Source organism: Psychrosphaera sp. B3R10, from assembly GCF_018861025.1.
Taxonomy (GTDB): Bacteria; Pseudomonadota; Gammaproteobacteria; order Enterobacterales; family Alteromonadaceae; genus Psychrosphaera; species Psychrosphaera algicola.
The window spans coordinates 173,014-230,684 of the sequence record NZ_JAHKQH010000009.1; the positions used below are offsets into that span (position 1 = coordinate 173,014).

At 40.5% G+C, this 57,671-nt stretch carries 40 protein-coding genes and 1 pseudogene (2 of these 41 only partly in view); 21 read left to right on the plus strand and 20 right to left on the minus strand.

What is annotated here, in order from left to right:
* A protein-coding gene (locus KO525_RS04460) for a FlgO family outer membrane protein (protein WP_215962581.1) crosses the window boundary here: on the plus strand, positions 1 to 1,928 show its 3' portion. The gene continues 208 nt to the left of window position 1, outside the view; the window shows 1,928 of its 2,136 coding nt (coding positions 209–2,136); its start codon lies beyond the left edge, outside the window; it ends in the stop codon at positions 1,926 to 1,928.
* A gap of 233 nt (positions 1,929 to 2,161) precedes the next feature.
* On the opposite strand, the gene gorA is transcribed toward KO525_RS04460, so the two are convergent.
* Positions 2,162 to 3,514 carry a glutathione-disulfide reductase gene (gorA, locus tag KO525_RS04465; protein WP_215962582.1) on the minus strand — a complete coding sequence of 451 codons (1,353 nt, stop codon included), beginning with the start codon at positions 3,512 to 3,514 and terminating at the stop codon, positions 2,162 to 2,164.
* 277 nt (positions 3,515 to 3,791) lie between these two features.
* On the opposite strand from gorA, the gene prlC reads away from it, so the two are divergent.
* From prlC to KO525_RS04485, 4 genes are read left to right on the plus strand one after another with little or no spacing between them, the layout of a single operon-like run.
* Positions 3,792 to 5,843 carry an oligopeptidase A gene (gene prlC, locus KO525_RS04470; protein WP_215962583.1) on the plus strand — a complete coding sequence of 684 codons (2,052 nt, stop codon included), beginning with the start codon at positions 3,792 to 3,794 and terminating at the stop codon, positions 5,841 to 5,843.
* Between the two features lie 30 nt (positions 5,844 to 5,873).
* The gene (locus KO525_RS04475) at positions 5,874 to 6,605 is read left to right on the plus strand and encodes a DNA-3-methyladenine glycosylase I (protein ID WP_215962584.1); all 732 of its coding nucleotides are present in this window, start codon (positions 5,874 to 5,876) and stop codon (positions 6,603 to 6,605) included.
* A gap of 49 nt (positions 6,606 to 6,654) precedes the next feature.
* A complete protein-coding gene (locus KO525_RS04480) occupies positions 6,655 to 7,380 on the plus strand; it encodes a class I SAM-dependent methyltransferase (protein WP_371744373.1) in 726 nt (241 codons plus the stop codon).
* A 14-nt stretch (positions 7,381 to 7,394) separates the two neighbouring features.
* Positions 7,395 to 7,868, plus strand: a complete 474-nt coding sequence (locus KO525_RS04485; protein ID WP_215962585.1) for a peroxiredoxin — start codon at positions 7,395 to 7,397, stop codon at positions 7,866 to 7,868.
* A gap of 173 nt (positions 7,869 to 8,041) precedes the next feature.
* Here KO525_RS04485 and KO525_RS04490 read toward each other — a convergent pair whose 3' ends face one another.
* A complete protein-coding gene (locus tag KO525_RS04490; protein WP_215962586.1) occupies positions 8,042 to 10,015 on the minus strand; it encodes a S9 family peptidase in 1,974 nt (657 codons plus the stop codon).
* Between the two features lie 114 nt (positions 10,016 to 10,129).
* Positions 10,130 to 10,585, minus strand: a complete 456-nt coding sequence (locus KO525_RS04495; protein ID WP_215962587.1) for a thioesterase family protein — start codon at positions 10,583 to 10,585, stop codon at positions 10,130 to 10,132.
* Positions 10,586 to 10,674: 89 nt separating this feature from the next.
* On the opposite strand from KO525_RS04495, the gene recQ reads away from it, so the two are divergent.
* Positions 10,675 to 12,474, plus strand: coding sequence for a DNA helicase RecQ (gene recQ / locus KO525_RS04500; protein ID WP_256448291.1), 1,800 nt, complete (start codon positions 10,675 to 10,677; stop codon positions 12,472 to 12,474).
* A gap of 97 nt (positions 12,475 to 12,571) precedes the next feature.
* Here recQ and KO525_RS04505 read toward each other — a convergent pair whose 3' ends face one another.
* A complete protein-coding gene (locus KO525_RS04505; RefSeq protein ID WP_215962588.1) occupies positions 12,572 to 12,874 on the minus strand; it encodes a cytochrome c in 303 nt (100 codons plus the stop codon).
* An 88-nt stretch (positions 12,875 to 12,962) separates the two neighbouring features.
* Between KO525_RS04505 and KO525_RS04510 the strand changes: the two genes are divergently transcribed.
* Complete coding sequence (locus tag KO525_RS04510; protein WP_252736793.1) at positions 12,963 to 14,507, plus strand: YdiU family protein; 1,545 nt, start codon at positions 12,963 to 12,965, stop codon at positions 14,505 to 14,507.
* Between the two features lie 84 nt (positions 14,508 to 14,591).
* On the opposite strand, the gene KO525_RS04515 is transcribed toward KO525_RS04510, so the two are convergent.
* The gene (locus tag KO525_RS04515; protein WP_215962589.1) at positions 14,592 to 15,068 is read right to left on the minus strand and encodes a DUF523 domain-containing protein; all 477 of its coding nucleotides are present in this window, start codon (positions 15,066 to 15,068) and stop codon (positions 14,592 to 14,594) included.
* 81 nt (positions 15,069 to 15,149) lie between these two features.
* Here KO525_RS04515 and glmU point away from each other — a divergent pair, with 81 nt between their 5' ends.
* A complete protein-coding gene (gene glmU, locus KO525_RS04520; protein WP_215962590.1) occupies positions 15,150 to 16,508 on the plus strand; it encodes a bifunctional UDP-N-acetylglucosamine diphosphorylase/glucosamine-1-phosphate N-acetyltransferase GlmU in 1,359 nt (452 codons plus the stop codon).
* Positions 16,509 to 16,683: 175 nt separating this feature from the next.
* Positions 16,684 to 18,180, plus strand: a complete 1,497-nt coding sequence (locus tag KO525_RS04525; protein WP_215962591.1) for a hypothetical protein — start codon at positions 16,684 to 16,686, stop codon at positions 18,178 to 18,180.
* A 129-nt stretch (positions 18,181 to 18,309) separates the two neighbouring features.
* Here KO525_RS04525 and KO525_RS04530 read toward each other — a convergent pair whose 3' ends face one another.
* On the minus strand, positions 18,310 to 19,944 hold the full coding sequence (locus KO525_RS04530; RefSeq protein WP_215962592.1) for a methyl-accepting chemotaxis protein: 1,635 nt from the start codon (positions 19,942 to 19,944) through the stop codon (positions 18,310 to 18,312).
* A gap of 249 nt (positions 19,945 to 20,193) precedes the next feature.
* Between KO525_RS04530 and KO525_RS04535 the strand changes: the two genes are divergently transcribed.
* Complete coding sequence (locus KO525_RS04535; RefSeq protein ID WP_215962593.1) at positions 20,194 to 20,952, plus strand: DeoR/GlpR family DNA-binding transcription regulator; 759 nt, start codon at positions 20,194 to 20,196, stop codon at positions 20,950 to 20,952.
* Positions 20,953 to 20,965: 13 nt separating this feature from the next.
* Positions 20,966 to 22,798, plus strand: coding sequence for a glutamine--fructose-6-phosphate transaminase (isomerizing) (gene glmS, locus KO525_RS04540; RefSeq protein ID WP_215962594.1), 1,833 nt, complete (start codon positions 20,966 to 20,968; stop codon positions 22,796 to 22,798).
* 377 nt (positions 22,799 to 23,175) lie between these two features.
* Here glmS and KO525_RS04545 read toward each other — a convergent pair whose 3' ends face one another.
* Both KO525_RS04545 and KO525_RS04550 read right to left on the minus strand, forming a co-directional pair.
* On the minus strand, positions 23,176 to 24,366 hold the full coding sequence (locus tag KO525_RS04545) for a HAMP domain-containing sensor histidine kinase (RefSeq protein ID WP_215962595.1): 1,191 nt from the start codon (positions 24,364 to 24,366) through the stop codon (positions 23,176 to 23,178).
* A 95-nt stretch (positions 24,367 to 24,461) separates the two neighbouring features.
* A complete protein-coding gene (locus KO525_RS04550; protein WP_215962596.1) occupies positions 24,462 to 25,157 on the minus strand; it encodes a response regulator transcription factor in 696 nt (231 codons plus the stop codon).
* Between the two features lie 145 nt (positions 25,158 to 25,302).
* Here KO525_RS04550 and KO525_RS04555 point away from each other — a divergent pair, with 145 nt between their 5' ends.
* The 5 genes and pseudogenes from KO525_RS04555 to KO525_RS04575 all read left to right on the plus strand — a co-directional run bounded on the left by KO525_RS04555 (position 25,303) and on the right by KO525_RS04575 (position 29,968).
* Positions 25,303 to 26,007 carry a hypothetical protein gene (locus KO525_RS04555; protein ID WP_215962597.1) on the plus strand — a complete coding sequence of 235 codons (705 nt, stop codon included), beginning with the start codon at positions 25,303 to 25,305 and terminating at the stop codon, positions 26,005 to 26,007.
* A gap of 18 nt (positions 26,008 to 26,025) precedes the next feature.
* The gene (locus tag KO525_RS04560) at positions 26,026 to 26,703 is read left to right on the plus strand and encodes a DUF2306 domain-containing protein (RefSeq protein WP_215962598.1); all 678 of its coding nucleotides are present in this window, start codon (positions 26,026 to 26,028) and stop codon (positions 26,701 to 26,703) included.
* A gap of 153 nt (positions 26,704 to 26,856) precedes the next feature.
* Positions 26,857 to 27,632, plus strand: a pseudogene (locus KO525_RS04565) (class I SAM-dependent methyltransferase).
* 216 nt (positions 27,633 to 27,848) lie between these two features.
* The gene (gene trpS / locus KO525_RS04570; RefSeq protein WP_215962599.1) at positions 27,849 to 28,868 is read left to right on the plus strand and encodes a tryptophan--tRNA ligase; all 1,020 of its coding nucleotides are present in this window, start codon (positions 27,849 to 27,851) and stop codon (positions 28,866 to 28,868) included.
* A gap of 83 nt (positions 28,869 to 28,951) precedes the next feature.
* Positions 28,952 to 29,968 carry a serine hydrolase gene (locus KO525_RS04575; RefSeq protein WP_215962600.1) on the plus strand — a complete coding sequence of 339 codons (1,017 nt, stop codon included), beginning with the start codon at positions 28,952 to 28,954 and terminating at the stop codon, positions 29,966 to 29,968.
* Between the two features lie 739 nt (positions 29,969 to 30,707).
* Here the strand turns inward: KO525_RS04575 and KO525_RS04580 are convergent.
* Positions 30,708 to 33,071: a hypothetical protein gene (locus KO525_RS04580; RefSeq protein WP_215962601.1), complete on the minus strand. Its 2,364-nt coding sequence runs from the start codon at positions 33,069 to 33,071 to the stop codon at positions 30,708 to 30,710.
* 410 nt (positions 33,072 to 33,481) lie between these two features.
* Here KO525_RS04580 and KO525_RS04585 point away from each other — a divergent pair, with 410 nt between their 5' ends.
* Both KO525_RS04585 and KO525_RS04590 read left to right on the plus strand, forming a co-directional pair.
* Complete coding sequence (locus tag KO525_RS04585; protein ID WP_215962602.1) at positions 33,482 to 34,225, plus strand: nuclease-related domain-containing protein; 744 nt, start codon at positions 33,482 to 33,484, stop codon at positions 34,223 to 34,225.
* A 213-nt stretch (positions 34,226 to 34,438) separates the two neighbouring features.
* Positions 34,439 to 37,576 carry an HD domain-containing phosphohydrolase gene (locus tag KO525_RS04590; RefSeq protein ID WP_215962603.1) on the plus strand — a complete coding sequence of 1,046 codons (3,138 nt, stop codon included), beginning with the start codon at positions 34,439 to 34,441 and terminating at the stop codon, positions 37,574 to 37,576.
* Positions 37,577 to 37,667: 91 nt separating this feature from the next.
* On the opposite strand, the gene KO525_RS04595 is transcribed toward KO525_RS04590, so the two are convergent.
* The 8 genes from KO525_RS04595 to KO525_RS04630 are packed head-to-tail and all read right to left on the minus strand — an operon-like array spanning position 37,668 to position 48,137.
* Positions 37,668 to 38,459, minus strand: coding sequence for a sterol desaturase family protein (locus tag KO525_RS04595; RefSeq protein ID WP_215962604.1), 792 nt, complete (start codon positions 38,457 to 38,459; stop codon positions 37,668 to 37,670).
* Positions 38,449 to 39,105 carry a CDP-alcohol phosphatidyltransferase family protein gene (locus tag KO525_RS04600; protein ID WP_215962605.1) on the minus strand — a complete coding sequence of 219 codons (657 nt, stop codon included), beginning with the start codon at positions 39,103 to 39,105 and terminating at the stop codon, positions 38,449 to 38,451. The genes KO525_RS04595 and KO525_RS04600 overlap by 11 nt, the downstream gene beginning before the upstream one ends.
* Positions 39,099 to 39,746, minus strand: coding sequence for an ATP-binding cassette domain-containing protein (locus tag KO525_RS04605; protein ID WP_215962606.1), 648 nt, complete (start codon positions 39,744 to 39,746; stop codon positions 39,099 to 39,101). Before KO525_RS04605 ends, KO525_RS04600 begins: the two co-directional genes overlap by 7 nt.
* 9 nt (positions 39,747 to 39,755) lie before the next feature.
* Positions 39,756 to 41,495 (minus strand): ABC transporter permease, encoded by a 1,740-nt coding sequence (locus KO525_RS04610; protein WP_215962607.1) that lies wholly within the window; start codon positions 41,493 to 41,495, stop codon positions 39,756 to 39,758.
* The gene (locus tag KO525_RS04615; protein WP_215962608.1) at positions 41,492 to 42,763 is read right to left on the minus strand and encodes an ABC transporter substrate-binding protein; all 1,272 of its coding nucleotides are present in this window, start codon (positions 42,761 to 42,763) and stop codon (positions 41,492 to 41,494) included. The genes KO525_RS04610 and KO525_RS04615 overlap by 4 nt, the downstream gene beginning before the upstream one ends.
* Entirely contained in the window at positions 42,750 to 43,595 is an 846-nt protein-coding gene (locus KO525_RS04620) for a DUF547 domain-containing protein (protein ID WP_215962609.1), read from the minus strand. The genes KO525_RS04615 and KO525_RS04620 overlap by 14 nt, the downstream gene beginning before the upstream one ends.
* Position 43,596: 1 nt before the next feature.
* Positions 43,597 to 45,762 (minus strand): FAD-dependent oxidoreductase, encoded by a 2,166-nt coding sequence (locus KO525_RS04625; RefSeq protein WP_215962610.1) that lies wholly within the window; start codon positions 45,760 to 45,762, stop codon positions 43,597 to 43,599.
* A 23-nt stretch (positions 45,763 to 45,785) separates the two neighbouring features.
* Complete coding sequence (locus KO525_RS04630) at positions 45,786 to 48,137, minus strand: TonB-dependent siderophore receptor (RefSeq protein ID WP_215962611.1); 2,352 nt, start codon at positions 48,135 to 48,137, stop codon at positions 45,786 to 45,788.
* 188 nt (positions 48,138 to 48,325) lie between these two features.
* On the opposite strand from KO525_RS04630, the gene KO525_RS04635 reads away from it, so the two are divergent.
* Together KO525_RS04635 and KO525_RS04640 are read left to right on the plus strand one after the other, a co-directional pair.
* Positions 48,326 to 48,739: a hypothetical protein gene (locus KO525_RS04635; protein ID WP_215962612.1), complete on the plus strand. Its 414-nt coding sequence runs from the start codon at positions 48,326 to 48,328 to the stop codon at positions 48,737 to 48,739.
* A 166-nt stretch (positions 48,740 to 48,905) separates the two neighbouring features.
* Positions 48,906 to 49,442, plus strand: coding sequence for a redoxin domain-containing protein (locus KO525_RS04640; RefSeq protein ID WP_215962613.1), 537 nt, complete (start codon positions 48,906 to 48,908; stop codon positions 49,440 to 49,442).
* A gap of 127 nt (positions 49,443 to 49,569) precedes the next feature.
* Here KO525_RS04640 and KO525_RS04645 read toward each other — a convergent pair whose 3' ends face one another.
* From KO525_RS04645 to KO525_RS04655, 3 genes are all read right to left on the minus strand, one after another.
* Positions 49,570 to 50,052 carry a hypothetical protein gene (locus tag KO525_RS04645; protein ID WP_215962614.1) on the minus strand — a complete coding sequence of 161 codons (483 nt, stop codon included), beginning with the start codon at positions 50,050 to 50,052 and terminating at the stop codon, positions 49,570 to 49,572.
* A 252-nt stretch (positions 50,053 to 50,304) separates the two neighbouring features.
* The gene (locus tag KO525_RS04650) at positions 50,305 to 51,714 is read right to left on the minus strand and encodes a sugar porter family MFS transporter (RefSeq protein WP_252736802.1); all 1,410 of its coding nucleotides are present in this window, start codon (positions 51,712 to 51,714) and stop codon (positions 50,305 to 50,307) included.
* Between the two features lie 75 nt (positions 51,715 to 51,789).
* Positions 51,790 to 54,429 (minus strand): glycoside hydrolase family 3 C-terminal domain-containing protein, encoded by a 2,640-nt coding sequence (locus KO525_RS04655; protein ID WP_215962616.1) that lies wholly within the window; start codon positions 54,427 to 54,429, stop codon positions 51,790 to 51,792.
* A gap of 429 nt (positions 54,430 to 54,858) precedes the next feature.
* Between KO525_RS04655 and KO525_RS04660 the strand changes: the two genes are divergently transcribed.
* Positions 54,859 to 57,671, plus strand: partial view of a TonB-dependent receptor gene (locus KO525_RS04660; protein WP_215962617.1) — the 5' portion only. It continues 214 nt past the right edge of the window; only the first 2,813 of its 3,027 coding nucleotides appear in the window; its start codon is at positions 54,859 to 54,861; its stop codon lies off the right edge, out of view.

Here is a 57,671-nt window from a genome sequence, read left to right on the forward strand (position 1 = left end):
AAGGGCTTAAACGCACCAATGAGGTTGATATCGACGAGTCTATTGGTGAGCAAACCGGCAATAAAATCAATTACCTGTTAGCAGGCGCATTGGTGCTGGCCTTAGCATTTATCGCCTATGAAAAACTATTTACCTCCAATGCTGATGTTAGTTTAGAACGTTCTATCGCAGTATTACCATTTGAAGATATGAGCCCGGATAAATCCCAAGGTTATTTTGGTGATGGCATTGCCGAAGAAATTCTTAATTCTTTGGCGCGGTTAAATCAGTTAGTGGTGATTGCCCGTACCTCGTCATTTAATTTTAAAGACAGTAACACCGATATTCGTGAAATAGGCCAAAAACTCAATGTTAACTATGTGCTAGAAGGTAGCGTACGCAAAGATAGAGACAAGGTCCGAATAACTGCTCAGTTGATTGAAGTCACCAGTGGTGCGCATATTTGGTCACAAACCTATGATCGCGAATTAACCAGTATCTTTGCCCTGCAAGATGAACTGACTTTTGCCATTACCCAAGCACTCAAACTAAATCTGTTACCCGAGCAAGTGGAACATGAAGCCGGTATGACCACCAATCCACAGGCCTATGAGTTGTTTATTCAGGGGCGGGAGCTCGCCTATCAGCGCAGTTCGGAATCATTAAAACAAGCTGCTGACATATTACAACAAGCTATAAAACTAGATGAGCAATTTTATTTGGCCAAGGCACAACTCTACATGGTGTATAGCTTTGCTGATAATTATGGTGGCTTTATAGAGTCTTTGCGTCAGGCAGAAAAAGAACGTTTGTTTTGGGAACTAATGATTGCACCTGATTTTCCACTTAAAACGCTGGTAATAGCAACACAGGCTTCGGACAGCGGTAACTTAGCAATAAGTGTCAAGCTTTATAAACAAGCTTATGAAAAAGCCCCTAATGACCCGCTAATTCAAAATGTGAGTACTTTAGCGTTGGATAATATTCTAGATGGCATCAAGCGAAGGGAGAAAATACTAAAAACCAATCCACAAAGTCAGATAAATATCACCAACTTAGTGTTTTTGTATCTTGTAACGGAACAGCCAGATAAAGCTCAAGCAATGTTATCAACAATGGAAAAGCTATTTCCCGAAAACACACAAAACTTCTTACCCAATATTTATTATAGCTACGCCTACCAACAAGATATTGAAGCGACCTTAGCGCTTATTAATGACTACCGTAGCGAACCCAGTGCAGACTATAGAAGGGCAAAATCCGCAATCAACATACTGGCCGGCAATATCGATACTGCGCTGGATTATATTGACGAAGAATTAAGCCAGTCGCCTGAATATGCAGAACAATTTATTAACGCCTTATTATTACTACTGGATTTAGATACGCGCGGAAAACTAAACGAACAACAGCAACAGCGTTATCAACAATTACCGATTAGTGAGTCTACCCAAACTGAATTACTGGTATTTTATAAGCTGCTGTTGGGCGACGAAACTTTGTATGAACAACAACAGCAGTTGACAGGGTTAAGTGCAGAGGAGTTTATCCAACGCGTTGATCTTAATCAGACAGAGCCTTATGACTATGCTGCCATTAAAAAACGTAAAGGCGACGACAGTTATGTTCAAGTACTGAAAACTAGTCTTGCTTATAGCTCTTCTCAATGCCAACAAACACAAAATAAGGTCGGTTGGTTCTGTGCAGGGATTATGGATTTCATTGGCGATATTTCTGAGCAACAAACCCAGAATATGTTTAAGCGCCAACCAATGCTGGATACATACTTGATAGGGATTGAAAAATTTATCTTAACTGCGCCCGTTTATTATGGTTTGAGCCAACACCCTGAGTTTGAGCCGCTTGCTAATGCATTTTTGGATCGTACCTTCAGAAAATGGAACCCGGATTTAGTGGCAGAGAAAGTTACTGCATCACCAACAAAGTAAAGTGAGGGACACATGGCATGTTGCTGAATTAAAACGCTGCAATGTATAAAAGCCTTTCGAGTTAACTTCTATTACTTCACGGCAAAATGGATGGTAATACGCAGATTTAAATTCTGGTGAAAAAACAGAAAAAAACCTGAATAACACAGTGCATTATTCAGGTTTTTCTTTAAGGGTTAGGTCTAACCCAAGTGCAAAGCTTCACCAAATCGATATGAGCAGATTAACGCAAATTAACGCAAAGTAACGTACTCTTCAGCTGAGGTAGGGTGAATTGCAACGCAAGCATCAAAATCGGCCTTTGTCGCGCCCATTTTAATTGCTACAGCAAAGCCCTGTAAAATCTCATCCATACCGAGTCCAATACCGTGTAGACCAACAACTTTTTCGTCGTCACCGGCACAAACAAGTTTCATTTTGGTCATTTGTCTGTGTTCCGTAACCGCGGTATACATAGCGGCAAAACTTGAGTTATATACTTTAACGTTTTCTTCCCCGTATTGAGCAACCGCTTCAGGTTCAGTCAGCCCCATAGTCCCAATTGCAGGGTGACTAAATACCACAGTTGGAACTAAGGAATAATCCATCACGACATCGGTAATGCCGTTAAATAATCGTTCAGCCAATATACGGCCAGATTTAACAGCAATTGGTGTTAACTCAATCTTACCGATAATATCGCCTAGGGCGTAAATACCCGGAACATTAGTTTCATGATGTTCGTTTACTGGAACGTAACCACGTGAATCAACCTCTACACCGGCTTTTTCGATATTAATGCCATCTGTAGAAGGCGTGCGGCCGATTGCCCAAATAACACAATCGGTTTCTACGCTTGTGCCATTTTCAAAATGTAACACCAGTGAGCCGTCAGCGGCTTTTTCAACACGACTTGGTGTACTGTTTGTTAACAGTTTCAAATTGTCCTGTGCCATTATTTCAACTAAGGTCTCTGATAACATCGGGTCAAATGTTCTTAATGGCGCATGTTTTCGAACCGCTAACTGAGTTTCTGTACCTAAACTTTGTAATACACCAGCAAGTTCTACTGCAATGTATCCAGCGCCTACAACGACAGCACGTTTTGGCTGTTCATCTAAAGCAAAAAATCCGTTTGAATCTATACCTAATTCAGCCCCTTCTATTTTAGGCCAAGTTGGTCGTCCGCCTGTGGCAATCGTAATATAGTCAGCGGTATATTGCTTGCCATCTACTTCGACTGTTTTAGCATCTACAAATTTTGCAAAACCATTAATTACCGTAATACCGTTTGAATCTAAAACGCGATCGTATGAACCATGGATACGTTTAATATAAGCTTCACGAGACGCTACTAGTTTGCTCCAATCAAATTTATTAACGGTGACATCAAATCCGTAATCAGGACTATATTTATGGATCGCTTCTGCAACTTGAGCCCCAAACCACATCGCCTTTTTAGGAACACAACCAACGTTGACGCATGTGCCGCCCATTGCTTTTGCTTCGATTAGCGCCACTTTAGCACCGCGCATCGCTGCACGATTTGCCGATGCAATACCACCACTACCGCCGCCAATGGCGATATAGTCAAAATGCGTTGTCATAAATTTATTTCCAATTGAGTCTAATTATCATAAGGATATGGCCTACTCGCCAGAAAACCAAATCGAATTTAACGATTCGGGCAATCGCCTTCGTGTTAGTTATATATTCTCGAAAAAAATACGCTAAAAATTAGCAATATGTGAACAAACAACACTCAGCTAGTACAGAATTTACAAAAACTAGACCTTGTAAAGTTACTTTCAAGGTACTATCTAACTTAATTAATATCACAAGAATAGCCACGCGTTTAATCCGCGACTAATTTAGGTAGCCAATATGTCTGACTCATCAAACCCACTTTTATCCAATTTTGATCTGCCACCGTTTTCTCAAATCCAGCCTCAACATATTAAGCCTGCGGTAGAGTCATTGCTAGATAGCTGCAAAAAGTCCATCGAACAGGTTGTTCAACTTCCGACTCAAACTTGGCAAACACTAGTGGTCGATATTGACAAAGTAAGCGACCAATTTGGTCGCGCTTGGTCACCAATTTCTCATATAAACTCGGTATTAAGCTCGGACGAATGGCGCGAAGCCTATGAATCTTGTTTACCTATTATAAGTGAATACTCAACTTGGGTAGGTCAACACAAGGGGTTGTTTGACGCCTATTACGCCTATTCTCAATCAGACGAATTTGCCACATTAAGTACCCCCCAGAAAAAAGTTATTACCAATGCCCTGCGAGACTTTAAATTATCGGGTATCGACTTGCCGGAAGACAAACAAAAACGCTACGGTGAAATCCAAGCAAAAATGTCAGAGTTGAGCTCAACTTTTAGCAATAATGTATTGGATGCTACTCAAGCATTTCAAAAAGTCATTACCGACGAAGTCGAATTAGCAGGACTACCTGACTCTGCAATTGCCGCGGCAAAACAAATGGCTGAAGTAAAAGAAATAGACGGTTGGCTGTTTACCCTCGACTTCCCAAGTTATCTGCCGGTTATGACCTATTCTGAAAACGCAGAGCTTCGAAAAGAAATGTCTATCGCATTTTCAACTCGAGCTTCTGACCAAGGGCCATATGCAGGACAATACGACAACTCTGAAATTATTGATGAGTTGATGGCACTTCGCCATGAGTTGGCGCAACTACTCGGCTTTGAGTCATTTGCAGAGAGTTCGTTGGCAACAAAAATGGCAGAAAATACGCAACAAGTATTAGGATTTTTAAGCCAACTTGCTGAAAAATCACTGCCGCAAGCACAGCAAGAAGTTGAAGAATTACGCCAATTTGCTCAAAGTGAGTTTGGTGTGAGCGAACTGAATCCTTGGGATTATGCGTTTTATAGTGAAAAATTAAAGCAAGCTAAATACGCAATTTCAGACGAAGCGTTACGCCCGTACTTCCCAGAAAGTAAAGTACTCGATGGGTTGTTTACCGTTGTAAATCGCCTATTTGGGGTTACAGTAACTGAAGTTAAAACCGGCATTGATAAATGGCATAAAGACGTTAAATATTTTGATATCGTTGATAAAAACCAGAAATACCGTGGCAGTTTCTATCTAGATTTATACGCAAGAGAAAAAAAGCGCGGTGGTGCTTGGATGGACGATTGTCGCGGACGAGTATTATGGTCTGAAGATCAGCTCCAAAACCCTGTAGCGTATTTAACTTGTAACTTTAATCAACCTATCGGTGACAACGCCGCGTTGTTTACCCACGATGAAGTCGTTACTTTATTCCACGAATTTGGCCACGGTATTCATCACATGTTAACTCAGGTTGACGAAGCCTCTGTGTCTGGTATTAATGGCGTAGCCTGGGATGCGGTTGAATTACCAAGTCAGTTTTTAGAAAACTGGTGCTGGGAAGAAGACGCACTGGCATTTATTTCAGGCCACTTCGAAACAGGTGAACCATTGCCAAAAGACATGTTAGACAAAATGCTTGCGGCTAAGAACTTTCAATCAGCGATGCAAATGGCGAGACAATTAGAGTTCAGCTTATTCGATTTCCGAATACACGCTGAATACGACCCAGCTAAAGGTTCACAAATTCAGGCTATTTTGGACGATGTCAGACAGCAAGTTGCCGTCGTTCAACCACCTGCTTATAACCGCTTTCAACATGGCTTTGGGCATATATTTGCAGGCGGTTATGCAGCTGGATATTATTCTTACAAGTGGGCAGAAGTTTTATCAGCAGATGCATTTTCTAAATTTGAAGAAGACGGGATCTTTAATTCCGATACCGGCAATAGCTTTTTAACCAATATTCTGGAAAAAGGCGGCAGTGCGGAACCTATGGAATTATTTAAAGCATTTAGAGGTCGCGAACCTGAAATTGATGCATTATTACGACACTGTGGCATTGCCGCATAAGCATGATTTGACTTTATTTGGACGATTTTAATGTCAGAATTTTTAAAAAAACTTGAGCCCTTTGACCGGATATTAGCCCGTGCTATTGAACGAAAAGGCTCTAAAGAGATAGTAATGGATATGGCCGGCGATATATTTGACGCCGACGAAATAGCCAGTCTTTCTGACGACAGATGGTTAGCCGCATTTACTAAACAAGTTTTTCAAAGTGGTTTTGTATGGCGAGTTGTAGAGCAAAAATGGTCCGGCTTTGAAGAAGTCTTTTTTAATTTTGATATTGAAAAAATGCTGATGATGTCCGACGAAATGTGGGAACAAAAATGCAAAGACGAACGCATAATCCGTAATGGTAACAAGGTTATGACCATTAAGGCCAACGCCCAAATGATTTATGAAGTAAGCGCTGAACACGGCTCATTTGGTAAATTTATTGCAAATTGGCCCTGCGACGACATTATTGGTTTGTGGCAATTTTTGAAAAAACACGGCGCTCGACTTGGTGGAAACACAGGCCCTTATGCATTAAGGTTTATGGGCAAAGATGGATTTCTAATTAGTAGAGACAATGAAGCCTATTTTCGAGCTTATAAATTAGTTGATGGCGGGATCTCAAGCAAAAAAAGCCAAACCGTAATTCAACAATGTTTTAACGCCTGGCACGAGTCTACCGGTCTAACGTACAAGCAACTGAGTCGAATATTGTCTTTTTCTGTGGGCGACAATTTTGTTGGCATTGAAGCGGGAACTAACACCATTGACTGAGCAAACTCAACAATCTTCTTTACCATTTTATAATTGGCGCTCAGCGCCACTGCAACTCATCGAACTTGCAGAAACGTTTGGCTGGCAAATGGTTAACAAGGCCCCGCAAAACGGTTCGGTTTATGGCTTGTTTGAAGACAATAAATTTTGTTTAACTAAAGACGGAAAAACCCTAATCAATGTGGACTTTACGGGGGGCGCCACCGCTCATCGTCATAAATTCGGAGGTGGTAAAAACCAAGCTATCGCCAAAGCGGCTGGGCTAAATAAAGGCGCAACGCCTACCGTTTTAGATGCAACGGCTGGAATGGGGAAAGATGCATTTGTGTTGGCCAGTCTTGGCTGCAATGTCACTTTAGTTGAAAGACAGCCGCCTGTTTATATGATGTTAGTGGATGGTTTTCGACGCGCCATCTCAGACGGCTCTATTGATTGGTTCGAACAAAGAATGCAGTTAATCAATAAAACGTCACACGATGCGCTGCAAGACTCAATTTCATCAAACCAACAATACGACGTGGTTTATCTCGACCCAATGTTTCCGCATAGAGAAAAATCTGCCGCCGTTAAAAAAGATATGGCATTGTTCCAATCTTTTGTTGGAGATGATGCCGATGCCGATCAATTATTACCGTTAGCCTATCAATTAGCGCAAAAACGTGTTGTAGTAAAAAGGCCTGACTATGCGCCGTTTTTGAACGAACAGACGCCAAATAGTCAAATAAAAACAAAAAAGAACCGATTCGATTTATATATTAAGGCCGCGATGGTCTAACAATGGAACCTTTTATGATTGAAGTGAATGACAAATTACCAAGTGTACAATTCCAGTTTTTTGACACAAACGAAGTAAAAACCGTTACCACAGAAGATTTGTTTGCTGGCCAAAAAGTCGTTTTGTTTGCAGTTCCTGGTGCATTTACGCCAACCTGCTCTGAAAGTCACTTGCCGGGTTATGTTGTCAATTTTGATAAAATAAAAGCAAAAGGCGTCGACAAAGTTATTTGTTTATCCGTAAACGATGCTTTTGTCATGTCCTCTTGGGGTAAAGCACATAATGCCGAACACTTACTAATGTTAGCGGATGGCGGTGCTGATTTCACAAAAGCAATTGGCTTAGAAGCTGAAACAGGCATTTTTGGTGGTATTCGCTCACGCCGATACGCGATGATCGTTGAAGATGGAATTGTGACTCAGCTCAATGTTGAAGAACCAAAAGAATTTGCAGTGAGTGACGCGGAGTCAATTCTAGCCCTATTATAAATAGGAAAATCAATAACAATTAAAAGCTTAAGTAAGCTGTGGCTTTTGATAAAAATAAAAAACCGATGTTGATATGCAACATCGGTTTTTTTGTTTCTACAACAATGCGTTGTGACGTTCAATAAACTAACCATTTATCGCATTGACCGCCTCATAATAAGCGGTCAACCCAACTAAAAATCGATATGTTTACCTAAGAATTTAAGTACGCGTTTGAAATACTTAAGGCGGTTTTTCTCTAAATAAAATCCATGACCTTCTTTCTCAAACAACAAATACTCATACGGATGATCCTCTTTTTCTAGGGCGGCAATCAAACTTTCAGCCTGTTCAATTGGCGCTCGTTGGTCCATTCCACCATGAGCAATAAGTACGGGTACTTTCAATTTATCGATATTATACGATGGAGACATTGACTCTTGAAGTGCAACATTTTGCCCCAACACCGCTTTTAAATATTTATCACCAGAGCGGCGTTCCTGCACATCACCTTCTTTGAACATCAAAGGTAAGTCGTAAACACCAACTACACCAACAGCACATTTGTACAAATCTGGCTCAATTATCGGACTCATCAATGCCGAATAACCACCAAAGCTTGCGCCCATAATGCAAATGTTGTTTTTGTCGGCGATGCCCTGGTCGATTAAATATTTGGTGCCGTCAATTATGTCATATTGAATTTCCGTGCCCCACTTGCCGTGACCAGATTTTTCAAACGCAGGACCGTAACCACCAGATCCTCTGAAATTCACTTTTAACACCGCTAATCCACGACTCGCTAACATTTGCGCTTCTGGATCAAATCCCCAGTAATCACGCGGTCCATGTGGTCCACCATGAGGCATAACAATCAATGGTAAATTTTTCTCCGCCTTGCCTTTAGGAACCGTTAAATAACCATTAATTTCAATACCATCTCGAGTTGTGTATTTAACTGGACGAGTACTTGCCATAAGATCGGGGTTAATCCAGCTACGTGCTGAAAACAAATATTGAATTTTAGGTTTTCCGGTTTTTTCGTCCGGATGCATTATGTAATAATCACCTGGATTACGGTCGTTATAAGCGATAACAATCTGAAATAGCTCATCCGGGGTAGAACTCACAATTTGAACTTGATGACCAGGTAAGGCTTGTAACAAGCCTTTTAAGCGCTTTGATAAAAGTGCTTTTCCATCGACAAATTCATAAGCCGGGTAACCATTTTCATATTCAACAGCATATATTTTGCCGTCTTTTTCATTGCCATAAACATTTCTAATATTTACAACTGGATCTTTACTCACTAACTCAACTGAATTTTTTTCAAAATCGATTTTGTACAAACCGATTGGCGCACCGTCTTCACTTGCGGTAACAAACATCGCATTGTCTTCGCCATCAACGATAACGCGTGGTGTAATTTTACTAAGGTGTTTAAACGAATTGTTAAACTTAGTCCATTCGCCAGTCTCAACATCCCGCTTATAAACTTCTTGATCAATATAATCATTACTTGAGACCGAGAAGCGAACCTCACCATTACCGTCGGTAATATATTGCGCGTTAAAGGCTGGCGAGCGTGTCACTTTACGTCGTTTACCAGTATAAACATCGACAAGATAGACAGTTGAGTGTCGGTCTGCGCCGCTTTTTCTCAACCAAGGATGAACTTCTGCAAGAAAATAATTGTCATCATGTACTAAAGGGTCTAACACTAAAGATGACGCACGAAGCGCATCAGCTTTGCTTGATGCTCCTAATGACTTGCCTCCAGCTTTGTGTCCCATTAAGTATTGTGATTTTGAGCCATCGGCATTAACACCTAATAATTCGCCATGATAAGACGGTTGCGTATAAGCGCCGCGCATATAAGTTTTTTGTAATACAAGACGGTCTTTACTGACCCAGTTATATCCGCCAACCTGCTCTTTATCACCGTCGAATTGCACGACATTTATTAGTTTCATAGTATCGCGTTGCAATACCACCAAAACTTGTTTACCGTCGCGAACGGTTGTTGCAGCTAAATAATCGCCCTTTGGGGAGATTTTAACAGAACCAAATTCTGAAAATTTAACAAAATTTTCAAGCGGTATTTTTTTCTCCGCAAAACTGCCAAAAGCCGTTATTAGCAAGGCAACTGCTAAAATTTTCTTCCACATAAAATTCCCTTATCCCTTTATTTTTATATTTTAAATATTGTATATCTTTTTTATTTAGTCAGTAATATTAAAGAGTTGGACTAAAAATGTCTAAGGTTCTAGGCATTTATTGTACTAACCAACCAAATAAGTCCCAGTACCAAAGGCAATTTGATCACCTTTTTGATTATGTAATTCCATGCGAGTCACGCAAACCCGGCTGCCGGAACGGATCAGTTGCGCTGTTGCAATAAACTCGTCACCACGACCGGGTCTCAAATAATCCGTTCTTAAATCGATAGTTCCCACTTTTTTAGTAAATTCGATTAATGCGGCTGAATCTTCAAAGTGCATTTTCTCCATCCGGCTAAAAATGGCCAAAATGCCACCCACCGTATCGAGTGCCGATGCGGTTACGCCCCCGTGCAGAATTTTTTGCATTGGATTACCCATTAATTTGTCATCCCACACAAATCTAATTTCAGCTTTGTTTGCCTCACAAACGGTGATCTTTAGCCCTAAATTTTTGTTGAAATTTAAATTGGTGAACACATTTACCAACCAAGATCGAGCGTCGTCATTTGATAACATAAAAATAATTCCAAAATAACTGATCGGATGAGTATAACATTTGATTCCAATGCTACAATGCCCCCAAATATTTAATTTGAACCGCTAAATTGACCGACAACCAGACTACACCACTCGACATTTTGACAAAAATATTTGGTTACGATGCTTTTCGCATGGGCCAAGATAAAGTCATTGAATCCTGCATTAATCAACAAGATACCTTGGTTCTATTGCCTACGGGAGGCGGTAAAAGTTTGTGTTACCAAGTACCCGCATTATTGCTGCCAAATGTAACAATAGTCGTTACCCCCCTTTTGTCGTTAATGAAAGATCAGGTTGATCAACTTAATGAGCTTGGTATCGCAGCGAGTTACATTAATAGTCAGCAAACTCGACAAGAGCAATTTCAAACGTTAAATCAGTTGCAATACGGTGAAATAAAAATTTTGTATGTGTCGCCAGAACGTTTGCTACAGCAGCGATTTTTAGATCACTTACATCAAGCTGGGGTCAGTCTATTTGCAATTGATGAAGCACATTGTTTGTCTCATTGGGGACATGATTTTCGTGCCGATTATCTGCGCTTAGGCCAAATTAAAAACCTATTCCCGCATGTGCCAATCATGGCATTAACGGCGACGGCCGATAAAGCAACGCGATTTGATATTAGCCACCAACTCAATCTTAACGACCCCTATATCCATATTGGCAGTTTCGACCGCGCTAACTTGCGCTACACCATAGAAGAAAAATTCAAACCACTTAATCAGTTATTAAGTTTTGTTGGAACACAAACCGATGCTTGCGGTGTGGTGTATTGTTCGAGTCGTGCCCGAGTTGATGACGTCGCAGAAAAGCTCAAACAAAAAGGTTTTAATGCTGCGCCGTATCATGCAGGTCACGAAAACGCCCACAGAATAAAAGTACAAGAGCAATTTCAGCGAGACCAAATTCAAATTGTGGTCGCGACCGTGGCGTTTGGCATGGGTATAAATAAGCCTAATATTCGATTTGTAGTTCATTACGATCTGCCAAAAACCATAGAAAGTTATTATCAAGAAACTGGACGCGCTGGACGTGATGGACTTGACGCCCAATGCCTTATGTTCTTCGACTCAGGCGATGTGCCTCGAATTCGCCGTATGATCAGCGACAATCAAAATGAAGACCGAGTAAAAGTTGAACTCCAACGGTTTAACGCTATGGTCGCCCTTGCTGATGCACAAACCTGTCGTCGCCAAGTATTACTAAACTACTTTAACGAACCTACAACCACAGGTTGTGGTAATTGCGATATTTGCTTAGACCCACCGACCTCGTTTGATGGGACATTATTAGCGCAACAAGCAATGTCTTGTATTTACCGCAGTGGTCAACGTTTTGGAATTGGTCATATCATCGATATTTTACGTGGCAGCCAAGGGATCCGGATTAAAGATCATAAACATGACGAATTGAGCACCTATGGAATTGGCAAAGAACAAACGCACGACTATTGGCTCAGCATTATTCGCCAACTAATACATCAAGGTTTGATTGAACAAGATATTAGCCGTGGTAGTAGTCTTGTTTTAACCGAAAAGGCTCGCCCTATTTTACGCAGCGAATCGACGTTACAACTTGCTGTACCGAGATTAAATACCAAAAAGCTATTTGAAAAAGCCGCACCTGTAAATTACGACAAACGATTGTTTGCTCGATTGAAGGGACTTCGAAAATCCATAGCAGAAGAGCATAATGTGCCACCGTTTGTCGTATTTTCAGATGCAACTCTGGCGGATATGGCAGACAAATTACCCACTACGCCACGCGATATGTTGTTAGTATCCGGGGTTGGTGAAACAAAACTACGTCGCTATGGTGACGCGTTTTTATCAGTGATCAATCGTCACGTATCTGAATTGTAAAATTCAGAATCAATACCAATCGACCTAGGTTATTTTCTGGGCATTAAAAAACCGACAAAACGTCGGTTTTATCATTTTAAATTTACTTTATTTTATTTTATTTTAGCGACGCATAATACGCTGATAAGTTAGCAATATCGGCATCTGTCAGTGGCATAGCCATCGCGCCCATAACTGGGTCTTTACGATTTCCCGCCTTAAAGTCTTTTAGCTGTTTCGCTAAATACTGCTCTTTTTGACCTGCTAAATTTGGGTACATTGGAATTGCACTAATTCCGTTAGCACCGTGACAAGCAGCACAAACTGCGGATTTTGTTTTACCTGCAGCAGCATCGCCAGCAAGTACAGTTGTTGAACTAAGTGACATAATGGCAACCAGGCCAAACACTAAACTTTTCATCTTAACCCCTATTGTAATTTTACTTTTTCTCAGCTTAACACCAAACATTTGAATTAAATATAGCGTAAACTATTGAAAGGCGCACACTTTGTTTGAGATCAAATTAACGACGATTATGACTATTCTATCTGGCAAGCAATCGACAAAAATTACCGACTTACGATTTTCCAATACGTATGCTAATTCGTTGTCTGAATTAGGGCATTTTGTAAATCCAACGGCATTCCCAAAACCTAAGTGGGTAAGTATCAGTTCGCAAACAAGTAAGATACTCAATATCGATGCGACTGCCTTAGAAAGCCAATCTGAATGGCTTAACTGGTTTAGCGGAAATCAAATGGTAGATGCGGCCCAACCTATTGCGCAAAAATACACAGGGCATCAATTTGGTCAATATAATCCCGAATTAGGCGATGGCCGCGGATTGTTACTCGGTGAATTACTTTCCGACACAGGGCGTTGGGATATTCACGTAAAAGGCGCGGGAAAAACCCCATATTCTCGATTTGGCGATGGCCGAGCAGTATTAAGAAGCTGCATACGCGAATATTTAGCTTCCGAAGCATTACATCATTTGGGGATACCAACTTCCCGGGCTTTAGGCTTATTTACAACAGGTGAAAAAGTCCAGCGTGAAACCATCGAACCCGGTGCCGCTTTAATCCGAGTTTGCGAAAGTCACCTTCGTTTTGGTCATTTTGAATACGCCTTTTATCAAAACGATACTAAATTATTAGAACAACTTGTGGCGTACGCTGTAACTGATGTATTGCCGCAATCGTCGGATGAAATACGCGCTCTAAAGCCCAATGCCTCTGCGCAACAGCAAGCTTATCAATTACTTAAATTCACGATCCGAACAACGGCGGAAATGATTGCGAAGTGGCAAGCTTATGGATTTTGCCACGGGGTTATGAACACCGACAACATGTCAATTTTGGGCATCACTTTTGATTATGGTCCCTACGGTTTTCTAGATGTGTATGAACCATCACATATTTGCAATCATTCAGATCACAGTGGTCGATATGCATTTGACGAACAACCGAGCATTGGGTTGTGGAATCTCAACGCGCTTGGCTATTCACTTTCGCCTTTATTGTCAAAAGAAGAATTGACCGAATTGCTAAAACAGTACGAAACAATTTTACTTGATAATTATTCTTCGTTAATGCGGAAAAAGCTTGGTTTTAAAGAAAAGCAAAAAGAAGATCAAGCCTTGTTGGGGGGACTTCTCGCCCTCATGCAGGAACAAAAACGCGACTATACCTATACGTGGCGAATGTTAAGCAATGTCCGTTTTAGTGACAAAAATGAACAAGTATTTATTGATACCTTTGTCGACCGTGATGCAGCAACAGCTTGGCTAAAACGTTATAAAAAGCGTGTTTCTATGGAAGTTATTTCAGATGATGAACGTTGCGAGCTCATGTATTCGGTAAACCCAAAATACATTGTTAGAAACTACTTAGCACAGCAAGTCATTGAAGCTGCAGAGAGTGGAGATAACAAACCTTTAGAGGAACTGTTGTTGGTGTTATCACAGCCATTTGCCGAGCAGCCTGACTTCGACCTTTATAGTAAATTGCCCCCAGACTGGGCAGGTAAACTCAGTATCAGTTGCAGCAGTTAATACCAAAAAGTAATACGAAATCGTGGCGCGCAATGCCCTTAGTAAAAGCTGCGCGCGACATTTCAATGATTGAGTACGAATTAACTAATCTGAGTGATTTAGCTGCTGTTGCAATTCATTAAGCTGCAATTCTGAAAAGACCGCGACCCCATTTTCACGCAGTCGCCTAGCCGTTACCCCTTCACCATCAATTAAAGTAGCGCTAAACGTACCGTCATATATTTGTTGATTACCACAACTAGGACTATTTGCTTTCAGCAAGGCGTGACTCACTTGGTGCGCTTGGCAAAGTGCTAACGCTTGGTCAGCCCCCTTTTCAAAGGCCTCTGTTACGTCAATTCCCTGTACAGTGATGACTTTACCTTCAGCGTATTCAGCTGGCGCCCTTGGTGTGTTAAGCCCGCCCATCACCTCTGGACACATAACCACTAACTTACCGTCTTGCTGTAACTGCTTTAACCAACTTAAGTCAGCCAAAGGTTTACTCTTACCGTCATACCGAACCGGATGGCCAAGTAAACAAGCTGAGACTAATAACTTAAAATTGTTGGTTTTATACATTAATAAAAAAATTCAAAAAAATGTCATCTGATTGCGTATAATACCTGCGTTTAAAATAATTAAAATGGAAGTATTGCCCAAATGAGTTTATCTGTCGTGGTTTTAGCTGCCGGAAAAGGCACACGTATGCGTTCTAGCTTACCAAAAGTTTTGCACCCAGTTGCACACAAGCCTATGGTACAACATGTAATTGATGCAGGTACTGCATTGAATGCGTCAGGAGTGACAATAGTATACGGACATGGCGGCGACACGTTAAAACAGGCACTTGCTGAAAACAACGCCAATTGGGCACTGCAAGCTGAGCAACTTGGAACCGGTCACGCGGTAAAGGTTGCTGAACAATTTATGCCTGACAACGATACAATTTTAATTCTATATGGCGACGTACCACTTATTCAAAGCGCAACTCTAGAACGGTTACTCGCTGTTAAACCAGAAAAAGGCATTGCGCTTCTCACTGTTAAGCTAGACGATCCATCTGGTTACGGTCGAATTATTCGTGAAAACGGTTCAGTTGTAGGCATTATTGAGCAAAAAGACGCAAATCCAGAACAACTCTCAATCAATGAAGTAAATACGGGCATAATGGCGGTTAACGGCGACTTGTTAAAATCGTGGTTGAATAACCTTTCAAACGACAATGCACAGGGCGAATACTATCTAACCGACATTATCGCTATGGCGAATGAGCAAGGCTATGCTGTAACAACAGCACATCCCGACAGTGCAATGGAAGTTGAAGGTGCGAACAACCGTGTACAACTAGCCGCTTTAGAACGTGAATATCAGAAACGTGAAACCGAAAAGCTAATGTTGGCAGGCGCTTCAATGCGCGATCCAAGCAGAGTTGACGTCCGTGGTGACGTAACCGTTGGCCAAGATGTTGAGCTTGATATCAATGTTGTTTTTGAAGGCAAAGTTACTTTAGGTAACAATGTGGTTATTGGTCCAAATTGCTTGCTTATTGACTGCGTGATTGGTGATAACACTGTGGTTCACGCAAATAGCATTATTGAGTCAGCCGAAGTTTTAACTAATGCTCAAATTGGTCCATTCGCTAGATTGCGCCCTGGTGCGGTCGTTGGCAATAAAGCTAAGGTCGGCAATTTTGTAGAAATGAAAAAATCAACATTAGGCGAAGGGTCTAAAGTTAATCATTTCTCTTATTTAGGTGATACAACAGTTGGCCAAGGTGTAAACATTGGTGCCGGCGTTATCACGGCAAACTACGATGGTGTGAATAAATTTAAAACGACCATTGAAGACAACGCATTTATTGGCACAAACTCAACACTTGTGGCACCGGTTACCATTTCTGCAAACGGTTTTGTTGCTGCAGGTTCAACGATTACCAAAGATGTTGAAAAAAATGCTCTTTCAATTGCGCGCGGAAAGCAACGAAACATAGACAATTGGCCACGTCCTGTAAAAGGCTAAACTCATGATCCGGTGTTACTTTTTTAGTAATACCGGAGCGTTTAATACCATTGCAGTAACTAATACATCGATTCAGTCGTCGGGGAATGCTCGACTAATTAATAGAATAATAACTCGAATTCAGTATAATGTACTGTGTTTTTAAACTCGACAAATCAAAGGCCCTGAATTTATCATGAACAAACGGTTTATCACTACTTTTGCAGCAATTCTTATTGGATTTTCAAGTTTGTTAAGTGCTAACAATACGTTAATCTTAGATACGTTGTATGAGCAGGGGATCAAGTTCATTTCTTCAGATACCCTTTCAGGTAGAAGTGCAAGTGCGTTTAGCGTCTACAAAATGATGGCTAAAACCGACAGTGAGCATCCAAAAACCCATTCATTTGCATTGTTACTCGACACCGCAACTAAACAACAGGTAATGGCACTTGTTCAGCAAGGTCAGTCGTTAGACGCTGACCGTTTAAAACTTGAATATTTGTCACTGCAGTATGAAGTAGGTGTTGAGCCTTCCAGTTGGGCGGCATTAAAACAAAGTTTTACTCAAGCCCCTGCAACCACCAGTCAAGTTGCAAAGACACCAGTACCAAAAATTTCTCCTGCTGACCTAAAAGCAACAAATCAACTGTCGAGTAGTCAGGTTAGAACTTTGATTTCAAATACCAAAGTATATTTACGTCAAAAACAATTTTTTGCTCCTGAACATAAAAATGCCTTTAATAATATTAGACGTTTGTTAAAAGACAATCCTAAAAATACCAAAGCGATTGCCCAGTATTTTAATTTGCTTGAAGACGTTCAAGAAGAAGTTGATGATTTGCTGGATGACGGAGAAATTTTTAAAGCCATTTCACTGACCGAACAAGGCCTGAGCGAGCTACCAGATCACGCATTATTGCTTAATTTAAATGAACGTGCGATTGGATTACAAAACATTGATAGTCATATTAGTGCGTTACATGATCCAAATGAATATATTCCAGAGTTGTCTACATCAACTCGTAATGCGCTATTGTCAAATGCAAAAACCTACCTAAAAAGAAAGCAATTTTTCGCTCCTGAGTCGTCGAACGCCTACTCTAAATACAAACGTGTATTGACTAGCGAACCGGATAATTCAAAAGCAAAAACGGGTATGTTCAAACTAGTTAAAGAGCTTGATGAAGAAATAAAAGAATTAGTTAGCGACGGTAAAATTGAGTTGGCAAGAAACTTATTGCATCAAGCACTTAGTGCGATACCTGAAATGGCCAGTTGGAGTTCAACACTAGTAAAACTTGATGAGTTAAGTGCATTAAAACAAAAACGTTTGGATTATGCACAAGCTACCTATTCTCCAACCATGTCATCAAGAAACCGCAAGGCGTTGCTTACAAATGCGAGATCATATATCCGCAGTGGTAACTTTTTTAGCGTAGGCGACAGCACTAAAAATGCAAATGATGCTTTATTTAAAGTATTAGCGGCTGAACCTGATAATGAAAAAGTGGCTGGATATTTTGACGACTTAATTAAGAAAGTGAATGAAACTGCAGTTGAGTTGGCAGAAGATGGTGAATTAAATCGAGCGGCGAGTTTAATTAATCAAGCTTTAACATTCCATGCAGGTCACCCAGCATTAGCGACATCAAGCGGCAGTTTAAACAGCCTTATCGCAGTTATTCAGTAATATCTAAAACTCAAAGAAGTTACCTATTATAGATAACTTCTTTGAGTCTATGTGTTTGGTTAGTTCTATTTATTCTGCATAACAAACACTTTGGTAAACCGAGCTTTATCCTGAGTCAGATTAACCCGGTTAATTCAGTTTAAATCGACTTACAGAATCACTGAGTTGTTTCGCCTCAACTCTCGCATTTCTTGCTCTCTCGCCATTTTGCGACGCAATTTCAAACGTATTTGCCGTTTTATCAGCGAGCTCAGTTAGGTACTTACTTATTTCTTGTGCGACCTGACTTTGCTCTTCAGTCGCGGTTGCGGTTTGCGCAGCAACGTCGGTTACTTTTTGCGAAGCTTCTGCAATTTTAGATAATGCCGTTAAGGTTTGTTTAGACAGTGCTACTGTAGATTCAGTTACCGCGCTACCGGCATTAATCGATTCCACAGCATGTTCAACACCATTTTGTAAATTCTCGATCATTTTTTGAATGTTCTCAGTACTCTGCTGAGTCTTACTCGCCAACGTACGCACTTCATCTGCTACAACGGCAAAGCCTCGTCCCTGCTCACCCGCACGGGCGGCTTCAATTGCTGCATTTAATGCCAGTAAGTTTGTTTGCTCAGCGATACCACGGATAACATCTAGAACCGATGCTATATCCGCTGAGTTCTCAGACAATTTAATAATAACCTCAGCCGCATTGGCAACCGTATCTGACAAGTTAGAAATTTCAGTAACGGCTGATTCAGTAATTCGAGTGCCCTCTTCAGTCAATACTGTTACCTGCTGTAACTCATCTGCGGTTAAATGCGCGTTTTCAGCAACTTCTTTTATTGCATAAGACATCTCATTTACAGACGTCGCGATTTGCTCAACAGATTCAGATTGTTCTTGGCTGATCTCCTGCACTCTTTTCGCACCGCCATCCATCTGTCCAACACCCTCAATAACTTTTGAAGACTGACCAACGATGGACGAGATAAGTTTCGCTAAATCATTTACAAACTGATCTAAACTGTTTTCCACATCACCAATTTCATCATGGCGTTTCGAGTTAAGACGTTGAGTTAAATCGCCATCGCCGCTGTTTAAGCTATCAATTTGGTTGCGTAGCGTTATCAAAGAATTCGACATTAACTTAGGACCGATATAACCAATCGTCATCATTCCACAAACAATAATTAAACTAATCGTAAGCAAAACACTCTGTTGATTAGCCACTGAGTCTACTGTTTCTGATGACACAAACTTAGACATTTTGTCGGCTTCTTCCCCTGCAATGTCATAAAAACTCCGCAGCGCTTCAAAAGCCACTAACGAACTCTTAGCGCTTACATCCCGAGCTTTGTAAACATCACTCTTACTGACCAATTCAAAAACTTCGCCACTTTCTTGCAACCACGTTTTGTAGGCTGGTTCAAACCCACTTAATTTAGCTAAAATCTCAGGATAAGCCTGAAGCAGCGATTTGTACTTATTCATGCGTTCAAGCGCTTGTTGCGCATTATCTTGATAATCGACAAATGCTTGTTTAGCAGATTCACTATTAGGGGAATTAAGTAAAACTTGCTGCTCGGCAACACGGGCTTGATATAAATCTCTGTCGGCGTTTAAAACAGCCGAGATAGCTGGATTAAATTTTTTCCCAAATAAATCTAACGCAGATTCGGTTTTTGATATTAGTGCGTTATAAAATGCCACCAACAGTATGAGAAATAGCGCAATTGCGCCAAAGGCTGCGGTATATCTGAATCGGATGCTATGTACATTCATATTAATTTCAGCTAGTTGATAAAGATAATAATTAATATAGATGAGGTATTTAACTTTATCGACTTTATATTTTTTGTGAACAACTTGACGTGTGTTATTACGAAACTATAATGGTTTCGTTTCGAAAGTTACAAGATTCGAACATTGTTAATTTCGAAAGCCTGTTTCCCAACTTGCTTTCGAAAATGACTAGGTTCACTATCCGATAAACAATTTGAACAAATATCAAACTATAAACGGGACTTTTAAGTGCAAAAACGCGACACTCAATCTAGACGACGAGCAATTGTTGACTTAGTAAATGACAAATTAGAAGTGAGCGTAGATGAATTAACGGCTAGCTTTGGTACGTCAGAAGTGACCATTCGCAAAGACTTAACCGCACTTGAAAACAGTGGATTGTTGTTGCGTAAATATGGCGGTGCTATCTCACTACCAAAAGGCTCATCCGAGCTCAGTAGTCCTCAGGTTTCTAGTCGCAAACAGAACATTGCTAAAGCCGCGGCCAGTTTAATAAAAGATCACAACCGAATTGTCATAGATAGTGGCTCAACCACATCAACATTATTGCTGCACGCTCAACATGTGCGAGGTTTAGTGGTTATGACCAACTCAATGCAAGTGGCGAATCAAACTTTTGAACTTGAAAACGAACCAACCTTGTTGATGACTGGTGGCACATGGGACCCACAATCCTGTTCGTTTCAAGGCCAACTCGCAGAATCTATGTTAGATTCATATAACTTTGATCAGGCGTTTTTAGGCGCCTCTGGACTTGATGTTACGCGTGGTACAACAACGTTTAACGAATTAACAAATTTAAGCCGCGTGATGGCAAAAGTATCTCAGCAAGTTATCGTCCTTGCAGAGTCAGACAAATTACAACGAAAAATACCAAATTTAGAGCTTCCCTGGAGCGAAATAGATGTCCTGATCACTGATTCAGACATTGACGCAAACAGTGAAGCGCAAATCGCAAAAAATAACGTAAAAATTATAAAAGTTTAATTGGAGAGAGAACATGTGTGGAATAGTTGGTGGTGTAGCTGAACGTCGGATCGTAAATATCCTGTTAGAAGGTTTAAAACGATTAGAATATCGTGGATATGATTCTGCAGGTGTCGCCTTATTAGATGGCGACGGCGTAATAAAACGTGAACGCGAAGTTGGCAAGGTACAGGCACTAGCCGATGCCGTAGCTGCTTCTGGTCTAAATGGTACCACTGGTATCGCGCACACTCGTTGGGCCACTCACGGCGGCGTTACGCAAGCCAATGCTCACCCACATATTTCGTCAACTGAAATTGCTTTAGTTCACAACGGTATCATTGAAAACCACGAAAGCCTGAGAGAACAGTTACAACAAGACGGATACGACTTCTCCTCAGCCACTGACACAGAAGTAATTGCTCACTTAGTAGCAAAAAACCGCAAACAGCACGATACGCTATTGGCAGCAGTTCAGGTTTCAGTTAAACAACTTGAAGGCGCTTACGGCACAGTCATCATGGAACCACAAAACCCTGACCGCATCGTTGTTGCTCGTTCAGGTTCACCATTAGTTATTGGTTTAGGTATGGGCGAGAACTTTGTTGCTTCAGACCAACTTGCCCTTTTACCAGTAACTCGCCGTTTTATCTTCTTAGAAGAAGGTGATGTGGCAGAAGTAACACGTGATTCAGTTAATATTTACGATGCCGATGGTAACCCAGTAACACGTGAAATTAACGAATCAACGGTCACTCATGACGCAGGTGACAAAGGCGCTTACCGTCACTACATGTTAAAAGAAATCCATGAACAACCAATTGCAGTACGTAATACTTTAGCTAGCCGTATTAACGAAAATACCGTAATTGAAGACTGTTTAGGCGACAACGCCGCTGAAATCCTAAAAGGGATAGACCATGTTCAAATTATTGCATGTGGCACCTCATATCACTCAGGCATGGTTGCTCGCTATTGGTTAGAGTCACTCGCCAATGTAAGTTGTAATATCGAGATTGCATCTGAGTTCCGTTACCGCAAATCTTATGTTCCTAAAAACTCGCTTATCGTCACGATTTCCCAATCTGGAGAAACCGCAGATACTCTTGCTGCACTAAGACTTGCAAAAGAAATTGGCTACAAAGCCAGCTTAACTATTTGTAACGTGCCAGGTTCATCACTTGTCAGAGAATCAGACTTAGCGGTTATGACAAATGCCGGTGCTGAAATTGGCGTTGCATCAACCAAAGCATTTACCACACAATTAGTTGCGTTACTTATGTTAACCGCAGCCTTAGGTAAACAAAAAGGGATGACAGCCGAAGTTCAGAAACAGATTGTGACTGCACTTAGCAGCTTACCTGCAAAATTAGAAGAGTCACTTCTAATGAGCGAAGGCATCGAAAAAATGGCTGAAGAATTTGCTGATAAACATCACAGTCTGTTTTTAGGTCGTGGCGAGCAATACCCAATCGCGATGGAAGGCGCATTAAAGCTTAAAGAAATCTCTTATATTCACGCCGAAGCCTATGCTGCCGGTGAATTAAAACACGGTCCTTTAGCGCTAATCGACGCAGAAATGCCAATCATCGTTGTTGCACCTAATAATGAATTGTTGGAAAAACTAAAATCAAACGTTGAAGAAGTTCGCGCCCGCGGCGGTATTTTGTATGTCTTCGCCGACAAAGACGCTAAGTTCAAAGGCGACGATACAATGCGAGTAATGGAAGTACCACACGTTGACGAACTTATCGCGCCAATTGTGTACACCATTCCATTACAGCTATTAAGCTACTACGTCGCAATCATCAAAGGCACCGACGTTGACCAACCTCGTAATTTAGCGAAAAGCGTTACGGTTGAATAAGCAATTGATATAAAACAACTTATTATTGTCGGAAGACAATAAAGTTTGAAACTTAACAATAAAGATTGAAACTTTACAATAAAGATGGAAACAAAATAAAAGGGCTCATTGAGCCCTTTTTTACTAATCGTGTGAGAATTAAAGCATATCGCTAAACAGCGATTGGTAACCCTTGCCGAAAAACCAACTCACTTTTGGACATAGACGAGTTAGGATCAGATTGCGTCTGTGCTACTACAGATAAGTTAAAACGTCTTTTTTAATCTGAACTCCCAGTAAATTTGAGAGTTCAGTTTTAGCGTAAATATATGCCCTCTAGATAGAGCGATTATTTTTTTCAAAAATTTAATCATTTCTTCTGAGATAAGAGTTGTACATTAAGCAGTGATTGGTAAATTAAAGGTAAACTCACTGCCTTTACCAAGCTCACTTTTTACTGATAAATCGCCGCCATGAGCTAATGCGATACGTTTGCATAAAAATAACCCTAAACCAACACCTTTATTGCTGCGGTTGTTTACGTTTTCTGCTTGAGAAAAGGGCTCAAACACCTTAGACAAAAACTGTTCATCCATTCCTGAGCCAAAATCTCTTACCGTGATTGTTAATTGATCCGCATGCTTTTTACAGCTAACAAGTACCGGGCTAGAGTCGATGGTATGGGTTAGCGCATTCTCAATCAAATTACGCACTAAAAACTTAAAGCGGCCTAAATCAATATCAACAACTCTCTCTGGAATTGAGCCTTCTAGTGTTAAGTTGTCTATGCCATCAAAACTATTAATGATGTCTGCTATCACATTGGGAAAGTAATATGGCTCTAAATTTAATAGTTTGTGTGAATCTCGCAGCCGTTCACTTTCTAGTAGTTGCTCAACAATCGAATCCATTTTGTTTATTTCGTTATTAAGCTTAGACACAGTTTGGTCGTTGTTTAAAAGTGCCAGCAACACCTTCATTCTTGCCATAGGTGATCTCAATTCATGGCTAACTGAGAGCAATAATTCATTCTTTGAAGCAAAAAGTTCTTCTAAATTTTCAGCCATAGTATTTAATCCATTGGTGAGTTTTCCCAAGTCATTGGCCGGGTGAGTTTGAATGCGGTGTTTAAGGTTGCCTTGGCTAATTTGAGTGGCGCTGTCTATGGCGCTTTGGATTGGACTTAATTGCTTATTCAACAACTGATAGTTAACAAACAATACTAATAGCACACCAAGCCAAGGCCAAAACACCAGCCAGTTTGGGTAAACGATAAGGTTAGCTATTTGCGAGGTGACCGCGATGGTTGTGTTATTTGATGTGGTAAACACAAAATACTTCGTGCCTACTTTTGTAAAAAACAGCTTGCCAAGAGGTGTTGCGTTATTCATTAGCTTTTCAGGTGTTGGTAGCGGATCTCCGGTTAACCAAACCTTTTCACCTCTGGTAATTTGTATCGCCACACGATTCTTTTTAGCTTCTGTCTTTAAATGCTCAATATCGATTGCCCCTGCAACTAATTTAGCCATCATCTCATGCAGCGCTTCATGTCTGTCTAAAACAATTTGCTGTGCCTTTTGTTCAGACATGGAAAAACTCCCTAGTAAAACCAGAACAATTAGTAGTAGTGTCGTGATGGCAAACAGTAAAAAGAAGCGCGTGTATAAGTTCAAGTTTGGGAGTTTCACAATGGCTTCCCTATAAATGTGTAACCAATGCCCCTGATGGTTTTTATGAACATGGGATCTGCGGCAGAATCATTCAGTTTTTGTCTTAGTCGACTGAGCAATATATCGACAGCGCGACCATACAAGTCAACTTCTACACCTTTTAACGCGCCGGTGATTTGTTCTCGGTTATAAACCTTGCCTGGATTGCTCGCCAGCGTATAAAGCAAGTGAAATTCCATGCCGGACAAGCTGACCTCTTCACCGTTCACTTTAACTAATTGCTGTGCGGGAAAAATATCAAGGCTAGCAAACTGAATGTGCTCCTGTTTTTCGGTTTCTTCCTTTTTACTCCTTGTTCGTCGAAGTAAAGCTTGTACTCTGGCTAACAGCTCTAATGGTTCAAAAGGCTTGGGTAAGTAATCATCAACACCAATTTCGAAGCCATGTACTTTATCTTCTAACTTACCTCTAGCAGTCAACATAATGATAGGTAAAGTGTATTTTTTTCGGATCTGTTCACATAAGGTAAAGCCATCGACATTGGGCATCATCACATCCAAAAGCAGTAATAATGGAGCTTCCTTTTCTATTAGCTCCATTGCTAAAAGCGGATCATTGGCTACGATGAGCTCACATTGATGATTGTTGAAGAAAGCAGCTAAACTTTCCGTTAACTCTTCATCATCATCAATTATTAATATCTTTGTCATAGTAGCTACTTGTGTATTGTTTACGACATATTCTTCCATGAGAGAGTCAAACACAAACCTTTCATTGCAATTGTTACACTATGTTACCCAAGCCATTAGTGGAAGTGGGTATGATCGCTCCTAATTACCAACAAAGGAGCATTTTATGTCAATACTTAACAACAGTAACAAATCCATCGCGAGATTATTAGCATGTTTAATGCTTGTGCAAATGATCTTGGGAATAATTTTAAATTTCTATTTTTTAAAACCAATTTTAAGATATGACGGCTCCGTAGGTACTCAAGAACTCATCTATATACTAGGAAGTGCAACTCTTGTGGCGCTTATTATTAGTTCACTTAATTTAGTATTTGGTTTGCTACTGCCAAAAGACAGAGTGAGTAGACAAAGCGGCATGTTTATTACCCTTATTGCCTTGGCAGCAGTAGGAATAGTGCTTTCTACAGTTGAATACGCAAAACTGTCTGAATACGTAGTATTTTTAACAGGTGGTTATTTAGATGCGGGTTCAATTAGAGAGGCATTCGAGCCACTGAAAAAGCTACTGGCGACAGGAAGAAATGAGGCGCACTTTTTTTCAATATTTATATCAAGTTTAAGCTTGTTGTTTTTCTATGGCTTGGTTCTAAGAGAAAAACTGCTGCCAACTTACCTTGCCAGTTTCGCGGTTTTCTCCGTAACACTTCAGTTGATTGCAGTCGGCCATACCTTTTTTGAATTATCCATTCCAACGTTGATTCAAGCGCCTATCGCTCTAACTCAACTTATTGTGCCGATTTATCTTTTAGTGGCAGGGTTTAAATGTGACTCACATTTAGTTAGTGAACAGCTTGAAAAAGCCAGTTAATACTAGAGGAATCTCCCCATGTTTTTATCGTTTTTTTTAGTGTTTCATATATGTGCGGGTGCTATCGCTCTGCTAGCTGGGTACTCAGTGATTGTTGCAAAAAAAGGACAGATGGCACATAAGTACTTAGGTCGAGTTTATGTCGTAGCAATGTTAGCGCTTGGGCTTACTGGTACATATATAGCGATTATTAGAGAAATACCGCTTTCGATGCTAAATGGCCTAGTACTTTGCTACTTTGTATTGTCTTCAATAAACACGATTTGGCAAGCGCCTAAACAAACTAATGCATATGATAAGCTGCTGTTTACTTTTGTCATTCTGATTACGATTGGCTTTGGTTGGTATTCTTATTTAATCACCCAGTTAGAGAGCAAAGAGCTAGGTGGCTTTGGCATTGAAGCTTATTTAGTTTTCGGCAGTGTTATGGTTTTATGCTGTTTCGGTGATTGTCGTTTTTTAATACGTGGTGGATTAAGCGGAAATAGCAGATTAGTTAGACATTTATGGCGCATGTTTTTCCCACTTCTAATGTCGACAGCAGCATTCTTTCTTGGCCAAGCTAAACACTTACCTGAGTCTATACAACGAATAGAGCTCTTATTACTGCCCGTTGTTTTGGTCGTACTTACTACGATTTACTGGATAACTAAAATGCAATTGAAACAAATTAAAACTAAAGCAAAAAATTTGTGAGAATTATTTTAGCGCTGCGAACCATTAGTTAATAAGTCTTGCTCTGCTCGTTATGTCTATGACGCGCTCTTGCTAAATCATGCAGACGTAAATGGCAATGCATTTTTCTGAACAAGTAACTTTTATATCGGATTTAAAAGCAGGAGGAAACATTTGGATTATATTGAAATAAATAAGGACACATGGAACAGAAGAGCGGAAATTCATCTCAAATCTAAGTTTTATGATGTGAAGGCTTCATTCAAGGTAAAACTTCGCTTAATGAGATAGAACTCAACGATGTTGGAAGTGTCGCTGGCAAGTCTTTGCTGCATTTACAGTGTCATTTGGGGTTAGATTCATTATCTTGGGCTCGACTAGGGGCAAAAGTAACAGGTGTCGATTTTTCTTCAAAAGCGATAGAAAGTGCACGTAAGTTGGCAGAACAAACTGGATTAGACGCACAATTCATTTGCACAGATCTCCATGAGTTTTCTCAGAGAAACAATTCACAATTCGATATTGTATTTACCTCATAAGGTGTACTTTGTTGGTTACCTGATTTAGGCAAATGGGCCAGTTTAATAGCGAACAGCCTAAAATCGGGAGGGGTATTTTATATTGTTGAGTTTCATCCTTTTTTTGATGTTATCTCTGGTTATTCTTACTTTCCAAGTGCAATCCCCGATGTTGAAGAAGAGAATACTTATACCGAAAATGATGATGGTGATAAATTAACTGTAATTACTTGGCCACATCCGTTAACCGAGGTCATAAATGCACTCATTAATGCAGGCTTGATTATTGAGCAGTTTAACGAATATCCATTTAGCCCGTATAACTGTTTAGAAAATATGGATGAGCTAGAAAAAGGAAAATTTTCATTTAAATATAACGGGGGAAATGTTCCTTTAATTTACTCTATTAAAGCGTGTAAACCAGAACTGTAAAAAAAGCAGTTAAAATGTTGAATTAATTGAGTCTCACCGTCTACTTTGATAAGGTCACGATCATGAAAAAAGTACATCTTAATACAATTTCTTTTTACTGGTGGCGCTCACTCTGAGCGGCACAGGATTTGTACATTCTTTTGCTGCTGGAAGGTAGCTGAGTCTGTATGTTCTTTATATCTCCAGTAGCACATTTTATTAAACTGGAGATATATCATGAAGCATCAAATAAACACTCAACGAGAAGCCATCCTCACAGGCGACAGAGCGACAGGCCCTCTTCATCTCGGTCATTATGTTGGCTCGTTGGAGAAACGTGTATCTCTACAAGAAATACACGACCAAACAATTCTTGTCGCAGATATTCAAGGACTCACTGACAATGCACACAATCCATCAAAGGTTTCGTCCAATATATTAAATGTGGTGGCTGACTACTTGGCTGTTGGTATAGACCCTCTGAAAACTACTATTTGCCTGCAATCTCAGCTACCTGCCCTTGCTGAGCTAACAATGTATTACAGTAACTTAGTAACCATCTCAAGACTTGAACGAAACCCTACAGTAAAGAGTGAGATAAAAAGCAAAGGTTTTAATCGCTCCGTCCCCGCAGGTTTCTTAACATATCCAATTTCTCAAGCGGCTGATATCACCGCGTTTAATGCGACATTAGTACCTGTTGGTGATGACCAGCTTCCAATGCTTGAGCAAACGAATGAAATTGTTAGAAAAATTAACTCATTAGCAGGGCATCCAGTGCTCAATGAGTGTAGACCATTGCTAAGTAATACGTCACGATTGCCAAGTACTGACGGCAAAAACAAAATGAGTAAGACAATGGGGAATACCATTAATTTGGGCGCGACTGAGAAAGAGATAAGAAGCGCTGTTCACAGTATGTACACCGACTCAAATCACATAAGAGTTGAAGATCCAGGTCAAGTTGAAGGAAACATTGTTTTCACTTATCTTGATGCTTTTCACCCAGACAAAGAATATGTCTATCAACTAAAAGAATATTACCAACGGGGTGGCCTTGGTGATGGCACAACAAAGAAAATACTTGAAGAGTGCCTGCAAGATTTGTTGAAGCCAATTCGTGAGATTAGGGAGCTTTACCTTAATGACAAAGCACAACTAATAGAAATATTACGAGCAGGAAGTGAGATCTCAAGAAACAGAACCAACACTGTTCTTCATAGCGTGAAAGATGTGTTTGGGTTGAATGTAATTTAGCTGCTCGGTGGCATTGGTATTAAAACCTACACTGTTAAGTATTTTATACTCAGCTATAGAATCACAATTTGGAACTTAAGCAAATGAAAAAAAGCAAATTAGCGGCAATCCGCATTGCCGCTGCTATTGTCACTTTTACTAGTATCTACGTGTTCGCGCCATGGGAGTTTGGACTTTACTATCTAAAGCCACTTCCGAATACCATAGAGCAGGAACTGGCGAATGCCGTAGAAGAACGACTCGATGGCATAATCGTATATGTCGATAGAAAAGGCAACGCGGGTGAATTATATGCTGAAGGCTTTCACGAACGGGATACTAAAACCCCCGCTTCCCCTCAAGCCTTATTTAAAATAGCCAGTATTAGTAAGCTTTATGATGCGTCCGCTCTCGTCAAACTTGTCGCGAATAAAACGCTATCGTTAGATGGAACACTCGTTGATTACTTGCCGGAATTTAATGGAAAGATCCAAAATGCCGACAAAATTACGCTTCGCATGATGGTCCAACATCGAAGTGGCATCCCTAATTTTACCGATGCCGAAGGATTTAATTGGGCAGATTCTAATATCGATGGTTTAGAGTTGATTCTTAATAAACAGGCTGATTTTGAGCCAGACACAGATTACAGCTATTCGAATACCAATTACCTGTTGCTACAAAGAATCATGACAAAAGTACTCGGTTACGACTACGGACAGTTTATTAAAGATGAAATGCTATTCCCCTTAGGTATTAACGATACCTTTATGTCGGTGAATGAAATCGATCTAGATAGATTGATGAGTGGTTATCACATGGGGTATCCAGATGACTTTAAGAATCTTGATCAAGGCATGATCGCAACGACAGAAGCAGTTGGGAAATTTATCAGGGCGCTCAATGATGGCACTTTATTTACCGCATCAGAAGCCGAAATTTATAAAGGCCTCTATAAATATCAGCACGATGGCTGGGTATTGGGTTACTGGAGTCGTGCCCGCTATTATGCCGATATTGACACCGTTGTTGTTCAGTTTGTTAATACAACTGGTGATGACACTTTGCTTCTTTCTCAAATCGTTCACAATCGAATAATTGATATCATACGTAAAAGGTAAAGCACTCAATTGATAAATTCGGACTCTCCAACATTTGAACCGTCCACTAATATGACAATGACTGTAAAGGAGCTACAAGATTTAGGGTTTGAACAACCTTTTAGTTTTCGAGAACATGTGTTTTCAGTAACAGATGGAGGTCCAATATATGCCAGAAGATTTGGCGTAGAATATTCGGATTTAACCATTTTGGTGATACATGGTGTTTTGTCAGATTGATTTAATTATAACAAGTTCTCAGGACTTCTAAATGAGGTAACTCAAGCGGAAGTCGTTACGGTGGACTCACGAGGACATGTACTTTCTTCAGGAACCCTTTGTTTATATTATTTACAAACGATACAAGTCCGCTTATCGCTGTGAGCTTAAAGCCGATTTTAGAGTATTTATGTTAACTGACAATGGGGCAAAGGCGCGTCAGCAGATAACTCACTTTTGGTCAAAAGCTTGTTAGGTTAAATACTCTATTGGTCTCTTCCACGCCAACAAGACCCATACACCATACCATTTGTTTCATTTACTCATGAATGAAAACAGACGCTTAACTTTAGCGCTTATTAAAGTATTAACGCAAACTAGATTTCTACTTTTATTAATTTTGAAATTGGCTAACAAGTTGGCGGCAAAGATAAGGCGTTTCAATTTTACTAACCTTTCTAAATAGAACCGCAATGTTACACTCCATCCGAAAATTACTTGTTTTTCAAAACCAGGATATACCTCATTGGAACCAAGTTATTTACCAGCATGAAAATGACAGTCCTTTGTAATTTAAACAAGTCTTCGACTTAGGCTGAGATGCATTCCATGCAGCGCTTATTTTATTCATTCGGCCTTGATCTACTCTATAAGCCTCTGCCATATCATCAGACCACCAGCCATTTTCAGTGAACGTAAAAGTGTGAGAAAACAATTCTTTACGGCCAGACTGCCAAATCCCTAAAAACGATTTGGTCAATGGCGCTAATTGATTCATAGCTGCCGACAATTGGGCGTCCTCGTGGACAGGCACTACTCTATATTTTAATGAATAATCACATTGATATGAATCTTTCGACAGCTGCTGGCAGGATTCTATTGAAATTTGATGAACATCGGTATCTGCTCTCATTTTAAAACCCATAGCAGTAACCGGCATTGAGATAGTATTTTTATCCCTGATATACTGATTGTAACCAGCCTGTTTCCACTGTGACTTTACCACGCGAAAGAAGATTTTAAACAAGGCATCCTCGTCTGGAGCTGTCAGCTTTTTAGGTAAAGTAAATTTACCGTCTTGGTTTAAATGTGCTCTTTCCATCTTGGTGTAATATCTAGCTAAAAACCGGTTTAATTCTTGCTGATTTTGTTCTTGGCGTTCCGCAACACTTAACGAGCGAATTCTTTCTTGTACTAGACTAATTAGCAGTTTCCCTTGCTTGTTTTTGCTATCAACCCCATAGTTAACCGCACCTTGGCCAAAGGCTTTGGCAACTTGGCTACTATCAAAAGAAGCCACATGTTTTTCTAATGAAGGCCAAACCGCACTGATCAATTCTTTTCGCTTGTTCTGCAGTTGAGTGTAATAATCCGCAACTAATTTATTCATTCCGTATTTTTGATAAAAGCGAAAATAATCATCCAACCAAAGTTTAGATTTATTAATACCTTCAATGTTGGGTTGTAATTGTAATAATAAGCTTTGATCAATGACCACATAATCCGAAAGTAATTTTTCTATTTCAGAATCAAAGACCTTGTTAATGGAGGTTTTATTTTCAGCCCCTTGAAATACTTTGAGATACATAGCTTTATATTCTTCTATTTGAGCTATTTGTGCAAAGTGAGGTGGGATACTGGAATTTGAGTGTCGGTACAATACACTGTATTTCGACTTATAAATATTAGAATAACCCTCTAATGGTAAACTCGATTTAATACCCATCAATGAGCGCTGCATCATTTGCTCAACATCATAGTTGTCAACCAATGCTTTACGTTTTAAATCCAATATGTATTGCTCCGATATTGTTAGCCTAGGTTTTTTTGAATTTCCAGAGGTAATAACATCTTCAATAAATTTATCCAATGTTTCATAGCTAACTTTATTCGCTTTAGACATGCTAATAAATTGATCAACTTTGCTAATTTGATGTTCTCGCAGCAACACTTCGGCTATGAATCTGTATTCTTGTAATTGCCCATTGATTCGATGCTTCACTTGATTAGGTGACGTTCCTGTATACTGCTTTCTCGCCCTCTCACCTGCACCAACATATTTGTTTGCGTTTTTTAACATTGTCCCCATTTTATTAAATATAAACGCAAAGTCTTTGAATTGAGTTCGCCTGTGCACGAAACCGCAGTGTTTGAAACTTTTGTCAGTAAAACTTACCCTTTGATCAGAAAAAGCGGCGGAGAGCCCAGCTCGTTGATTTGCACTCAAATCAACGAAGCGCCCATAAAATACTTGGTTAAACAACGCTTCCGTGAATATCAGGTAGTTATCGTTGTATTTTTTTGCGCTCAGATCTAAACTTCCAACTGCTTCCACCCATTGTTCCATACCCAAACACAGTTCAGCTTCTCTTTTTTCCCACAGTTCAGTTGCCAGCTGTCTTTCATAATAATTGTTTATAGACGATGGTTTAGATATTTCGTTAATGACAATTTTGCCTTTGGCCTCTTCAGCATACTGGTGGCACATTTTAGCACCTGATAAGAAGTTGTCTTTTTGCTCTGAGTTTAACGATTGAAAGTCCTCAACAAAATATTTATTAAAAATATTGGAGGACAAAAGTTCAGTTGGAAACTGCTGGTAGTCTGGAATTGCGTCGACTAATTCAGGTGCCAATTTCGCTAATCCCTGCTCATGTTGAGCTACTTCCCATCTGTTAAAATATGGTTCCCGTAACATACTTAAACGGTAAGGCGATATAGCGTAATTTGAAAATTCGGAAAACCAGCCGGAAACAAACTCGCAGGCCCGGCTATTTGGGGTAAAATTATACCCCTTAACAAGGGACATACGCGTCTGGTTTTTATCTGGCTGATTATTAGACATTGTAGATGAGCAAGATGTTAGAAACATAATAACGCTCAACGCTAAAATAGAATTTTTCATCCTTGTAATCCTAATGATAAATACTTTTAGTAACTTAAATAATAATTTGAACAAATTTTAGTCGATCATAATATAGCGATCAAGTTAAAGTTAAGTACTTTTATGTATGTTGTTCTCAATGGATATTGGTGTTAAATGTGGCTTCCTATGTAGTGTATTGGCATAGATATTTAGCCACCTAATTAGAGGATGTTCTTTCTTAACGAGCCGCAAATTTATAGTTTAGTGTGAAACGTTATCACTCACCCGCACTATAAAAACAATTGATCCTGAAACTTTATATTGCGGTTTGATGATTTAAAGCCTACTGCTATTCTTAATTGAAACAGGAGGTTTTTTATGTCCAATTCAGAAAAACAGCTTCTTTCTAAATCCTTAGTGTTAAGCCAAACAGGGGATAAAATGAATTAATGACCGAAACATTCTTCTTACTTATATTAATATTTGGCCTGCTGTTTTTTTTACTAGCAAAAACGTCGAACTATAAAGGAAGTGCAGGCGAAAGGATGATCGCTCGCAAACTAAATATTTTTGGACAGCATGGCCAAAGATACCCCACATTCCATGATGTCACACTTATCACACCCGATGGAACCACCCAAATAGATCATATTCTAATAAGTCCATATGGCATATTTGTCATTGAAACTAAAAACCTGAGAGGCTGGATATTTGGTGGGGAAAAACAAAGACAATGGACACAAACAATATATAAAAATAAATACAAATTTTATAATCCGATTCTTCAAAATTATAAACATGTAAAAGCTATAGAAAAGTTACTTGGCGCAAATTCAAGCACAATTTTTAATATTGTCGTCTTTGTAGGCAGTTGCCAGTTCAAAACTGAAATGCCGAAAAATGTTGTTACTAAAAGCGGCCTAATTCCTTTAATAAAATCTCAACGCCATGAAGTCTTGAATAGTGACACTATTCATAACTACTCTGTGATTATCGAAAACGCCATATCATCAACGGTGGTTTCTAAAAATATGCACATTGCCAATATTGAACGCAATAAAAACAAACCATTATGTCCTAAATGCGGTAATGCCATGGTCCTTCGTACCGCACGAAAAGGAGCCAATGCGGGTACAACATTCTGGGGGTGTTCAGGCTTCCCAACGTGTAAAGTAACTAAAAAGAAATCTTAATATTATGCATGGGTTGCGTAAACCAATTCAGAAGATCGTCACGGTCGTATTATCAATTTAATACTGAAAATAACAACATCCGCATTTTTACTGGCTTACTGGTAAATCTGATTGTTTAAATTTACGCCCAAAATAGAAAGTTAAACTAGAACTTTAAGGCAAAAAAGTATAGTTTGATAGGCTGAATATGGATATAAATTGTACATTGGGTTTATGGATAAATTAACATTTTCTTTTGCCAGTTTTCGCTTTTCAGTTCGTTTTGCTGTTGTCACTGCGTTAGCTCTTGTTTGCTGCATTGTTGCGATAATAACGTTATCGCTTCAATATTATTACAGCACCTCTCAATTAGAAAAACATGCTTTAAAAGAGTTTGAACAATTTGTTGGGCAATCTAAAAAAGCACTGCAAAATAATGACGTTCAAGCTAAGTTACTCGTCGACCTTTTATCAATATATCCAGATATCGAAGCTCAGTCACCGCGCACCAAACTCAATTTAATAAGTGAAATGATGGCCAGTAATCCACTTGTTTTTGGTCTTTACATGGCGACGCCAGAGGGAAACTTTTTTGAGGTTGTGAATTTAAATACAACCGGAGCTCGAAAACAATATTTTGCTGAGGATAATGATATTTGGTTAACACTAGCGATAAATGTCGATCAAGACCCCAATCTGCAAGTGTTAACTTACTATGATAAAAATTTACAACAAACCAATCAAACCACAAAACCGACAAACTACAATCCTGTTTTAAGACCTTGGTATACACAGGCGAGTAAACAAACCACGCAAGGCGCGCCTTATTTATTTCAGTTTTCTCAATTACCTGGGATCACGTATTCCAAAAAGTTACCCAATAATAAAGGGGTTATCGGTTTAGACGTTAGCTTATTTAACCTTTCACAGAATCTAGCGATGCACGCCAATGCATTTTCTGGAGAAGCCTACCTTATTAAACAAAACGGCGAGTTGATTGCGCAATCTAATTCTCCGGTCCTTGATGAAAGACTAAAAAGCATTACACCTTTAAAGCTCACTACGGACGAAAAAAACTATGTTAACCAACTTGCTTCAATGCGGATTTCAAATGGCGAAGATTGGCAACCTATCGACTTTTCACTTTCGGGAGCACCAAAGGGTTATGCCGTAGATGCGTTAAAAATGATTAGTGAAAAAACAGGGATAAAATTAAATTTTGTTAATGGTTTTAGCTGGCAACAATTCACAGAGCAATTTAAAACTAAGAAATTAGATATTTTAAATGGAGTTTACGACACTCAGGAAAACCGAGATCTCGGATTATTGTCAGACGCCTACGGTAATTTGCCATTAGGGTTATTGGTGAAGAAAAACCAGAATTTCAGTTCATTATCGCAGTTGCATGGTAAAAAATTAGCCATTGGCAGTGGGTGGTCGATTGCCAAAGAAATCGAACAGTCTCATCCACAAATAGAAATTGTAAGCTTTACTAAAAACCATGAAATGATTGAGCTCTTAGCGTCTAATAAAGTGGATGCTGCCTTAGACATCGCGTTAATCATGGATAATTTATTAAAAGAGTTTGGTGTAGATAACCTTACGGTATTAAAAGACTTTTCCTTAGATGGGGTCCAAATTGACACTAAGCTACGCATGTTACTGCAAAAGGAACATGCGCCTTTGTTGCCCATAATTAATCGTGCGTTAGCCGAATTGCAAAACATTCATATCCCACAACTTGAAAAAAAGTGGCTATTTAACACTCAGGACAAATCAACTGTGCGAGTGTTGCCTTATATCCAAGCGATTGATCAGGCTCGTAAAACCACTTTAGAATCGCTGCATTATTTTGAGTATCAAGGTGAGAATAAACTGCTCTATTTTAGTGAGCTTGGATCATCACTTTCTCAAGATCAATTGCTGGTTTTGGCAATCGATGAAAGCACGCTATTTGCCCCCGTATATAAAAGCGTAATTGAAAGCAGTTTAATAACGATGGCTGTCATTGCCATTTTATTACCATTAACCTATCTATTTGCGTCCCCGGTAACCACAACATTTAATACGCTGTTGCTGCAAACTCAACAGATCTCTAATCGGGACTACAGTGTGGTTAAAGTAGCGCCGAGCAATATTATTGAAGTAAAACGCCTATCCTTAGCAATCAAAAAAATGTCTAACAACTTGTATAATCATGAGTTGGCTCAAAAAGGTCTGATTGATGCCATGGTGAAGCTGATAGCTCAGGCAATAGATGATAAATCCCCCTACACAGGTGGACATTGCAATCGAGTCCCTGAGTTGAGTGAAATGTTATTAAAAGTCGCTTGTAAGGAAAACACCGGTATTTTTGAAAGCTTTGATATTACTTCTGAACAACAATGGCGAGAATTAACCACTGCGGCGTGGTTACATGATTGTGGCAAAATAACGACCCCAGAGCATATTGTTGATAAAGGCTCAAAATTAGAATGCATTTATAATCGGATCCATGAAGTTAGAATGCGCTTTGAAGTGCTTCATCGCGATATTGAAATTACTTATTTAAATGCATTACAAACCTCTCCTGAAGATAAAGCCGAACTTTTGGAAAAATGCCGAAAAGAGCAACAACAACTGCAACACGATTTTGCTTTTATTGCACATTCAAATATTGGAAGTGAAGGTCTCTCAAGTGAAGCCGAACAAAAAATCAAACAATTAGCTCAACAAACTTGGCTTCGTTATTTTGACGACCAACTCGGACTTTCACCACAGGAAGAAAGAGAGCTTGTAAATGAAAGCGCGCCACTGCCAGCGGTTGAATATTTGCTGGCCGATAAAGAAGGACATATCAAGCAACACGCTAAAGAACATAAACTGCCTGACAGTCTTGGGATTAAAATGGCGATACCTGAAAATTTGGCCAACCTAGGTGAAATATATAATTTGACGGTCATGAAAGGCACGTTAACGACTGAGGATCGATTTATAATAAACGAACACATTATTAGTACGATAAAAATTCTGGATCAAATTCCATTTCCACCAGAGCTAGAAAATGTCCCGCGTATTGCATCTACTCACCATGAAACCATGCGTGGAGATGGTTATCCCCGCAGATTAAAAGGGGACGAACTCAGTATCCCTGAACGTATTTTGGCTTTAGCTGATATTTTTGAGGCATTAACCGCCTCCGACCGTCCATATAAAAAAGCGAAACCACTTAGTGTTTCTCTCAATATATTACATAAAATGGCGATTGAAGAGCACATTGACTTAGCCGTTTTTCAGCTATTCATTAAAAGTAAAGTTTACTTACATTACGCAAATAAATTTTTACCAAAGGAACAAATAGATACAGTAGATGAGCAACTGTATTTGGGATAAGTTTTAGGTTTGCGCTGACAGTATATTCCGACCAACGGTCGGCGGTTTAGCGACAACTAAACTTTTTAAACTGAGCTACATTACTTAATATTCATTTGCCTTTAAACGGCATCATTAACAGCCCAAACAACGAAGCATTTTGTTTAGCTTTTGGATATTCCTTTAAGCCAATATCAAGCTCTTCATCGGTTTTTGTCGCTTCGTTTTTATAGCTACCAAACAACTTGTCCCACCAAATAACGCTAAATCCATAATTTGAATTTGTCTCAGAGACTTTTTGGCTATGGTGAATACGGTGTAAAACTTGTGTCATCAATATGAGTCGTAATGGTTTCTCAATACTTTGAGGTAAACGAATATTGGCATGATTGAACAGCGCGAGGCCATTTAACGCAATTTCGAATATAAGTACCGCAATCGCTGGTATACCCAGTAACCCGACGGCGGCAATCTTGATAACAATACTAAGAACAATTTCAATAGGATGGAACCTAAGACCGGTACTCGTATCAACATGAATATCAGCATGATGTACACGGTGCAAACGCCATAACATGGGCACTTTATGGAACAATCTATGCTGCCAATAAATCAATATATCGAGCAGTATTAAACTAAGCACAACGATGACGATAGTAGGCGCATTTATATTATTAAATAACCCAAATCCCTGCTGCTGATTACTAATGGCTAATGCCGTTAACCCAATAGGGACAGTTAAACGTGCGACTACTGAGGATACAAATATTAACCCAAAGTTGGCAAACCACCGCGTGCGGGCTTTAATGGGTGAATGCCGTGCCGGCTTTTGCCACTCAAGCAACATCATGATAATTAAAATAGAAAAAAAACAACCTAGACGCCACCCTATTTCATTGGCCATGAGTAACCTCTTGAGAAGACTGCAAAATAGCCTCTTGCTGTTTTAGTGTGTGGTAGCCGCCATGTATCCGCGTAACTATCGTAATCGCACAGGCAAAGGCAAATCCATACGCTAATAACGCAAAATGTTGCGGCCAAAGACAAAAGGCGACAAACAACGCAATGGTCTCCGTTCCTTCTGTTAAGCCATTTAAATAGTAAAAACTTTTATACTTAAATTGCGGTTTATCGAGTTTAAATTTTTCTGCAGCAATAGCGAACGCTAAAAAACTCGAACCGGTGCCAATAAAGGTTGCCAATAGTACAGAGCCGGCGATGGCATTTTGCTCAGGATTAGCAAATACAAAGCCTAGCGGTATGGCCGCATAAAATAAGAAATCGAGGGTGATATCTAAAAAGCCACCAGCGCTTGAACTTTGTTTACTATAACGAGCTAAAGCACCATCAAGGCCATCGAATATTCGATTTAACACAATCGCAGCAAGTGCCGCATACCACAGCTCAAAAGCCAATAAAGGCACCGCTAATAAGCCAATTAAAAAACCGACGACAGTCAGTTGATCCGCAGTGACTTTACGTTTGTGCAAAAGCATCACAACTGGCTGTAAAACAGGTTTTATAATCGGCGTGATGAATCTATCTAACATTTAGCTTGTCCTGTGTTTAAGGTGATCACTTTACCGTTTGCAGCCTCAGCATCACTATGATCATGTGTAACCATAATTGTCGGTAACTTATGATTGCGGATGGTGTCAAAAACCAACTGCCGAGTCTCAGCGCGCAATTGCGCATCTAACTTACTAAACGGTTCGTCGAGCAAAATAGCTTTCGGTTCGCTTAGCAACATTCGCAGTAAAGCAACTCGTGCCTGTTGCCCCCCAGACAATTCATCAGGATGTCGATTGACCATACCTCCTAGACCAAATGTTTCGAGCATCTGTTCTATTTTTTCTATACGTTGCTTTTTATTACCCTTAGGCATCGCAAATGCAATATTGCCACCAACGGTGAGATGTGAAAACAATAACGCATCTTGATACAACACGCCTATATGTCGTAGGTGTGAAGGCAGTCCGTTAACATTTTTGCCATTAAGCCAGACCTCACCTTCTGCGTGAAAATGACTATTGAGACCTGCGGTTATCCAATTTAACAAACTCGATTTACCGCTGCCAGACGGCCCCATAATCGTCAGTATCTCACCGCCATTCACTTGCTCGTTTAAGCTAAGTAACAATTGCTTTTGACGAAACAATTGCAGATTTTTTATTTGTAAAGATGACTGCATATTAACCCTTTAGTGATGCGCGCTTTTATAAAAAAACTTAGGCAATAACCAAGCTATGATAAACCCAATAAGCGGCAAAACCATTTGCATAATGGCATAAACCGCACTCGTACGCCGACTTGCACCATTGGCTAAAGCAACGGCTTCGGTCGTAATTGTCGAAATTCGTCCACCTCCGACAAGTAGAGTGGGTAAGTATTGGCCAAAGCTAATGGCTAATCCTAATGCAGCTGCGATTAAAATGGGTGCAAATAATTGTGGAAGTTTAACTTTCAAAAAGACCTTGTGTGGCTTTGCCCCTAAGCTTGCCGCCACATTTGAAAACCTAGGATCTAAACGTCGATAACTGCCAGCTAACGATAAAAATACGTAGGGTAAAACAAACAATAAGTGAGTCAGCACGACACTGACAAACACCGATAAATTATTTGCTAATTGTTGTAACCACACCAATCCAAATAAAAAAGCAATACTCGGGACGAGCAGAGGTAAATAGATAATGAAGCTCATAAAACGTGAAACAGATTTATTTCGTAACTGCTCTGATTCTAAACATAATAACGTCAGTAGTATGGCCAATGCCGTGCTAACGATACCTATGTTTAAGGTGTTTATAACAGGGCCGGCCATTTGAGTTAAAGCACTTTGGAAATGCGACAAGACTAATTGGTCTGGGATCGCCGATGGAAAACGCCAAAAACCAGCGACCGACGATAATAACAGCCCGACCAGTGCTAATAAGATAAAACCTATTACCCCAGTGATTAATACCGAAGTGAGCTTTTGCCAAAATGCCCCGCTGTATTCGCGCTCGCCATTGGTAAGCAAGTCACGACAAAAATACATTACGACCTTTTCTCCGAACAACCACAACATAAGCAATCCACCGGTTATCGCTAACTGCAATAATGCCCCTGCTGACGCCTTAATTTTTAGATTTAAATCAACGTCGTTAAACCACTGCATTATAGCAACGGCAAGGGTCGGTGGCGTATTAGGTCCTAATATGAGTGGCATTTCCACACTGGCACTGGCATAGGCGAGTACAGCTAAAATGGGTAGCCGCAACAAAGGGTATAGGTTAGGCAATATGACTTTAAAAAAGGCCGTCATTGGACAGTAACCTAAGCTAAGCGCAACTTTGTGTTGCGCTCTGAGCTTTTTACCTAGCTCAGGTTGCGCAAGTACGCCTAGCGCCATAAGTAGCAAAAACGGCAACTCTTTTAAGGTTAACACTAATATAATACTAATCCCCATTGCGTCATGCGGAAAGATCCCCTGGGGCGATAATTCCCAACCGCTCAGCCAGGGGGAGACCAATCGGGATAACATACCAGAGGGTGCAATAAGAAAACCAATAGCAATCGCTGCGGCGGCATGCGGGATAACTAAAATGGGGCTTAACAAACGCTGGATGTAGTTGAGCCAAACCGTATTAAAAAAGGCCGCTAAGATCATTAAGGTAATAATAAAGGCGAGTAACGTGCTTATTAAACCGGTACTAATACTCAACATTGCCATTTGTACCAGCCCCGGAGTTTGCCACAGCGCAGTAAACCCATGAAGGCCAATCTTGTATTGGCTTAAAGCAGGAGCCCATCCAAATGCCGGTAACACAACGCCAATTAAACCAGCCAATACTGGGATCAATAAACAGGCGAGTAAAAACCGTGGACTGAATTTTACAATGCGAGTAAACAAATCGGTTTTATATTCAATGTTTGTGGTTTTAGTCGGTTCAACATTCATTTGCTAACCCCGTAACGAACGTTCCAACCTTGAATAATCGCGTTGACCCAATCGGGATGTGGTTCACTTAAGGTACGTTGAATGCTGTTAAAGGGTAAGGCACTCGGGTGAGGTTCCTGAGCTTTAAACCATGCTGACTGTTTATTTTCCAGCATTGAATGAATCAACACAGTTCTATCACCCCAGATATTACTTTTTTGTTTTTCTGCCTGAGCTCGCGGACTGAGCAGAAAATTAGCAACCAGTTGCGCACTATTCGAGTGAGCCGCATTGTAAGGAATAGCAACAAAGTGGGTATTACTTAAACTGCCATCTGACATAGCATAACTGCGAATACTCGCCGGTAAATCATAACGTTTAACGGCAGCGGGTACTTCAGGTGCAGAAAAGGTAAAAGCTAAGCTAAGTTCAGTATCGTCCACTAACCGTCGTAGTTGCGCACCACTTGTCATAAAATGTTTGCCATTGCGCCACAATGTCGGATGAAGCTTATCTAAAAAATCCCAAAGCGGACTTAGTACCACCACTTTGCTTTGGTCAGTCACCGGTTGGTTTAGCAAGGATTGAATCTCAATTGCGCTATCTTGATGCAATATCACTAGAGCATATTTGAGAAAGCTTAATCCAAGAAAGTCAGGGGGTTTAGGATAGCTAAACCGGCCAGTGTTTTTGGCACTCCAGATAACGAGTTCATCTAATGTTGTTGGCGGATTATCGGTAGCTAAACTGTCGTAATAAAAAGTAAGAGAAGCTTGTCCCCACGGAGCCTCCATCCCTTGAGTTGGAATACCAAAATCAAAATTAACAGCGGGGTTGTTTGTCGGGTCGGTATACTTAAAATTTGGCAGGTAATTGGCCCACTGCTTTAATAACAGCGAATGCTCGCTCATAGTGGCAAAATTGGCGCCATTAATCCAAACTAAATCGACACTGCCGTGTGTATCATTGTTTGCTGACTTTTCAGCTAAAACTCGACTTACCGCTTCGCTCGTATCACTTAGTTTCACATGATGTAAATTAATATCGTAAAGGGCTTTTACTTGCTGGGCAGTCCATTGAATATAGGCATTAATTTGAGGGTCACCGCCCCAGGCATGAAAGTACACATCTTGGTTTTTACCCAATTGTTCAATGCCCTGCCAACGCAAGTTCAGATCAGTATTGGCGGCACTTGCATTAGAGTTAATACTTATTGTTAAGGAAATAAAAAACGCGAAGCAACAAATGCCGTACCGCGTTAATATTTTCCCAAACCTACTGACGTGCATTTAGCTTCCAGTTGTAATCTAAAAATTTCACTTTCATATTGTCTTCCTTGAGTAACTTTTGCTGTGCCGAAGTTAAATTAAGTGCTTGGGCGTATTGAGCAAAAAACTGCTGTAGAGAGTTTGCGCCCCGAAAGCCTTGTTCAAAATCATCACCGTACCACTTAAATATAGAAGATACGCTAAGCTTATTTTTATGCGCAATATTACGTGTCGCATCTGATAAAAAACGCACTGTTTGCGCCTCTAACTGGCGCTCTAAGTCGATAGCTGTGTATGCTTCTTCACGAAGTGCCGGGCAACCAATACTCGCGCAGTTTACCGCAAAGTGAATGCGCGGTTCATTGTATTTTGAGTTACCGTTCTCATCAACGGCGCCACGAATTAAATCGTGTTCAATATTATCTAAACTCCGTGTTTTCCCCAACAAAGGGATGAAGTCTTTACTCCATGGTGAACTAAAAAAACTGCCTAGGTCTTTAATCGACTCAAGGTTTTGAGATGATTTATTGTCATCGTCGATATTCGAAACAATAAGTTCAACCGTCCATGCATTATAGGCATTGATTAAAAACGCCAACTGTTTTGACTTACTCCATTGCTCAAACTCAGTTTGCGTTACTGCAGCCAATGAATCTAGGTACATTTGCAGTTCCGCATGCTCGCGTTTAATTGCCTTGTAGTCTACTTCAGTACTGTGGTTATTATTAATTGAAACAACATGTTTACTGAGCACATTGTTCCAGCTGTCGTGCATATTTTTGGCGTTACTTGTGAACGAAATCACAAGTAGCGACACCCCGAACAATGCTGGCTTTAATAGTGATTTAGTCAAATTAACCTCTGCGCCATGTGTGGTATTTTTCAAGTAAGTTTAAAACAGTTTCAGGCGCATGATTGCGTTTCCATTCTCCCGCCGCGTATTTATTGCCTTCAGCCCATGTTGGGTAGCTGTGGATTGTGCCAAGTATTTTGTTAAGCCCTAATCCGTGCTTCATGGCGAGTACAAATTCTGCAATTAAATCGCCGGCGTGCTCAGAGACCACAGTTACACCGAGTATTTTGTCTTTGCCTTTAGGGGTAATGACTTTAATAAAACCTTTAGTTGCGCTGTCGGTAATCGCTCGGTCGAGTTCTTCAAATTCAAAACGCGTGATTTCAAAGTCGATGCCTTTGTCTATTGCATCCTGCTCGTTTAATCCAACACGGGCTACTTCTGGGTCAATAAACGTCGTCCACGGAATAACTCGGTAGTCGACTTTAAACTTTTTAAGATGGCCAAATAAACCGTTTACCGCGGCATACCAACCTTGATGTGCGGCTACGTGAGTAAACTGATAAGGACCAACAATATCCCCTGCGGCATAAATATTTGGGTATAACGTCTCTAAGTATTCGTTGGTTAAAATAGTCCGGTTTGTCTCTATGCCTAACTCTTCCAGACCATAACCTTTAAGGCGCGCGCTCCGTCCAACCGCACACAATAACTCGTCGTATTCAATAGCCACTTCTTGAGTTTTGCCATCCAGTTGCTGCTTCACTACGATGTACTTTTTACCGTCGCGAGTTTCACATCGTAACGCTTGATGAGAGGTTAAAATATTAACGCCACTTTCGGTTAATGACTCGTGGGCAAAGGTAGACACTTCAAGATCTTCTTTGATCATAATCCGTTCAGCCATTTCAATCTGGGTTACGCTTGATCCCAAACGTGCAAAGCTTTGTGCAAGTTCGCAACCAATTGGACCACCACCTAGTACGACTAACTTTTTAGGAGCTTCGTCTAGTTCAGCAAATTTAGTCCATAGAGTATCACTCGTCACATAACCGGTTTCTTCAATGCCAGGTAACGGCGGAACAAATGGGCGAGCACCGGTTGCAATAACGATGGTACGGGCCGTTAATGTTTGTTTGCTGCCGTCATTAAGCTTAATTTCCACTGTCCACGGGTCAATTAATTTGCCGTATCCTTTTATGACTTCAACACCTAAGTTTGTGTAGCGCTCGACACTGTCATGGGGAGCAACATCGGCAATCACTTTATGCACTCGGGCCATTACCTTTTTGAAAGAAAACTGTGGCGTCGAGTTTTCTAAACCGTAATGTTCTCCATGACGGATCTGCTCGGCTATTTTGGCGCTTTTAATAATGGCTTTGCTGGGGACACAACCATAATTTAAGCAATCGCCTCCCATCTCTCCGGCTTCAATAAGGGTAACTTTTGCTTTGACTGCCGCAGCAATATAACTTGTGACAAGTCCACCAGCACCGGCACCAATAACGACCATATTACGGTCAAACTTTTTAGGTTTAGTATAATTTTTATAAACACGTTTTTTCTTAAACACGTTTAAAATAGCTTTCGCAATTAACGGGAAAAAACCAAGTAACGCAAAAGACACAATAAGATTGAATGATAATATGCCCGATAAACTGTCAATTTGTGCCAGTTGCGTACCGGCGTTAACAAATACAAATGTGCCCGCTAACATGCCTATTTGACTAACCCAGTAGAATGTCCACGACTTTATCGCTGTTACGCCCATTAATAAATTGATTAAAAAGAACGGAAACACTGGTACGAGGCGCAGGGTAAATAAATAGAAAGCGCCTTCTTTTGCAACACCCGCATCAATTGCAGTCAAGCGCTCTGGGAATCGTTTTTGAATCGTGTCACGTAATAAATATCGCGATACCAAAAATGCCAATGTAGCGCCAATGCTAGACGCAAAAGACACGATAACTAAACCCTCTAACAATCCAAACAAAGCACCCGCGGCCAAAGTTAGAATTGCAGCGCCAGGCAAAGAAAGCGCAGTGACGAGTACATACATTATAAAGAATACACCGATGACTAAAACAGGAGACTGCTCACGCCATTGACTAAACTGATCCATCGAGCCTTTTAAGCCATCGAGTGTCAATAATTGGTGCAAGTCAAAATGAAAGAATAGACCAACAGCTAACGCTGCAATCAATATTAAAAGTATTTTTTTCATCATGTTATTTCTTTTAAAACCTTATTTTAGAAACTATGAGTAAGCGTTAATTTGGCGTTAATTGGTAATTCAGGAAAAACTAAAGTCGCCCCAAAATATCCACCTTCAAATACCGGACGCCAATTTTTCTGATTAGTCACATTATTAATATCGAAACGTAATTTAGTGGTTGGGGTAAACGCATAAATCGAATTTATATTTAGTGTGTATTGATCACGTATTTTAACGGTTCCTAGAAAGTCCAATGGATAGCTCTTGGTATATAGACCTGAGAAACCCGCTTTCCATTTTAAATTAATTGAATAATTGCCATTTAAGCTTAAAGATTGCTCTGGGATCCCCTGTACTTGTCTGTTTGACGCCGCAAATGCTGTATAGCTTGGTGCGCCAATGCTGTTACCTGCAATAATATCTGGTCTAGAATTATCAAATGCGTCGGCGATTTGGGCAGAGTCTTGAGCGCTACCTGAGTCGTCGTATCTTGCGTCTATATAGCTGTAACCAGCGCTAAACCAAAAAGGATAGGCATCGTAAAACACCTGAGACTCGAAACCTTCTGTGCGAATTCCGGTATTGCTGCCATCACGATTTCGTAAACTGCGACGCTGGCTGAACAAAGCGCCGTCAGCGTACCAGTCACTGTCGGCGGGTACATACTTTAAGCCAAACTCCGCTAAGGTATTTTCTGTTGCAAAGTTAAGTGGATTAATCGTGTTATCCGCTCCTAGTGTGCTTCCGCCGGCCATGCTGTTTGACGTTGCTTCGTTGTAGCTTGCCGCGCCATACAAAGTTAAATCACTGTCTAAGTTGTAATTAAAACTAATTTGGCCTGAATGAAGCGTATCGCTAATGCTGTCGCTTGCGGTAATTTGATTTGCCGGGGCAATTGGGTCCTCAGCGGTAACATCATAAAAGTCGACACGATACCCGAAACTTGTTCGCAATTTCTCGGTCCACTGTGAATCTTGCTGTATTGCAAGCCCGGTTTGCCATGAACGCGAATCCGTTGTATCCGACAAATTGAAGTCACCCGTACCGTCATTATTTACGTCATATTGACCACCAGGAGATACAAAAACCCCGGGTCTGAGCTCAACTAAGCGGGCCTTTTGTTCCTCTGTTAACGGTATTCTGCGGTTTGAAATTGGCCCGGTTAAGTCAATCGGTGAATCTGCTTCGGTGGTAAATTGGCTATAACCTAAGACATCGTTATATCGGATGTCGAAAGCAAAAATGGTTTGTTGTGTATCGTCCCATTGATATGTTATTTCAGTACGATTTTGCGCAGTGTCTGCCCCATCAATAATTTCAACAAAGCTATTTTGGGCGATTTCTTCACGTGCTAAATGTTGAAAATAACTGGTGTTTTTAAGCGACAAATGAGTTGTAAGCTCTCGTTTATAAATACTATGAATTAAATAGGTGCTGGCATTATTTAGATTAGCTGGGTCAGTCAGTACCTTGCTTCTATCTATTTTTACTTGTCCCGTAGGCGAGATAATAGAACCCGCTTTTGGAATGGTGCTGCCGTTTTCCTGAACTCCCTGCCCCGTGATGTATAAGCCATCATCAATTAGTGCTTGGGTTGGACGGTTAATCCCCGCATTGTCTGTAAATTCCACCTTGAAGTATTCAAAGTTAATATCCCAGCTGCTTTTATTGTCCGGTAATATTGATAGTGCAGCATAGAAGCTGTCACTTTGCGTGCTAGAAAAGTCATAAAAACTGCCGCTATCCACATGTTCAGCGCTAACTCTTAACCCGATTTTATCTTTTATAATAGGCGCTTGAAAATCGACTAGTGCCCGATATTGATCCCAACGACCGGCAGATAAACTCAACTTTCCTTTGGTATCATAAGTTGATGCTTTTTTTGAATGTAAATTAACAAAACCCCCATTACGCTGGCTAGAGCCAAATAACACCGGTGGCGCGCCTTTTACCACATCAATTTGTTCTACCGAATTAAACGACAGTGGAATACCAAAACCATTGTTGCCCGCTTGGCGGCGAATGCCATCTTGAAATAACTCTCCTAATTGACCTCGAATGGTCGGTAAACTTGGCGCTCCAAAGCCACTTGCCGAATACGTATTTGGGCTTACAGCCAACACATCTTGTAAGGTTGTAATGTTCAGTTGTTCAATGAGTTCACTTGAAATAGGCGTGACCGAGCGAGCGATGTCTTGTATTGCTAAATTATCACCAAAAGGGCCATTAACAGCCGTGTCCTTAACTGACAAGCCCTGCGTATTATCTTTTTGACTATAAATTTCAATTACTTCTACCGACTCATCTTTTGCAGCAGGTGCCGCATTGATGGCAAGTGGGGTATTTAAGATAAAGGCGATAGTTAAGGTCAAATTATGATGTTTCAAAAGTGCACTCTTTGTAGCTAGCTGTTGTGTAGATAACTATTAAGACCTAAACACGGACAAATAACTTTCAAGCGATTTATTTTGTTTCTAACTTTCAAAATAGAAAAATTTATTTGAAAGATAAAACCATAAGCACGGTCTTACTAAACCTAATGTTTAGAAATTTTAGTTTAGGAAGTTTTTGTTTTATGAGTAATTCAACGAATTTTGATATGAATAGTCGTTTGCAGTGGTCTTTGTTTTCGCTGCGCCTTGGGGTCTTTATCGTCATGATAATGTGGACGTTGGACAAATTTGTCAATCCAGGACACAGCGCACGTATTTTTGAACACTTTTACGGAATAAGTGGCTCCACTGATATGATTGCTTACATATTGGGCGCTATTCAAATGCTTTTAGTTGTAGCGTTTATGGCGGGCATTAAAAAGCGGATCACCTACGGCATTATTTTTGTCATGCACGGCATGTCGACCTTGTCATCGTATAATCAATATTTAGACGGTTTTAACAACTTGTTATTTTTTACCGCATGGCCAATGTGGGCGGCATGTTTCGCACTCTATTTGTTACGTGACCAAGACGTTAAATTTACAGTTAAGTAAACGGTTAAAGAAAGAAACTTTTTATGTCAGTAACATCTGAATCCTGTTAAATTCAACGTTACTGACCTTTCATGTTTACCTAATAGTTTGTCACTGTAATCGGCCTTTAAAGCACGTACATTATGCAATCAATTTAGTAAGCCTAAATGCAACCTAAGAGAACAACATGACACTTTCAATAAAATTAACCACGGGCAGTCCTTTTCCAGACGTTGACGCTAAGCTTATTGATGGCTCAACTGTTAATTTAAGTAAGGCACACGGAGGTGCTGACTGGCAAATGATAGTGGTATATAGAGGAAAGCACTGCCCTCTCTGTATCCGATATTTAAATCTTCTTGAAGAACATCAATCGGCATTAAAAGGCATCGGCGTTAGCGTTTCAGCAGTATCAGCGGATTCCAAAGATCAGCTAGTAGAAAACATGGAAAAGCTCAACATCACGTATCCAATTGCATACGGCTTAACAGAGCAACAAATGAAGCAACTTGGTCTTTATATTTCACAACCGCGAACAGAACAAGAGACGGACCATAACTATTCAGAACCGGCGTTATTTGTCATTAACGAATTAGGGAATTTACAAGCCGTTAATATTTCTAATACGCCATTTTTGCGCCCAGAACTAGACGTAGTTGTTAGAGGTTTAGCCTTCGTTCGTAACCAAGATAACTACCCAATTCGTGGCACTGTTGCCTATTAATCTTCAATACCTGGCCCCTTGTTCCTGTTAAAAGAATTAAGGGGTTTTGTTTGGATCAATTATGAGCATAGGTTGAGCGACGAGCATTGGTCTTGTTTTTCTAATTAACATTTCCTGATGGTGCCTATTACCAAATATTTGCTTCTGATATACGGCAACCCGCTTTGGTAATTTGCACTTCATTGGCCTGCGCGCGATGGCTGTACATAAACAAAAAATCCGTTGTACGTTCTGCTGATTGGTCTTCAAAAAGGGAGATGTTGGTTTCAGATGAATCTTCATATATCTGAGTATTTCCTAAAACTTCACTTTTAACTTCAGTGATCACGGCACAATCGACAAATGTTTTTATATAAGAGTCCCCCTCGTAATTTGACGTCACAATGTATTCGATATCTACAGTGCATGACTCAAGAAATTCGCCAAGGATACTATCTTCGCACTCTTGGTTTACGGCCGTCACTTCCACGCAAATATTTTGCTCGGCAATACCAAGGGGTTGGCATTTAGGTGTGTCGTCGATAACAAAAACATTTGTATCTGCATTGACATGACAATTGAACATCAAATTAAAAAAAACTGAGGTTAAAACAAGTGAAATGAGTCTCAAAATTCACGCCTTAATGTTTGTGGGTATAAAGCGAACTTGATGTACGTAAAATAAGAAGACAACTGATTTAGCTCGAAAATAAGACAAGGATGTACTCATCATAACAGTCCAATTGTTTACATATAATCCTTACAAGCACACCGATATTGATAGACAAGGTCGATACGCCAATAAACTTGGCGGCATAGAACTTTTTCTATTATCGGAAAATATCAAAACCAGTTTACAAAATAAAGACGATACTATTTAAATTTATGTCATTTGCTCCAGCTTTTTACCTTTTGTTTCCACCACAAACCATAAAACAAATAATATTGAGCTAAATGCAAACAAAGTATAAAAAGAAAATGTCGTCGCCAATCCAATACCTGTTAACAACAGTGGGAAGGTCATGGTAATAAAAAAGTTTGCCAACCACTGCGCTAAACCAGCAATAGCCAAGCCCGAACCTCGTATTTTATTGGGAAACATTTCCCCCAACATAACCCACATGATGGGGCCCCAGGAAAAGTTAAAAAAGAAAACATATAGGTGAACTTGCAGTAACGCGGTAAAACTCCAACTGCCTAGATCTAACTGACCATCGGCTCCAATTGTACCGTTGGCAAATGCCGTTGCGATACCAAATAACGAAAAGGTCATGCCCACTGAACCAATGAGTAAAAGCGGCTTTCGACCTATTTTGTCAATTAACATCAAAGCGATAAAGCAGGCGACAATGCTTATTGCGCCACTAATAATATTAATCAGTAGCGCATCCGATTCAGAAAACCCTACAGCCTGCCACAATACTGCGCCGTAATAAAAAACGACATTAACCCCTGCCAGTTGCTGTAAAACCGCAAGCCCAATCCCAATCCAAATAACCGCCTTAAGCTTGCTGCTATTTGGGTTAAATACGTCGGTTATTTTTATCGCTGAATTGTTATCAATTGATGTTCGAATATCTTGCCAAATTGCACTGGCTTTATTTTTACCAAACAATCGAACAAGGACATTCATGCCTTTTGTATGCTGATTAGTTATCGCTAAATAACGCGGACTTTCAGGGATAAGTAACAGACAGGCAAAAAACAAAAGTGCAGGTAAAAGCTCAATCCAAAACATCCAACGCCAAGTTTCAAAGCCCAGCCATAGTGGTTCGATTGAATTTCCAGATACTTCTACCAGCAAATAATTGCTTAAAAAAGAACAAAACAATCCGGCAATAATCGCCATTTGTTGAATTGACGACAACATTCCTCGAAATCGCACAGGGGCTATTTCACTAATATAGGCTGGCGCTAAGACTGAAGCCCCGCCAACGGCTAGCCCTCCTATTAACCGATAAACCACAAACTCCATTGACGATGTAGCAATGCCAGAGCCCCAGGCACTGACGATAAATAACACCGCCGACACCAGTAATACGCTTTTTCGGCCAAAGCTATCGGCGCTCAATCCAGCCCCAAAAGCACCAATTGCACAGCCTAATAGCATACTCGCAACGTTAAATCCGGTGCCTATGCTGTCAGAATGAAACGCAAATTTTAATCCATCAACCGTGCCATTTATCACGCCACTGTCGAAACCAAATAAAAACCCACCAATTGTTGCAACACATGCCACCAAAAAGATCTGAAACAAATTATCGCGATTGCCCGCTAACTCAGTTTTCAACATCGTTGTCGTTTTATTTTCTGCCGTATTACCTTTAACTGATGAGTTTGTCATTTTGTTGCGTTCCACCTATAGCGATTAAGGCAAGGATAGTTCGGTGGTCTGAAATCTATCTTGCGATATTTTAATGCCTTGCCCTGCCCCCACAGTTACCGCTAAGCGTCCCTGATACGGTTGAGCAAAACCGGCATCATCAATGTAGGTCAGTTTATTTTTAGGCACAGTAATGTTGACTTGTTGCGTTGAGTGTCCTGCAAGCCCTACCCGTTTGAAACTAACTAACTGTCGAATGGGGGTTTTAACCGGTGAATCAGGCATACTAAAATACACTTGTACCACTTCCTCCGTAGCTCTATCACTGGCGTTAGAAAGGGAAACACTAAGTTGCAATTCACCGCTTTGCTCATTCAATGTGTGGGTTAAATTTTTATATTTGACGTCTGCGTAACTTAAGCCGAAGCCAAACGGATACAACACATCCCCTTCGTAATACTTATAGGTCCGGTTCGCCATTGAATAATCGTTAAAAGCCGGCAAGTCGGTAACCGATTTATAAAACGTGATGGGCAGTTTGCCAGAAGGACTAAACTCGCCATACAACAAGCGAGTTAACGCAGTTCCTGTCGCTTCACCTGGATAAAATCCCTGAATTATCGCGTCAACATTTTGGTCCTGCCAATTGAGCGCAATGGCACTCCCACTCATATTAACAAAGACAATTGGCTTGCCTATTTGTTTCAGCTTTTTAAGTAATTTTTCCTGTGATTGTGGCAAATTAATGTGCGTTCTATCGCCGTGAGAAAAACCGTCAATGGCCAATGGCATTTCTTCACCTTCTAAATTAGCGCTGATGCCGCCGACAAAGACCACAACATCAGAGTCGCGAGCTGCGCTTAGTGCTTCTTCGGTCAAGTTACGTGAATGATCCAACCAGGATAAAGACGCACTTGGCTGAATAACATTGCTATGCCAGTAATGACTAATTTTGCTTTCGGCATTAAATTCGTAAGTTGTTCCCGCATTAAGTTTAACCACGCCATTAACGCTTCTGCCATCTATGGTAAATGCCAAGTTATGCGCTTTGAACTGATACTCAGCCGTTTTACTTGGTTTTAATTGCCCCCGCCATCGGACAGAAAACTCTTGTTCAATGGCGTTGTTGATTGGCGAGCGCTGCCAATTAAAGTCGATATTTTCAACAATTTGGCGCTTGGCTAACTGCCGATTAAAGTGGGGATCAGGATAATATTCGGCAATCAAACCAGATTGTTGAAGGCCACTATGATCGATATGAAAAAAATGTTCCGCAGGGATAGGTGTAAAATGAGTATACACTTCTCCCGTTAAGCTCGCCCCCGGTGTATATTTCACTTGTGCGGCGCCAAGCTTTTTCATTAGCGCTTGTTTTGGGGTAATAGGATTTACTGGCTGACCATAATAATTACCTAGAAGCACCATAAAGTTATCAGCATTTGGACCAATTAGAGCGATTTTTTCATTGCCTTTTAGTGGCAGTAAATTATCGTTTTTTAACAATACTAACGATTTTTCGGCCGCTTGCTGACTAAGTGACAGGTGGGTTTGTGAGCCCACTACATCTAGCGGTATCGTTGAATATGGCACATTATTTTTTGCGTCAAACATACCTAGTTTAAATCGAGCTTCAAACAGACGTTTAACGGCGACATCAATCTCAGTCTCGTCAATTAGTCCGCTATTTACCGCTTCCGTTAAATAACTAAATGTATTGCCGTGATGGTCGCCACAGTTTAAATCTGTCCCTGCCTTAACCGCCATAGCAGCTGCGGCCGCTTCTGTTTTAACCACATTATGAGATTTTCTATCATAAAAGTCCGCGATTGCTCCGCAGTCTGAAACAATATATCCGGTAAAATTAAACTCAGTGCGTAGCTTGTTTTGAATAAGTTCGTTGTTACCACAAGCCGGTGTGCCGTTTACACTGTTATATGCACACATAACCGACGCAACGTTTGTTTCTGATATTACGTCCCTAAACGCAGACAAATAAGTTTCAGACAAATCTTTCGGTGTTGCAGCATAGTCATCACTATGGCGAGTGACTTCAGGGCCACTGTGCACGGCATAGTGTTTTAAGGTTGCCACTGACTTTAAATATTTGTCGTCATCACCCTGTAAACCGTTCACAAAATTGATTGCGATGCGCGTGGTAAGGTATGGGTCTTCACCGTAAGTTTCCTGGCCTCTGCCCCAACGTGGATCTCTAAAAATATTGATGTTTGGCGACCAATAAGTCAGTCCGGTATACATAGAGCGGTTATTCTCAGCTAAAAACGCATGGTGTTTTGCACGCCCTTCATCAGAAATTGCAGTTCCTACTTTAAGCATTAAGTCTTCGTCAAAAGTCGCTGCTAAACCAATGGCTTGGGGAAATACCGTTGCAGTTCCAGCACGAGCAACGCCATGCAAAGCTTCATTCCACCATTTATAGGCAGGGACTTGTAAACGTTCAATTGCGGGTGCTTTGTCAAATAACTGCCCGACTTTTTCCTCAAGTGTCATCTGACTGACTAAGTCGTTGACTCGTTGTTCAACTGAAAGATTTTCATCTTGGAACGCAAATGTTGGCTTTCCTGTACTTGCCTGAACTTCACTTTTTGCCAACCAGTCTGTTGCTGAACAACTCAGCAATATCGTGCTTGTTAAAGAAGCTAATATTAGTGTTTTTTTTATTTTCATTTTTTGGTAACCGCTGCTCTGTATGTTGATTAATTAAGCAGAGCAAAGTTTACCAACTCATCCTTAATCGATTCGACCAAGTGCATGTCAACTTCACCATTTGAACGTTCAACTTTCCACAAGTGAGAATAATTGAACTATATCAGCCAAATTTAGAGACAAATTAATTTCATCTCTACAAAATCGCCTCACCCCTTTAATTACAAGGGTTAGAAAAAGAATTCATGTTGAATTATTAAAATTGAACGTTCAAATTTCAGTTCTCTCATCTAGTTAGACGACATTCGACGCCTTGTTCTCTAAAAACGAATATGAAAATTAAAAAATAGTTAGGTGAGCTTTCAACACAACAAGCCATAACTTATAAAAAGCGACGTATTAGCTTCAGCAACTAATACCAGCAGAAACAAACAATACAACGGGGAAATAATGAAAAAAACTATCAAAGAAAATAGGACTATTAATCAACGTCCTAACTTTAAGCTCTCAATAATTAGTTCAGCAATTTTGAGCCTCCCAATGGCGACGTCACTATGGGCTGCGGAACCAGAAGATACAGCTAAAACCGGTGACATCGAAGTTATTGAAGTCCGAGGAACTCGCTCTAACTTAATCGATGCACAAAATATGAAACGCGAAGGCGAAACCGTATTAGATGCTATTTCAGCAAAAGATATCGGCTCTTTGCCTGACCGTAGCGTATTGGAAGCGATAGTACGTTTACCGGGTGTTTCTATCGAACGTTTTGCCGGAGCCAATGACCCTGATCACTACGGTGTGGAAGGCAGTGGTGTAGTGGTTCGTGGGCTTACCCATACCCGCAGTGAGTTTAATGGCCGAGATACATTTACCGCGGACTCGGGACGAGGTTTGAGCTTTCAAGATGTACCGCCTGAGTTGATGGGAGGCGTAGAGCTATATAAAAACCAATCTGCTGATATGATTGAAGGTGGTATTGCTGGAACCGTAAACTTGATCACTCGTAAACCATTTGACTCCGATGAACGTGTTTTAGCGTTTACCGTAGATGCCACACACAGTGATTTTATTGACGAGACAACGCCGTCGTTTTCAGGTTTATACAGCGAGAACTTTGATATAAGTAATGGTCGAATTGGGGTGTTATTTAACTATTCTAATTCTGAACTAAAAGCACAATCTGACGGTACGCAAATTGGCCGCTACGAATTACAGAATCAACTCGTTGATGGGCAGCAAGTTATGGTGCCTCGCACAACTCGCCTCACTCGTAAGCAAGATGACCGTAAACGTGAAGGGTTTGCAAGTACAGTACAATGGGAGAATGAAGACCGCACAATTCTTGCAACCGCGCAGTTTATTCGTTCTGACTCATCACTAGCATGGACTGAAAACGCAATTGAAATGGCAGACGACGCCGTTATCAATGACTTAATTCCAGCCGCGGGCACCTCTTTTGAAGTGACCGACCAAGGCTTATTTGAATCGGGTCTAATTACCTCAACAGCGGGATGGCGCGGAAACGACGCCGAACGACAACCTGGTGGCGAATTTGGTGCGCAACATGCCATGATCACTCGTCAACGAAATCAAGATTCGCTTGTTGATGATTTTGGTTTTAACATTCGCTACCGCCCGAATGATACTTGGGCATTTAACCTTGATCTTCAGTATGTAAACTCAACATCTGAAATTTTAGATTTTTCAGTAATGGGTGCAAGCAGAGCCGTCGTTGGAATTGCTCAACACGGCGATGAACATCCAGATATTTCTATTATCAATCCCGCTAATAACGGTGAGACGGGGTATTTTACTAACCCGCACAACTATTTTTGGCGTAGTGCAATGGACCACATCTCAGACAATGAGGGTAACGAATTAGCCTTTGCAACTGACGCGCAATATACGTTGGACGAAGGGTTTTTCACCTCTTTAAAAGTAGGTGTTCGACACGCTAAGCGCGAGCAAATCACTCGCCAATCCACTTACAACTGGGGTTGGTTATCTGAAGCTTGGGCTGGCAATGGCAGTGCTTGGTTTGACGCTGAGGGCGATGAATTAGGTGCAAGCTTAAACAATCAATACGAGCAGATTTCGTTTGACAACTTTGCCCGCGGCGGTGTTTTAAATTCAGCAGGCGAAGAAGCGTTTCTATTCCCTAAAGTCTCTTTAGCAACCGATTACACGAATGCTGAAAGTGCTTTTGCTAGCTTAACCCCAGGCTGGAGTGCATTGGGTAGTCGTGATGGCGCCGAAGGCCACTTTATTCCAAATGAAATAAATGACACTGTTGAAACCAGTAATGCCATTTATGTCAAAGCAAATTTTGAGGGTGAAATCGGCGATATTGATTTCAGCGGTAACCTTGGTTTTAGATATGTAAAAATTGAAAACGATACAAAAGGGTTTATTACGTTCCCTGATTCCGTAGGCGATCCGGCTCAGCCAACCACTGACCCAGATCACTTTTTACCAGCTGATCAAGCTGCGTTTGGTGACGCGGGTTCTGTAGAACAAACTGCATCGAGCTCGTATTCAAATGTTTTACCTAGCGTAAACGTCAAGTTTAACTTAACTGATGAATTGTTGCTTCGCTTTGGTTTTTCTGAAGCCATTGCCTTACCAGATTTAGGTAACCTGCGAAACTACGTAGCCATTACCGCTGAAGATCAGGTCATCACCTATACTGGTGATGGCGACGACAGAGAAATCACAAATGCACGATATTCACGTTATACCGCTAAATCTGGCAATCCATTCTTAAAACCAATGGAGTCTTACAGTTATGATTTAGCATTAGAGTGGTATTTTGCCGAAGGCGTGGGATCGTTAACAACCTCTTTATTCTACAAAGATCTGAGCAATTATTTTATTAATGGCTCAGTTGACCGTGAATACACCAACAACGGCTCAACGCAAATAGTGCAAGTAGACGGGGCGACAAATGGTGATGAAGGTTCGATAAAAGGGGCGGAGATAGCGTATCAGCAATTTTTCGACTTTTTACCCGGGGCGTTTAGTGGCTTAGGTATTCAATTCAACTACACTTATATCGATGAAGAGGGTTCACCAAACCCAGGCTTATCCCCGGATAAACCTAACTCTGAAGAAGGTGAAGGCATAGCGTTTGACAACCTTCCATTAGAGGGTCTATCCCAAGACAACTTCAATCTCGTTGGTATGTATGAAAAATACGGTGTTAACGCACGTATTGCGTACAACTGGCGCTCAGATTATTTGTTAACGACCAAAGATGTTATCAC

Bases quoted from the DNA above. Each gene is read 5' to 3' on its own strand.
- KO525_RS04525 (WP_215962591.1), top strand. From the start codon at position 16,684: ATGAACAAACGGTTTATCACTACTTTTGCAGCAATTCTTATTGGATTT.
- KO525_RS04515 (WP_215962589.1), bottom strand. From the start codon at position 15,068: ATGTATAAAACCAACAATTTTAAGTTATTAGTCTCAGCTTGTTTACTT.
- KO525_RS04600 (WP_215962605.1), bottom strand. From the start codon at position 39,105: ATGTTAGATAGATTCATCACGCCGATTATAAAACCTGTTTTACAGCCA.
- KO525_RS04495 (WP_215962587.1), bottom strand. From the start codon at position 10,585: ATGTTATCAAATGACGACGCTCGATCTTGGTTGGTAAATGTGTTCACC.
- trpS (WP_215962599.1), top strand. From the start codon at position 27,849: ATGAAGCATCAAATAAACACTCAACGAGAAGCCATCCTCACAGGCGAC.
- KO525_RS04640 (WP_215962613.1), top strand. From the start codon at position 48,906: ATGACACTTTCAATAAAATTAACCACGGGCAGTCCTTTTCCAGACGTT.
- KO525_RS04585 (WP_215962602.1), top strand. From the start codon at position 33,482: ATGACCGAAACATTCTTCTTACTTATATTAATATTTGGCCTGCTGTTT.
- KO525_RS04655 (WP_215962616.1), bottom strand. From the start codon at position 54,429: ATGAAAATAAAAAAAACACTAATATTAGCTTCTTTAACAAGCACGATA.
- glmS (WP_215962594.1), top strand. From the start codon at position 20,966: ATGTGTGGAATAGTTGGTGGTGTAGCTGAACGTCGGATCGTAAATATC.
- KO525_RS04550 (WP_215962596.1), bottom strand. From the start codon at position 25,157: ATGACAAAGATATTAATAATTGATGATGATGAAGAGTTAACGGAAAGT.
- KO525_RS04610 (WP_215962607.1), bottom strand. From the start codon at position 41,495: ATGAATGTTGAACCGACTAAAACCACAAACATTGAATATAAAACCGAT.
- KO525_RS04555 (WP_215962597.1), top strand. From the start codon at position 25,303: ATGTCAATACTTAACAACAGTAACAAATCCATCGCGAGATTATTAGCA.
- KO525_RS04560 (WP_215962598.1), top strand. From the start codon at position 26,026: ATGTTTTTATCGTTTTTTTTAGTGTTTCATATATGTGCGGGTGCTATC.
- prlC (WP_215962583.1), top strand. From the start codon at position 3,792: ATGTCTGACTCATCAAACCCACTTTTATCCAATTTTGATCTGCCACCG.
- KO525_RS04485 (WP_215962585.1), top strand. From the start codon at position 7,395: ATGATTGAAGTGAATGACAAATTACCAAGTGTACAATTCCAGTTTTTT.
- KO525_RS04575 (WP_215962600.1), top strand. From the start codon at position 28,952: ATGAAAAAAAGCAAATTAGCGGCAATCCGCATTGCCGCTGCTATTGTC.
- KO525_RS04545 (WP_215962595.1), bottom strand. From the start codon at position 24,366: ATGTCTGAACAAAAGGCACAGCAAATTGTTTTAGACAGACATGAAGCG.
- KO525_RS04605 (WP_215962606.1), bottom strand. From the start codon at position 39,746: ATGCAGTCATCTTTACAAATAAAAAATCTGCAATTGTTTCGTCAAAAG.
- KO525_RS04650 (WP_252736802.1), bottom strand. From the start codon at position 51,714: ATGTTGAAAACTGAGTTAGCGGGCAATCGCGATAATTTGTTTCAGATC.
- KO525_RS04490 (WP_215962586.1), bottom strand. From the start codon at position 10,015: ATGTGGAAGAAAATTTTAGCAGTTGCCTTGCTAATAACGGCTTTTGGC.
- KO525_RS04505 (WP_215962588.1), bottom strand. From the start codon at position 12,874: ATGAAAAGTTTAGTGTTTGGCCTGGTTGCCATTATGTCACTTAGTTCA.
- KO525_RS04475 (WP_215962584.1), top strand. From the start codon at position 5,874: ATGTCAGAATTTTTAAAAAAACTTGAGCCCTTTGACCGGATATTAGCC.
- KO525_RS04530 (WP_215962592.1), bottom strand. From the start codon at position 19,944: ATGAATGTACATAGCATCCGATTCAGATATACCGCAGCCTTTGGCGCA.
- KO525_RS04580 (WP_215962601.1), bottom strand. From the start codon at position 33,071: ATGAAAAATTCTATTTTAGCGTTGAGCGTTATTATGTTTCTAACATCT.
- KO525_RS04625 (WP_215962610.1), bottom strand. From the start codon at position 45,762: ATGATGAAAAAAATACTTTTAATATTGATTGCAGCGTTAGCTGTTGGT.
- KO525_RS04615 (WP_215962608.1), bottom strand. From the start codon at position 42,763: ATGCACGTCAGTAGGTTTGGGAAAATATTAACGCGGTACGGCATTTGT.
- glmU (WP_215962590.1), top strand. From the start codon at position 15,150: ATGAGTTTATCTGTCGTGGTTTTAGCTGCCGGAAAAGGCACACGTATG.
- KO525_RS04595 (WP_215962604.1), bottom strand. From the start codon at position 38,459: ATGGCCAATGAAATAGGGTGGCGTCTAGGTTGTTTTTTTTCTATTTTA.
- KO525_RS04590 (WP_215962603.1), top strand. From the start codon at position 34,439: ATGGATAAATTAACATTTTCTTTTGCCAGTTTTCGCTTTTCAGTTCGT.
- KO525_RS04635 (WP_215962612.1), top strand. From the start codon at position 48,326: ATGAGTAATTCAACGAATTTTGATATGAATAGTCGTTTGCAGTGGTCT.
- gorA (WP_215962582.1), bottom strand. From the start codon at position 3,514: ATGACAACGCATTTTGACTATATCGCCATTGGCGGCGGTAGTGGTGGT.